Origin of the sequence: Halomonas sp. RT37 (assembly GCF_040070525.1) — a bacterium.
Classification (GTDB): Bacteria; Pseudomonadota; Gammaproteobacteria; order Pseudomonadales; family Halomonadaceae; genus Halomonas; species Halomonas litopenaei.
In genome coordinates, this window is sequence record NZ_CP098827.1 from 1,942,160 (window position 1) to 1,999,830 (window position 57,671).

Genomic DNA, 57,671 nt, shown 5'->3' on the forward strand with positions numbered 1-57,671 from the left:
GCCTTCAACAATCGGCGGGGTATCATCGGCATCGCGGTGGACCCGACCGATCCAAAGGTGTTGTGGGTGACCGACAACTATCCGATCCCGCTGTCCGGACGAGACACCTCGACCCCCGACTTCAGCGGTCGCTTGTTGAAGATTACCCTGGACGAGGGAGACGACTTCAGCGGTAGTGCCGAAGTCTACCTGACCGGACTTCCCCGTTCGGTGGCGGACCACGTCACCAACAGCATCGAGTTTCGGGAAAATCCGGCGTTTGATGCAGAGGCGTCGCCCACTGAACCCTCGCATCTGCTTTACCTGACCCAGGGGTCCAATACCGCCATGGGGGACGGCGACAGTGCCTGGGGCAATAGGCCCGAACGTCTGCTGTCTGCGGCGGTGTTGGAGGTGGATCCGACGCGCTCGCCGCCCGCTGGTGGCTTCGATGTCACCACCGAGCCCCTGCCGGAAGACCAGACACGCTTCCTCGACGTCGACAATGACCTGAAAAATGCCCCCATTCCCATGGAGGAAGGGCGCTTTCTGGTGTTTGACGACAAGGGTGTCGCCAGCGTCCAGGACGCTGATGGCCTCGTGCTGGAGAGCTTCTACGATCCCTTCGTCGATGATGCCGTGGTCAAGATCTTCGCCACCGGGGTCCGCAACGCCTACGATCTGGTCTGGCACTCCAATGGCTACTTGTACACGCCGACCAATGGCTCGGCGGCGGGCGGTGCCGTGCCGGATGACCCCTCGACGCTGATCGACGAATCGGCGACCAACGTGGTCAAGCAGGATGACTATCTGTTCAAGGTCGAGCAGGGGGGGTACTACGGCCACCCGAATCCTCTGCAGGACGAGTACATCCTTAACGGCGGTAACCCCACCCGGCTGGAGGACATCAACGAGGTCACGTCCTACGATCCAGGCATCGAGCCCGACCCCAACTATCGCATCGACGATGCCTACTCGCTGGGGGAGAACCGCTCTGCCAACGGCGCGACCGAATACGTCGGTGATACCTTCGGCAATGCCTTCAAGGGCAGTCTGCTGATCACCGAGTATTCCGGAGGAGACGACATTCGCTGGATCACGGTGAATGCCGAAGGCAAGGTCATCGGTGACGACGTTCTTCGGAATGCCGCCGGCAAGGTCATCACCTATACCGATCCTCTGGATATCATAGAGAACCCCGCCACAGGGCGCCTGTATCTGGTCACCCTGAACCGCCGGACCGGCGAGAGTCAGCTGGTCCGCCTGGATCCCGTCGAACCCATGTCGTCCGGAGGGGCTGGCACTGACTCGATGAGGATACTGGCAACCATCCAGGCCGAGGACAACACCCCTGACGACGGCACCAGCGCCACCATCAGCGAGGGCGGCGCTGCCGAGATCATCATCCGTGAAGGGATCGCCAGTGAGGTGCCGGGGCTACAGCCGGGCAGCTTTGGCAATGACGGCAATCTGGATGACAACGACGGGGTCGGTGGCGGTTACGCTGATTTCGGCAGGAACTCGGACGATGCCATCACCTTTGGCTTCACCCTGGAAGCCGGTGATGGTGGTGACACCGTACTGCGGGTGCGCTATGCCAATGGTGGCTTTTCGGATCGACCTCTCGAGGTCTTCGTCAATGGCCTGAGTGTGGGTATCGCCGACTTTCCACCGGCACCGGACAGCCTCGAGGGTTCCGACCGCTGGCGTTTCTGGATGACCCAGGATATCGAGGTGAACCTGACGCCGGGCGATGTCGAGGTGCGTTTGCAGTCGGTGTCCCGGGCTGGGCCTAACGTGGATCAGCTGGAAGTGGTGCACGAGCCTTCGCCCGGTTTCGGCATCTACGAGGCCGAGGATGCACTGCTCAACGGTCCTCGAGTGATCGAAGTGGGTGACGTGCGCGACGTCTCGGAGAACGCCTACGCCGACTTCAGGGGCACGCAAGACCAGACCATCACCTGGTCGATTCGTGTCGAAGAAGCGGGAACCTATGAAATCGGTTTCCGCTACAACCTTTCTCAGACCAAGGCGGATCGACCGCTGTCTTTCAGTATCAACGGTGTCGCCCAGGATGAACTCGACTTCGCAGGGCTGAGTGAGAATAACGCTGACTGGATCTATCATAACGTGCTGGTCAGCCTGAAGGCGGGGATCAATACCCTGGTAGTGACCGCGCCGGCGGCGGTTGGGCCGGACATGGACCTGTTGTGGGTGCCCGACCAGTCGTTGGAAGCGATTCGGGCCGCCGTTCTCGGGCCAGCCGACGCCACCGATGGCGTGCGCATCGAGCTTGAGGATGGCATCTCGGCGCTCAGCGTCGACCCGCGAAGCGCTGACTTCTTCTTCGAGGTCGATACTCGAGGCCTCTACCGGCTCGATCTGGCGGCGAATGCCGGTGTGCTGCGTGGCGAGGATCTGGCCCTCAGTCTCAATGGCAAGCCGTTGACCGTGATGTCCTTTCCCGGAGCAGGAACGGCGGGTGAAGAGTCCTACTACGTCGAGCTGGAGCCCGGGATCGAGTACCGCCTGCACATGGTGTCCGATGATCTGTGCAGTCAGCGCATCGACTACCTGGATGTGACGCCAGTCGCCGTCACTGCCGAGGCCGTGGCCCACCTGGAGAGTGGTGACGTCAACTACTTCAGTGATCGCCTGTTGTTCAACTATCTCGATGAAAACGACTTTGGTGGCCCGGATCGGGACTTCAAGGAAAGTGCTACCGCCGTCATTTCCAATGATGGCAGCGACCCGCTGACCATTCTTGATGTCTCACTGGATGGCCCCTTCGTGCTTGCTGACGCGGCGGCCCTTGAAGGGGTGACACTGGCACCGGGGGAATCGCTCGAGATCGATGTATTGTTCGATCGCGCGAATTATCGTCCGCCCGCCAGCAACGCCGATGACGGCAGCTTCTTCGGGAGTCTGAGGCTGGTGACCAACGACGCCGATGCCCCGGTCCAGGAGTTGACGCTTGCCGGGTTCTGGCAGGCTCAGGATGAGGGCGGCTGGGAACCGACCGTCGACGAGGTCTGGAATGTGGCCGGATTCGGCAACCGGATCGGCGGTATTCCGACGGACGGTGGCGCCAGAGGCTCGGCCTTCGATGACTACGGTTTCTATCGCGCCGTCAGCGAGGAGGAAGTGCTGTCGCGCTACTGGACCCTGGCCGACGGGGTCGATGAAGCCAAAGTGAGTCAGATAGTCGCACTGCATGGGGCGGGTGTGGCTGCCTTTGGACTCCACGCCTTCAAGAATACCTCCCAGGATATCAAGTTGATCCGCCACGATGCGGACCAGAACCAGTCCTTTCTGCCGCTGACCTATCTTGATCGTCAGGAACCGGCAGCCACCTTCACCCGAGACGATATTCCTGACAATTGGGGAGGCAACGATCTGTTCGGCCTCGAGGTGGCCACCCTGTCCTCCGATCCCTCGTTGAATCCTCCCGGCAAGGGCAAGCCACCGGCGGATTCGCCGGATCTGGAGCGTGGCTACTACGTTCGCGTGTTCAAGGCGCTGGACGATGAAGGTAACGAGATTCCTGATACCTATCTGGTGCTTCAGGACTATTCCGGATCCAACCTCGACTACAACGACAACATGTTCGTTATCGAGGGTATCAAGCCGATGTACGAAGGCAACGGTGTCCCGCCGGAGGAAACCGACCAGGTGGTGCCATCGTCGCGCTTCACCGTGGCCGCCGAGCAGGGTGAGTCTGCGCAGGAAGTGCCCGATGTGGTCGATCCGCTGGATCTGCAGGGCCTGCCCCAGCAGCAACCCGACGAACTGTTCTGACAGGGCATGACTGCCCACCCCGTGAATGCCGCTCCCCCGGGAGCGGCATTTTTCTGGGCGCCGGATCCAGAGAGTAGTTGTCGCTGTTGGCAGACACCGGGTGTTGCAGGGCGTCGACAGCGGCGAAAAGGCGACCTTTGCGTTAGGCTGGTGTCAATTTGAACGGAAGGAGTCATGCATATGCGAACCGCTGGATGGATTGTTTTCCTGGTGATGGCCGTGTTGATGGTGGGCTGCAGCTATGACCCCGCACGGGTCTCGCCGGAGCCACTGATCATCATCGATGACGATCATCGCGACCATCGAGATCATGACGGTGGCGACTTCTGTCCGCCGGGACAGGCCAAGAAGGGTCGTTGCTGAAGGTGGCCGGGAAGTGCGCATGAAGACAGTGAGTACAGCCGTACTTTTGCTCGTGCTGATGGGTCTTGCGGGATGCAGTTACGATCCCGCACGGATCAGTGCAGAGCCCTTGATCGTCGTCGACGACCATCGTGACCGCGACTACCACCGTGACCGCGATTACCACCGTGATGACGACTGGCATGATCGCGATTGGGACCATGACCGCCATCGCCACGATGATCACGATCATGACCATGATCGCTATTACGACGACCACGATCGGCGTGGCGACTTCTGCCCGCCGGGACAGGCCAAGAAGGGTCGCTGTTGAGAAGACGCCGAGTCTGACAACGGCCGCCATGCCCCCGCCACAAGGATGCCCAGGCGACAAGCGTTGAGGTCGCGTGAAGCCGGGCGTTCGCCCCGGCTTGTCAGGCTGTTCGGTGAGCGGCATGGTAGAGGTATCTTCTTCAGGCGAGGCGATCGTGAGCCGGATCGATCTCAGGACCAAGACCCTGGCCAACGAGCACGTGTCCCACGTGCACGGCTACCACCAGTTGATTCTGCCCACCTGCGGCAGTACCGAACTATCCCTTGAGGGGCGGGAGCAACGGGTCACCGCCGAGCGTGGTTGCCTGATTCCAGGCAACTGCCATCACGACTACCTGGGAGACGGCAACAATCGTACCTTCGTGCTCGACGTGCCGGTGGTCTTCGGGCTGCCGGACGTCGACGTGGCCCGACTGTTCGAGCGACCGCGTTTCTTCGCGGTGCCCCCCGATCTGCAGCGGCTTGCCGACAGCCTGATGCGGCAACTGGATCAATTCCCCACCCTGGGCAACGATATCGCAGCGCTTCTGTTACGCGCGCTCTATCTCCATCTGGAGGCTTCCAGCGAAACCTGTGCCCCAACACGATCGACGGGCGTCAGCGGTCGGCTCGATCTGCGTCTGCTGGACGACTGGATCGATAGGCACCTGGCCAGTGATATTCGCGTGGATGACCTGGCGTCCTTGTGCGCGCTAAGTCCCGGTCACTTCCACGCCAGCTTTCGCCAGGCCACCGGGATGACGCCGCAGGCCTATGTTCGTCGACGCCGGTTGAGCCACGCCCAGGCGCTGATCCGTCACAGCGAGTTGCCGCTGGGGCAGATTGGGGCGCTGGTGGGCTTTCGTGACCAGGGCAGTTTTTCCCGAGCCTATCGCAGGGTTCATGGGGTGGCGCCCTCCCGGGAGCGCACAGATCCATAGGCTTTGATGAAAAGTGCCTGCGCTCGGTAATACGGCGTTAAAAACCGGATCAAGGTGCTCATTTACACCTTGTAAACTGCGCTCTCTCACCGATTTTTGCCTTGTCTAACCATCGCTCGCCGACTTTTCAAACAATGCCTGGACAGCGATTCAGCCAGCTTCTCTCGGCTCTCGCGCTCACCCACCTGTCACTTTTCTCCTCTCGTCGCGGTGACGTTGTGTCCGACGACACGGTTTGCCTGAGTTCCGGGCAAGGTTTTCGTAGTCTCGGGCAAGTTGACGATGGGTTTCGCGCATAGCCTGAAAAGGAGTCACTCGGCGCCATCAACAATGACAACAACCATGACAACAACCGGAGTTACCGATGTCTTCGACCTCCCTTACTGCCTCCGCCCGCACTGACGACCGCATTTCGGCTGACCGCCGCTCGCACGACAACCACAAGGTCGGCGCCCGGCGTGGCCAGCCGGCCAGACAGCGGCGACGAGCGCCGATGCTGGCGCTCGCAGCGTTGCCGCTGGCGCTGATGGCGTCCCAGGCGCAGGCTCAGTCCTACGAGATGGCCATCGCTACCCTGATCCCCGAGAACCTGACCAACAACGCCATCTATCCTGCCCTGGTCCACTTCAAGGAGCTGGTGGAAAGTCGCACCGAAGGCGACGTCACCGTCAGCATCTTCGGTGGCGGCCAGATGGGCTCCGAGGTCGAGACCGGCTCCCAGGTCCAGGCCGGTGGCAGGGCGCTGCAGTCCGCCATTCTGACCTCCGGCGCGATGTCGTCGTTCTACCCCGAGTATCAGGCGGTGACGGCCCCCTTCCTGTTCGATGACTGGCGCCAGGCCTGGGCCTTCTTCGATGGCGAGTGGTTCGCCGACTTCATGCAGGGCGCCATCGAACAGGCGGACATGCGCTATCTGGGGACCTTCGATGATGGTGGCGGCTTTGTCGCCTTCACCAACAACGAGCGGCTGATCAAGACCGTGGATGACCTCGAGGGGCTCAACATCCGCACCGAGGAAAACCCGGCCCACGTCGCCACCATGGAGGCGCTGGGTGCCTCCGCCACACCGCTGCCGTGGGGCGAGCTGATCACCGCGCTGGAGACCGGACTCGCCGACGGTCAGTTCAACGCGCCGGTGATCAACACCACCTTCGGCCTGGATGAGGTGACCGACTACACCACCCTGACCGGGCACGTGTACAACAGCGCCAGCTGGATGGTCAGCGAGAGCTGGTTTCAGGAGCTGCCCGAGGAGCACCAGCGGGTCATCACCAACGCCGCCCGTGAGGCGGTCAGCCTGAGCCATGGCGCTTCCGGCATGCTGGCGACCGCCAGCTGGCAGACGTCCTGCGAGATCTTCGAGGAGTGCTACCTGATGCCGGCAGAAGAGCGCCAGCGCATGGCAGAGGTGGCGCGTCCGGCCTGGAAGAGCTGGATCGTCGACGACTTCGGACTCGACGCCGCCTTGATCGACGACCTGCTGGCCGAGGTCGATGGCCTGCGCCAGTCGCTGCCGCAAGAGGCCTACAGCCGCTACGGCCAGTGATTGTCGCGGCGGGGCGGCCAGGCCGCCCCGCCAGTGCCCACCGCCTTGCCCGAGTTCTCCTGTCATGTCATCACTGCGATCTCTTCAGGCCTGGCTCCAGCGCCTGAGCAACGGCGTCAATCGCCTCGCCATCGTGTTCTGCGTCGGCTGCGTCCTGGCCATGCTGGGTATTTCGTTCACCGGGTTTCTGTACACCCTGTTTACCGGCGGGGCGCTCAGCTGGACCTATTCCCTGGCCCGCCTGTTCCTGCCGTGGATCGGGCTCATCTCCTCGACCATCGCGCTGCATTCCGGCGAGCACGTGGCCATGACACTGCTGGTCAAGCTGCTGCCGCGCCCGCTGGTGGTGCTGGCAGCCGGCGCGACCCTGGCCGTCATCGGCGCGCTGGCGGTGCTGATGATGTTCTACGGCTGGGACTTCTTCTCCAACGCCCGCCAGAGCTACATGGTGTCCGACAGTATTCAGATTTCCTACAAGTGGACCACCTTCGCGGTGCCGCTGACCGGCGCCATCATCGCGCTGCATCTGGTGCACGGCTTTGCACTGCTCGAGCACTTCATCGACAGCGACGCGGTGATCGAGCAGGCGATCCATTCCAATGACAATGGCACCGGCAGCAATGCCGAGCAGGCGGTCGACAGCCGTGTCGAATCCTCCGATCCCTCTTCACCACAAGGCGACGCTGTCGCCCGGGAGCCACGCTCATGACCGCCGCGATTCTGGCCTTTATCCTGGTGTTGGCGATCGGCGCCCCGGTCGCAGTGGTCATGGCGATCTCGGGGGTTGCCGGGGTCTATGAGCTGGGCGGCGAGCGCCTGGTGGGGATCATCGCCGATCGCATGTTCTCCGGTGTCTCCGGCTACATGCTGATCGCCGTGCCGTACTTCATCTTTACCGCCGAGTTGATGAACCAGGGCGGGCTGACCCAGAAGCTGATCGCCTTCAACAATGCGCTGTTCGGCCGGGTGAGGGGGGCGCTGTCTCACGTCAACGTGACGGTATCGCTGTTCTTCGCCGGGCTGACCGGGGCCGCCATCACCGATACCGTGGCGATCGGCAAGATCATGATTCCGGAGATGAAGAAGCAGGGCTACGACGCCGAATACGCGGCGGCGATCACCGCCTGTTCCTCGATCATCGGGCCGATCATTCCCCCAAGCGTGGTGATGGTGGTGTACGCCACCCTGCTGCGGGACGTCTCGGTCATCGACCTGTTTGCCGGAGGCATCGTGCCGGGCATTCTGATGACCGTGGCGCTGCTGGCCACCAGCATCGTGCTGGCCTGGCGACGGGGCTACCCCAAGCAGGCGCCGACACCGCTGAAGATGGCACTGCTGGCATTCTTCTCGGCGCTGCCGGCCATGCTGGTGCCGTTGATCATCCTCGGCGGGATACTCTCGGGCATGACCACCATCACCGAAGCTTCAGGCTTTGCCGCAGTGTACGCGATCCTGATCGGCATGCTGTTCTATCGCAACCTGACTCTGGCCAAGGTGGCCCAGGCGCTCGTGACCACGGTCAAGTTTTCCGGTGTCGTGTTCTTTCTGCTGGCGACCTCGGCGGTGCTCGGCTGGTTTGTCACCCGCTCTGGCGTCGCCCGGGAGGCGGCGAGCCTGATCACCTCCCTGAGCGATGTCGCCTTCGTGCAGATCTTGCTGGTGTGCCTGTTGCTGATCGTCATCGGCACGGTCATGGATGTACTGCCGGCGCTAGTGGTCATCGGCCCTGTGGTGGTGCCGGCGATGGTCAGCCTGGGTTTCGATCCACTGCACTTCGCCATCGTCATGATCGTCACCCTCAACATCGCCAACGTCACGCCACCGGTGGGCATGACGCTGATGACGGCGGCAAGAATCGCCCAGGTCCCCTACGAAAAGGCGATCCTGGCGTCGCTGCCGTTTTATACCGCCTTTATCCTGGTAGTGGTGTTGCTGGCGGGTTTTCCGGCACTATCGACATGGATCCCCTCGCTGCTCGACTGATGTGAGCAGTGACGGAGCGTCATCACCGGAGACAGATGCAGATGAAACTTTTCTACCATCCTGACCAGGAACGTCATGCGCCGCCTCAGTTCCTGAAGCGTGGAGCCCTTACCGATTCCCCCGAAGGGCCCCGCCGGGCGGAGCTTCTGAGCGAAGGCCTGGCCGAGGTCGGCCTGGCCCTGACAGCGCCGGCCGAGGTCGACAGTCCCACGCTCAGGGAGCGTCTCAAGGAGATCCACAGCGAGCGCTACCTGGATTTTCTCGAGACCATCCATGCCCGCTGGCAGGCGTTGCCGGACGCCACCGAATTCGTGGCGCCGAACGTCCATCCCTGCGGCGGCGGCAAGCACTACCCGCGCCATCCGGTGGGGCAGGTGGGCTGGCACATGCACGACATGGCCTGTCCGATGACCGAGACCAGCTTTCAGGGCATCCTGGCCAGTGCCGCTACCGCCCAGGCCGCCGCCGAGAGCATCGTCGCCGGCGGCGGCACCGCCTACGCTCTGTGTCGTCCGCCGGGGCACCACGCCGGCCCCGATCGTGCCGGGGGCTTCTGTTTTCTGAATAACGCGGCCCTCGCGGCCACGGTGCTGCGCGAGCATGTGTCCCAGGTGGCGATTCTCGATATCGACCTCCACCACGGTAACGGCACCCAGGACATCTTCTACGACCGTGGCGACGTCTGGACAGGATCGCTGCACGTCGATCCCAGCGACTTCTATCCCTACTACTGGGGCGGAGCCGGCGAGACCGGTATCGGTCCTGGACTCGGCGCCAACCTCAATGTGCCGCTGGCACTAGGCAGCGGTATCGAGGCCTTTCAGGCCGGTCTCGATGAGCTGCTCGACGCCATGGCGAGCTTCAGCCCGGACGCGCTGGTTGTGGCGCTGGGACTCGATGCCCACAAGGACGACCCGCTGGCGGGGCTGACGCTTGAAACCCCGGACTTCGTCGCCATCGGTCGCCAGATCGGTGAGCTGGGCCTGCCCACCGTGCTGGTGCAGGAGGGCGGCTATCCGACCGCGGCCTTGAGCCATAACCTGGCCGCCTTCCTGCGCGGATTCAACGACGCCTGACCATAGCTTAAATACAGCCTGATACAGCTCAATACTTAGCCCAACGATCATCCCGCGGATGATCTCCCACAAGGAAAACACCATGAGCCCGACCCTTCACGACAGCAACGACCGCATGAGCCAGATCGCCGTTCACAATGGCACCGTCTACCTCTCCGGCCAGGTACCGGCGGACGCCAGCCAAGGCATGCGCGGCCAGACCGAGCAGGTGCTGGCGCGAATCGACGAACTGCTGGCCAAGGCCGGGACCTCCAAGGATCGACTGATCTCGGCCCAGGTATGGGTCACCGACATGGCCGAATTTGACGAGATGAATGCCGCCTGGGACGCCTGGGTCAGCCCCGGACGTCCGCCGGTACGTGCCGCGGTGGAAGCGCGCCTGGCCCGGCCGGAGTGGAAGGTCGAGATCATGGTGGTGGCCGCCTTGCCCCAGGCCTGAGGTCGCCCATGAGCCGCAGCAAGACGACCGGTTTCTATTGGCACGAGCGCTGCTTCTGGCACGACCAGGGGGCGATCGGGGTATTTTCGGCGCCAGGGCCCTGGCTGCAGCCCCAGCCGGCCTCGGAGAGCCCGGAGAGCAAGCGCCGTCTCAAGAACCTGCTGGAGGTCAGCGGGCTCATCGACGAGCTTGAGGTGGTAAAGCCGCCGGCGGCCGGCCGCGAGGACCTGCAGCGCTTCCACACGAAAGACTACCTTGATGCGCTGGAGGCGGGTGATGCGGGCCTGGGTGGCGATGCCGGCGAGGCTGCGCCCTATCGCCCGGGCAGCCTTGCCAGCGCCCGGCAGTCCGCCGGGCTTGCCATCGCAGCGGTGGAGGCGGTGGCCCGTGGCACCCACGCCAGCGCCTATGCGCTGTGCCGTCCACCGGGGCACCACGCCGAAGCCGATCGCGGTCGCGGCTTCTGCCTGCTCGGCAATATTCCGGTGGCGGTGATGCGAGCAAAGGCACTGGGGCTGGTGCGGCGGGTGGCGATCCTCGACTGGGACGTGCACCACGGCAACGGCCAGCAGAGCGCCTTCTGGGACGACCCTGATGTGCTGACGGTATCGCTGCACCAGGCCGGCAACTATCCGCTCGAGACCGGTGGCTTCGACGAGCAGGGCGGTGAGGGCGCGTCGGGGTCCTGTCTCAATCTGCCGTTGCCGCCGGGCTCGGGGCTTGGCGCCTACGACTATGCGGTCGAGCGCCTGGTGCTGCCGGCCATCGAGGCCTTCGCGCCGGATCTGATCGTGGTGGCCTGTGGCTATGACGCCTGCGCCAAGGACCCGCTGGGCAAGATGCTGCTCAATAGCGATGCCTTCGGGCGCATGGCCCAGTCGGTCAAGGCGCTGGCTCAGCGATGTTGTGAAGGGCGCCTGGTGGTCGTCCACGAAGGCGGCTACTCGGAAGGCTATGTCCCGCTGTGTGGCCACGCCGTGATTCAGGCGCTGGCCGACAGCGACATCGGCGTGGATGACCCACAGAACGACGAGATCGCCGCCTGGGGCTATCAGGCACTGCAGCCCCACCAGCGTGAACTGATCGATGGCTGGCGGCGCGACTGGCCTGGGCAGATCACCGAGGCCCGCGACGACAGCCAGGCTGAAGAGGCTATCGCCTGCGTCTGTGGCAGGGACAGCGACGCAAACAGGAACAGGGACAGGGAGCCAGGCACATGAGTGGACTGCACCAGCGCGACGGCTGGATCTGGAAGAACGGCGAATGGCTGCCCTGGCGGGAGGCCACGACCCATCTGCTGACTCATTCGCTGCACTATGGCATGGGCTGCTTCGAGGGCGTGCGCGCCTATCGTGACGACAACGGCAATGCCCGGCTGTTTCGGGTCCACGAGCATACCCGACGCCTGCTGGACAGCGCCCATATCCTCGACCTCGAGGTGCCCTGGAGCCATGAAGAGCTGATCGAGGCGCAAAGCCAGTGCCTGGTCCGCAACGGACTGACCGATGCCTATCTCAAGCCCACCGTGTTTCTCGGTCCCGAGGGCCTTGGGCTGCGCGCCAAGGCGCTTAGCTGTCAGATGATGGTGGTGGCCTGGGACCTGGGACCCTACGTCAGCGCCGAGACCGCTGCCGTCGGGCTCAGGGCCCTGACCTCGTCCTGGGCGCGCCATCACGTCAATATCAGCGCCTGTCGGGCCAAGACCAGCGGCCACTACGTCAACAGCATGCTGGCATTGAATACCGCGGTGAAGGCGGGCTTTGACGAGGCGATCATGCTTGACGCCGAAGGCTACGTGGCCGAGGCCAGCGCGGCCAATGTCTTTCTCTATCGAGACGGGGTGTTGCACACCCCGGAGGTCACCTCCTGCCTGCAGGGGATCACCCGGGACAGCGTGATCCGATTGGCGCGTGAGGTGTTGGGCGTGGAGGTGCAGGAGCGCCGCATTACCCGCGATGAGCTGTACATCGCCGACGAGGCCTTTGTTACCGGCACCGCCGCCGAGATACTGCCGTTGCGGGAGCTCGATGGTCGCCATATCGGCGCCCGTGCCGGGGCACCCGGGGTCGCTGAGCCGATAGCCGCCGATAGCCTGACGGCAAGATTGCAGCGACTGTATCGCGACGTCTGTCGAGGTCGGTTGTCGCCGGCGACCAACGGAGATCGCCATGACCTGGCGCGCTACGCCGACTGGCTGAACCTGGTCCCGACGGATAACGAAGTGGATATCGACACAGACAGCGACTAGGTCGGTTTACACAACCAGGCGGCTGCACGATGGCCACAAAGAAAGGCGCCACGACCCTTGAGTCGTGGCGCAGCTAGCCGCCTTTCCTCCCTGGGGCAGCTTCCCTGTGCCCGTGTTGCTCCCTTGGCGCTTCCCGCGCCGTCGCCTCCGTGACGCTCGAGGGGCAGTGTCCCTTGCCCGGTGTCGCCTGAACACAGAGGTAGTATCGGCCAGGCGTGTGTCAGTCAGATAACCGCCTCATGACCCTTTGGTGACATCCCGGCCACAGGACTTTTCTGGTACCATTCGCGCCGCCTGTTACCGGCGAAATGCCCAGGCGCCGTCGCGTACGGCAGTCGAGGCCGTCTCGCCAGGCACCAGGCTTGGCACGAAAAGCCGGCGAGCGCCGGTGCTTTTCCGACAAGCCTTGATTGCGCAAACCCTCTCTCGAACTTAAACCTGGATTCGTCTATGAACGCTGTAATCCTTGCCGTGCTGGTGATGGTGGGACTGTCGCTGGCGCGGGTCTCCGTGGTGCTGGCCCTGGTGGTAGGGGCCCTGGTGGGCGGCCTGGCCGGTGGTCTGTCCATCGAGGACACCCTGGCGGCCTTCAACGACGGTGTCGGTGGCGGTGCCAAGGTGGCGCTGGCCTACGCCACCCTCGGTGCCTTCGCCGTGGCGATCTCTCGCTCGGGCCTGCCGGACCTGCTGGCACGCCGCCTGATCACTCTGCTGGGCCACGAGTCCAGCGCCTCCCGTCAGGCCACGGTCAAGTACCTGCTGATCGGTAGCGTGCTGCTGGTGGCGATCTCTTCCCAGAACCTGATCCCGGTCCACATCGCCTTTATTCCGATCCTGATTCCGCCGCTGCTCAAAGTGATGAATCAGCTCAGGATGGACCGCCGCGCGGTCGCCTGTACCCTGACCTTCGGCCTGACCGCGCCCTACATGTTGCTGCCGGTAGGCTTCGGGGCGATCTTCCTCAACGACATCCTGCTGGCCAACATCAACGAGGCTGGCGCCGCGCTGGGCCTCGAGATCGACCGCGCCATGGTGCCCATGGCCATGGGCGTGCCGGTCGCCGGCATGTTCCTCGGGCTTCTGGTGGCGGTGTTCCTGTCCTACCGCAAGCCTCGGGTCTATGACGAGGTGGAACTCGGCAATACGCCGGCCCACGGCCATGGCCACGACCACAGCGAGATCGAGGAGCCTCACACCCTGGGCCTGATCATGTCGGTGGTAGCGATCGTCGCTGCGCTCGGCATCCAGCTCTATACCGGCTCGATGATCCTGGGTGGCCTGGTGGGCTTTTCGCTGTTGTCCATGGGCGGCATCTTCCGCTGGCGTGAAGCCGATGATCTGTTCACCAGCGGCATGCGCATGATGGCCCTGATCGGCTTCATCATGATCTCGGCCTCCGGCTTCGCGGCCGTGATGACCGCCACCGGCGAGATCGAGACGCTGGTCAGCGCCAGCGTCGAGGTGATCGGCGACAACCGTGGCCTGGCGGCGCTCTTGATGCTTCTGGTGGGGCTGTTCATCACCCTGGGCATCGGCTCGTCGTTTTCGACCATCCCGATCATCGCCGCCATCTTCGTTCCGCTGGCGGTACAGTTCGGCTTCTCCGATCTGGCGACGGTGGCCCTGGTCGGCACCGCCGCCGCCCTGGGTGACGCCGGCTCCCCGGCGTCGGACTCCACTCTCGGGCCGACCTCCGGCCTCAACGTGGATCGTCAGCATGATCATATCTGGGACAGCGTGGTGCCGACCTTCGTGCACTACAACATCCCGTTGATCGGCTTTGGCTGGCTGGCGGCGATGACGCTGTGATCGCCCACCGGAAAGCCCAGACGCCCGCGCTATTCGCGCGGGCGTTTTTTTGTGCGCCAGGCCCGGCCCGAACATCGACGTGTGAGCCGCCGCAATAGTGAGACATGGTGCTACGGGTTGTGCAGATCCGTCGATATGGTCCACGCTGGGGGAGACTCATCGACCGGTGGGTCGTGGCGCTCCCGGGAAGATGAAGGAGTTATCGAGCCCAGGGCGCAGCAAGACACTTGTTCACAGATGGAGAGGATCGACACATGGACAGGAGCGACAAGATGTTGAAGGTACGCGTATTTGCCGGATCGTGCTTGCTGGGGGCAGGCCTGCTGGTAACTGGCGCCGCCCACGCCGCCACGGAGGTAGAGATGCACAGCGTCAGCACCGACGGTATTGGCGACTCCCTCGGCACCATCAGTTTCGAGGATAGTGAGCATGGTCTCAGGATCACGCCCGACCTCGAGGGTCTGGACACCGGCATCCACGGCCTTCACGTTCACGTGAACCCGAGCTGCGAGCCGGCCGAGAAGGATGGCGAGACGGTTGCGGCGGCTGGCGCCGGAGGCCACTTCGACCCGGAGGACACCGGCACCCACCAGGGTCCCTACGGTGACGGCCACCTGGGTGACCTGCCGGCGCTGGCGGTGGGACAGCAGGGCGAGGCGACACTGCCGACCCTGGCGCCGCGCATCAGCGAGGATGACCTGGCAGGCCACGCCATCATGATTCACTCCGGTGGTGACAACTACTCCGACGAGCCCAAGCTCGGCGGTGGCGGTGCCCGCGTCGCCTGTGGCGTCATCGAAGGCTGATCGACGCCACCCCCGACATGGCCATCCAGGCCCCGCCCAGGCGGGGCCTTTTGCTGTAGTGACGTCAGTCCTGGCGATCGTCGCTGGAAGGGGGCAGGTGCGTCTCGAGGGATGACAGCAGGCCGCGCAGCAGCGAGAGTTCCTTGCGCGTGGGCGTGGCCCGGGCGAACAGCGCCTGGAGCTGTTCCTCGGTGCGAGCGTGGGGCTGGGTAATAAAACCACTGTCGCGCATCACCCGGCCCAGATGTGCCTGAAAGTGGGCGACCTGCTCGCGGGTGGGCTGGCGTAGCCGTGACGGGGTCCCCGAGGTGGCGACGCTGTCGGTGTCGGTATCCGTTTCGGCATCCGTGTCGGTATCGCTATCGACCGCGACATCGACATCAGGGCAGGGGAGTCGGCGCCAGGCCCGGCGCAACTCGTAGGCCAGCACCTGCACTGCCTGGGATAGGTTCAGGATGCCGTAGTCGGGATTGGCCGGAATGCTGACCTGATGCGAGCACAGGCGGATTTCGTCGTTGGTCAGGCCGAAGCGCTCGCGGCCGAAGACCAGTGCCACCGGGTCATGCACCGCGTCCTTCACCAGCGCCTGGGCCATCTCGTCCGGTTCGTCGTAGTGGGGCAGTGGCAGGCTTCTCAGCCTGGCGCTGGCCCCGACCACCCTGACACAGTCATCGATGGCGTCCTCGAGACGTTCCACCACGCGGGCGTTTTCGACCACATCTGCCGCACCTGCGGCCAGGCGGGTGGCCTCTTCATCGGGAAAGACGCGTGGATTGACCAGCACCAGATCGGTCAGGCCCATGGTCTTCATCGCGCGAGCGGCGGAGCCGATGTTGCCGGGATGGTAGGTCTGGACAAGAACGATGCGCAGATTGGCGAAGGGCAAGGCTTGAGTCATGGAGCACGGCAACCGTCGATGGGAAAACGAGCGACACCATACCGCCACTTTCGCCCAAAGCGAAGGGGCCGCGATGGCGGCCCCTGAGACGGTGGTGAAAAGATCAGGCTGTCTGTGAACGATACCGCCTTAAGCTGCGGCTGAACGCCACCAGCATCACCAGCATCACGCCGAGCATACCCCCGAGGATCACGGCGAGCGCCATCACCAGGGCCTTGCCGGGGCCCTCGGGCTGCATTGGGCGATAGGCCACATTGACCACCTCGACGACGTGGATGTCGTCGGCGGTGATGCGGTTGGCCCTCAGCAGAGTGTTTTCCTGGCGTAGCTGGTTGTAGGCGTCAATGAACGCCGAGTCGCTCTCGCGAGACTTGAAAGCCTCGATACGTCGCTGGTGCTGCAACTGTTCGAGCTGCTTTTCGATCTGACGGATGGCCGGCGAGGAGATGGGCTGGTCGAGCCCCTGCTTCAATACCTCGCGCTCGGCCGCCAGGGCTTCGGTACCCAGGAAGTACAGTGGTAGATCATTGCCGATGCTGACGTTGTCGTAGACGATACGGGCGGCGTCATCGGCGTCTCCCAGCGATAGTGGGGACGTCGGCTTGGTGATGCCAAGCATGCCGGCGATCTCTTCTGCTACTTCCAGGGTGCGAATGCGCTCCTCGCGGGAAGCGCGCTCCGCGGCGCGTTCGGCGGCAAGCTGATCCTGGAGCTCGAGCCGGCGAATCGAGTGCTCCTCGCTCATCCGCGTGACGGTCGCGTCAAGCTCGGCGTCGTAGGCCTCCAGGTGGGCTTCCATGTCTGCCTCATTGCGTGAAATGGCGCTGGCCAGGCTACGATCGACGCGCGCGAGCAGGTCTTCGGTGTACTGCCGCTGCGACCACTGGAAGTACTGGTTCAGCAATGCAGCGCCGTCGATATCTTCACGATAGGAGAAGCTAACCTCCCCGGGGCTACCGGAGGCGAGGTCGCCAGGCGCGACCTTCAGCTCTCGGAACTGCGTGCGAAGCACCGTGCCTTCGAGTTCCGGAGCGCTATCCTGCATCAGCATGTCGGCGTAGTCGGGGTGCTGGTCGAGGAAGCCGCGGAAGCGCTCGTAACTCCCCAGGCGGATCTCCAGTTCGGAAACGGCTTGCTGGGGAGTGATGGCAATCCCCGGAATGCGGTTGATCACATTGAGACCATCACTGGTCTCGGTGTAGGCGAGCGAAGAATGGTATGACGGTGTGGATGCCACCAGATAGAGCGTCGCCAGTGCGAGGCAGGTTGCCATGCTGACGGCGATCCAGCGCCATCCGTTGATCAGCATGATGGCAATGTCTCGCAGGTCAATCTCGTCAGAGGAAGGATGCTCAGGTTGATCGACGGCTTGGTGGTTGAAAGAGTTCATGCGTGAGGATTCCAGACAGCAAGCCTCGCCGTCAGAGCGAGCAGGTGAACGAGCAGGACAGACACTTCCGCAAGAAGAAAATGAGAGGTGTCGACCAGGTCCAGATACAGCAGGAAGATGGGCGCAAGTGCCGCGGCGAGCATGATGGCCGCCGAGATATAGCGTCGTTCGCTGAACGCCAGAGCGCCCGGAAGCAGCAGCATCATGGGGGATGCCACCAGGTGTTTAAGTGTTGACATGGCGTTTATCAGCCCTGCGTGAGCCAAGGGATAGTGCTTATATGCACTTTATATTGCGGTTGAAAGTAGCAGGGAGAATGTAAGTATGTAAGCCTATGTTAACTTGAAATGCGCATAAGGACTGGTCGGCTTATTAAAAATATAACGTTTATGTGCTGATATGAGTTTAATTGATTTTTTATGTGCTAATTCGATTGATCACCGAAGTGCTCTGTAAAACATGACCAACCATGGTCTGACAACGCGAATGGCACTGAGGCAGCGTGGTTTCCAGAGTGGGTTAGGCATATTGTTCCCACTTGATGCCAGCTTGACGTTCGCAGGCGCTATGCAGGATAAGCCATGATGCCCAGGTTGGCGCGCACTTATTCAGGGAACCAAGGGTAGTGGGTCAAGCCGGGGTGATGTCCAGCACGGTCAATGGTGCAAGGAGTGATCCGTTGTTCCCTTTGGCTCCTGAATTCAACCAATAAGCGTGACAGGCAAGGTGGGTAGGGACGAGGCGCTTCCCTGAGTCAGGCCATGATCTGACTCGGGGCTAGTGCTGGAGGACGGTGAGAGCCAGCGGATCGTGGCTAAGGGTGCAGCGCTGGCGCTGCCAGGTCGGGTTGGCAAGATCACGCCCGCTGGGCCCTGTAGCGCTTGAGGCTTCGGCCGAACGATACACACATCACCAGCATGACGCCCAGCATGCTCCCCAGTATCACGGCGAGTGCCAGCACCAGGGCCTTGCCGGGGCCTTCCGGACGGTTCGGACGATAGGCCAGGTTGACCACCTCGATGATGTCGATATCGTCGGCGGTGACGCGGTTGGCGCGCAGCAGGGTATTTTCCTGGCTCAACTGATTGTAGGCGTCGACAAACGACGAGTCGTCAACGCTTCGATTTGGCGCTGATGACGCAATTGCGCGAGCTCTTTCTCGATTTCGCGGATGGCAGGCGTGCTGGCTTCTTGCTCCAGGCTTTGTTCGACGACCTCTTTTTCTGCGGCCAGTGCCTGGGTGCCCATGAAGTAGAACGGCAGGCTTGTCGCGTTGCCGCTGTCACCGTGGCCAACTTGGGTTTGTCCGTTTTCGCCGAACGCCGGCGGTGAGGTGGGTTGGGTGATGCCCAGCCTTTCTGCGATGGCCTCTGCCTGGGTCAGAGTGCGAATGCGCTCCTGGCGAGACTTGCGCTCGGCATTCTTTTCGGCCTGAAGCTGGTCATCGAGTTCGGCTAACTGAACGTCATGTTGCTCTTGCAGCCGTGTGATCTCGACGTTCACGCTGTCCCGGTAGGCTTCCAGATGTGCCTGCATCTCTTCACTATTGCGTGCCAGCGCCGTTTCCAGTGCGTGTTCGGCGCGCTGCGCCAGAACCTGGGCATATTGCCTCTCCGTCCATGCCAGATAGTCGTTGAGTAGAGAAGCCCCCTGCAGCGACTCTGGATACACAAGGCTCAACTGGTGCGGACCTGTCCCGTCTTTGCCGGGACGCGTGATCGTTAGCTTGTCGAAGTAGTGAAGGCGCAGATGCTCATCCAGGGTCACCTCCTGTTCGTCGGCCTCCGACTGGGCGATGGACTGCCACTCGGGACGGTCGTCGATGAAGTCGCGCAGGTTGCCGAAGCTACCGAGCTTAAGTTCCAGTTCTGTCTGAGTGGAGGCTGCTGAGTAGTCGATGTCGGGCATCTCGTTGAGAAGACGCAGTCCTTCCGACGAGGGCGTGTAACTGGTCGACGCACGGAAGCTTTGCGGGGCTATGGCGACAAACACCAGGGCCAGCACCACGGCGGTGGCCACGCTGCCAAGGATCCACTTCCAGCCGTCAAGCAACATCAGGGCGATGTCGCGCAGGTCTATCTCATCATCGCGCCGATAGGAAAGCGCGGGAAGTTGGCTGTCGTGATCGGTCATCGCTGCGGCCTCCACAGTGCCAGATGCATGCTGAGGACCAGGCCATGGGTAACAAGATTGAAAGACTCCGCCAGGCGGGCGACGACCAGGCTCATCAGCCCCAGTGCTGATGCGACCAGCGGTGACAGCCAGGCAAGGAAGACGAGGGCGGCATGCAGGGAACGCCCACCTAACAGAGTAAAGCCCCCGGGAAGCAGCAAGGCGATGGGGCCGAGAAGTAGTAGCCGAGAGGGTGACATCGGAGAGTCCTGATCGAGCGTTGAGGAATGGGCGGTCGATGAGTCATCGGTGTGCCACAGGGGCAACCTTCAAGGACGGAAAACCACGGGCTATCTGCTGGGCGAACAGCCTAGCGATGTGGACGCGGCGCGACGCTGCTGTAGATCAGGAAGGGGGAAAGTACAGGTCGCCACGCTGCGTCGTCCTGACGAAGATCAAGGACGACGCAGCCGTGGTCTGGGCTCTTGGGTGTCGTGCCGCTGACAGGGCGGAGCGAAGGGGAAGCGCGGCAGAACTCGTTGCTAGGCGCTGTCCGAAAAGTCGACGAGCGAAGGTTAGACAAGGCAAAAATCGGTGAGACAGCGCAGTTTACGGGGTGTAAATGAGCATTTTGACCGGGCTGGCGCACCAGCCGATTTTTAACGCCGTATTACCGAGCGCAGGCACTTTTCAGACAAGCCCTAGTGATGGGCGGCCTGTTTCCAGGCATCTAGTGTTTCGATATGAGCTGGATGGATGCCGCAGCATCCGCCGATCAGGCTTGCTCCCAGGGAGTGCCAGCGTTTGGCGTAGTCCAGGTAGCCTGCCGGGGTCAGCTCCCGGTCTGCCGTCAAGGTGGTGTTGGCCCGGTGGGCATCGCCGATCGGCGAGAAGCTGTTGGCGTAGGCGCCCAGCGGGCGCGATAGCTTGAGTCGTTGCATGGCGTCGCCGGCGTCGACCAGTGCCTGCGCCATGACCTCCGGAATCGAGCAGTTGAACAGGATGGCGTCGGCGCCGCCCTGACATAGCTGTTGGGTCGCCTCGGCAACGGACTCTCCGGAGCGCAGGCGTGCGATGTCGGACACCTCGTCCTGAAGGGTGAGGGCGTACCAGCGAGGCTTCTCGGAAGCCGCCAGAACCTCCTGCATGACCGAGATCTCGGCAAGACTCGACAGCGTCTCGGCGAGCCACAGATCCACGTGTGGGTCCTGCGCATGATACAGGGCGGTAGTGATCTCCCTGGCGCGGCAGGGGTCGAACAGATCGGGACGATAGCTGCCCAGGGCGGGAGGCAGGCAGCCGGCTACGCTAAGCGAGACTTCTGGGGCATTGGCTTGCGATGGTGGCTGGACGGATTCTTCCTGCCAGCGGCTTGCCGCTTGCGCTGCCAATCGTGCCGCTAGAGAAGCGAGTGCCGGCCCCTCTTCCCGATAGCGCCGCTCGCCAAGATGGAACGGCACGCAGGCGTAGCTGTTGGCAGTAATCACTCGGGCGCCGGCCCGAATAAAGTTGAGGTGGGCCTCGATGACCCGGTCGGGAGCTTCGATCAGCGCCTGGGCGCTCCACAAGGGTTGTGAGAAGGGGGCGCCGATACGCTTGAGCTCGCGCCCCATGCCGCCGTCCAGTAGCGTCAAATCCATGATGTTGCCTGCAAGTTGATCCAGCCGATAGTGAATCATGTCCCGGGGGCGGGAATAAATTGAAAAGTCCTCAACCTCTGGATGAGGCGGCTCGATGAATGGTGGAACACAAAAAAGCCCTGCCATCAGGCAGGGCTTTGTGCGCTTGGGGGTGCGCGGGTCGGGCAGCCGGAGCTGCCCGGGGCAGGCGTGTCGGGTAGCAGCAGGGCATTTCTGCCCCGCCGCCCCCTAAGAACCGTACGTGCGAGTTTCCCCGCATACGGCTCAAGCCTCTGTAAGCCCACATAAGTTGTGGACCGGCGATGGTATGATGAATCTCAAAGTTCACTTAACCCTTGACAGCTTGGGCTTTCGTTCTTCTCTGAGATGCTCTTCCATCGTATGCTCGACCACCTTCTGGGCGAAGTTAGCCATGTAGGCATCGTATCCACCATCGCGGCTTGTTGCGTGGAGGATCGCTGCCGTTCCATGGAGAACACGCCCGTCCTTGACCACTTTCAGACTACATTTGTTTTGACTCATTCAGGTGTCCCTCTTTTTGTTTAGGGCGATTCCTAAGATTGTGTCAAAACAGATGGATTGCAACCCACCATGCGGGCCTGAGAGTGTAATTGCCGATGGCAGTTGGGATGCAGCAGTACCAAGTTCTCCAGCTCGTCGCCGCCACCCTTGTGCCTCTCCACCACGTGGTGGATGTTCCACCCGGTTTCCCAGGTGATGAACTGTTGGCACATCGGGCAGCGCTTGCCTTGCCGGGACCAGAGCGTCTGCAGCTTCTTCCTTCCCTTTGTCGATTCCTTCCAGGAACGTTCCAGCCGTTCCTCGAAATAGGTCTCGAACGCCGGGTCGTAAGGGTTCGCTTCCGCCTTGATCTTGGTATGCCGCTTGATCGGCACATCGCTGGCATAGAGCAGATACACTCGCTTGCCGCCGGGATACTCACCCTGGAAGACCCACTGACGCTTGCCTGCTGGAGGGAAGTACTTCCCCTTGATCCAGCGCTTGCGCCGGCTCAGGTGCCGTCTCTTGCACCATTGCCATAGCATCTTCCAGATGCGGTAGTCCACGTAGTTGAACGTCTCTTTGGCCGCGACTCCCCGATGGTAGTTGGTCCAGCCCCGAATCATCGGGTTGAGCTGATCCACGATCCACCAGGCAGGCATGGTCTTGTTGGCGTTCAACAGCTTCCTTACGTTGGCCAAGAAAGTCTTCACGTTCTTGTGACTCGGCTTGATGAGGCACTTGTCACTGTACTTGCGAATATTCTGGCCCAGGAAGTCGAATCCCTCCGCTATGTGCGTGACGACGGACTTCTCCACCGAGAGCGTGAGCCCACGCTCGGCCATGAAGGCCTCGACGATGGGTTTCACGTCCTCCTCCAGCAGCTCCTTGGAGATGCCGGTGATGATGAAGTCGTCCGCGTACCGCACATAATTGACCTTGGTCTTGTAGCTGGCCTTGGTGTTCTTCTTCCCGAATTGGGATTCGAGCACCGCTTCCAAACCGTCAAGCGCCATATTGGCCAATACCGGCGAGATGATGCCACCTTGCGGTGTTCCCGCCGTCGTCGGAAGGAGCCGTGAGGACTCCATGTATCCCGCTTTAAGCCACTTGCGGAGGACCGTCCTATCCATGGGGATATTCCGGACCAGCCACTCGTGGTCGATGTTGTCGAAGCACCCCTTGATGTCGCCTTCGAGTACCCACTGAGCCGAGTGCTTGCGGCTGAGATTGACGAAGCACTGCTCAATCGCATCCGCGGTGGCTCGCATGGGCCGAAAGCCGTAGGAGTTCCGATCCGCCGTCGTTTCTGCTACCGGTTCGAGCCCAAGCATGTACATTGCCTGCATGGCGCGATCCAGCATCGTCGGGATTCCCAGCGGCCGACGTTGACCGTTGGCCTTTGGGATATAGACCCGACGAAGCGGTCTGGGCTTGTAGCCCTTCCGCTGCAAACGGAAGATCGCTTCCCACTTGTCATCCGGAGTGTCCCAGCATGCCCCATCAACACCAGGCGTTTTCTTGCCCTGGTTCTCGGTGACGCGTTTCACAGCCAGTGCCCTGGCTGAGAACGAGCGGACCAGCATGCGTTGCAGGGATTTGACCCTGCGCCACTTCTGGTCATGGGCAGCCTTCGCGATCCGTACCTGTAGCCTCCTCACGCGGCGATGGCAGACCTTCCAATCGATGGTGTGCCAGCTTGATGCCGAGTGGGAGAATGCAGGTACGCTTTCAAGAGTACTCATCTTGCTATCCTCCTCTGAGCATTGACGAAAAATGCCCCGAGGGGTGAAGACGGCACTAACCCCTTGCGGGGAAGGTGAGCCTCACCCCGCAAGGGCATTCGTACTGTCCATCCAGACCACGGATGGTGCTTTCAGGCGGCTTTACGCGCCTTCACGCGATCAGAGACCAGACAGAAGTCGGCACGCTTTCGCGTCGGGGCAAAGTTCGAACCCCTATCCCGTCCATTACAGACAGGCATTCGCTTTTTCTGTCCTCCTCTACCCGCACCTCCAACAGCTTGCCTTGCGGCTCGCCTGCCCGAGGGCAGAGATACGGGCTTACCGAGTTCCTTTCCTTCTACAAGAGTGGGTTAGACCCTGCCTATCCACCGGTAGCCGTGCGTCAGCGTATGCCCAGATGTAAGGGGCATAACCGGCTACACACCTTTTGGTTGAAGCCTGTCAGCAACTTTGGCTTCTTGCGGTTGACGGTGTTTATCAGCAGTTCACTTGCGTTGGTCGTACCACCCAGCCTAGCGTCTCATCCGCCTGTTGCTGGCAGAGTCACTGGCGTGCCTCGCGGCACGGACAGTCCACCGAGGTGGGACTACATTGTCAGGGAGCTTCGCACACCACCGTTGCCAGTAATGCACTACCCCTAGGCTACTGTTGGCTGAACAACAGGTCTCGTTACCCCGAAATACCCCAAGGTGAGACAATAGCAGAAAAGGCTTGCGCCACTAGGTGCCAGCAAGCTTTGTAGACACGGCAATCTCTGCTACGTCGTCCGGCCATTTGGCCGAACTTCAGCATTGATAGATCCGTCGCCGTGAGGCGAGGACTCGGGGTTTCCCCCAGACACCGAGAACGGTACACCCTAGTTACAGGTGACCGGTATCCGGGTCTTGAGAAAGCCCCGGATACCGGGTTTAGCAAATTGCTTTTTCTGCGGGTGTGTGGCCACCGACTCCAGGGTCGGTGGCCACAATGATGTAGCCCGCTAGGCTAGCTACCTAAGCGACTCTCGTCGCACTACATCATGCCGCCCATGCCGCCCATTCCACCCATGCCGCCCATGTCCGGAGCAGCGTCCTTCTCGTCCGGATCGTCGGCGATCATGGCTTCGGTGGTGATCAGCAGGCCAGCAACGGAGCCAGCGGACTGCAGCGCGCTGCGAGTCACCTTGGCCGGGTCCAGCACACCCATCTCGAACAGGTCGCCGTACTCGCCGGTCTGGGCGTTGTAGCCGAAGTTGCCTTCACCGTCCTTGATGCGGTTGACGATGACGGAGGCTTCCTGGCCGGCGTTGGTGACGATCTGACGCAGCGGTGCTTCCATGGCGCGCAGGGCGATGGCGATACCGTGGGTCTGGTCTTCGTTGTCACCCTTGAGACCAGCGATCTTGGTCAGGATGCGGATCAGGGCAGTACCACCGCCAGGCACGACACCTTCCTCGACCGCGGCGCGGGTAGAGTGCAGGGCGTCCTCGACGCGGGCCTTCTTCTCCTTCATCTCGACTTCGGTAGCGGCACCGACGCGGATGACGGCAACACCGCCGGCCAGCTTGGCGACACGTTCCTGGAGCTTCTCGCGATCGTAGTCGGAGGAAGTCTCTTCGATCTGGGCGCGGATCTGGTTGACGCGTGCTTCGATGTCACCATCGTTGCCGGCACCATCGATGATGGTGGTGTTTTCCTTGGACATGGTCACGCGCTTGGCGGTACCGAGGTGGTCCAGGGTGGCCTGCTCGAGGTTCAGACCCACTTCCTCGGAGATCACGGTGCCGTTGGTCAGGATCGCGATGTCCTGCAGCATGGCCTTGCGACGATCACCGAAGCCAGGCGCCTTGGCGGCGGCGACCTTGACGATGCCACGCATGGTGTTGACCACCAGGGTAGCCAGCGCTTCGCCTTCGATGTCTTCGGCGATGATCACCAGCGGCTTGCCGGCCTTGGCGACGGCTTCCAGGGTCGGCAGCAGTTCGCGGATGTTGGAGATCTTCTTGTCCACCAGCAGGATGAACGGATCTTCCAGTTCCACCGCCATGGTGTCCTGGTTGGTGACGAAGTACGGGCTCAGGTAGCCGCGGTCGAACTGCATGCCCTCGACCACGTCCAGCTCGTCTTCGAAGCCACGGCCTTCATCGACAGTGATGACGCCTTCCTTGCCGACCTTCTCCATCGCTTCGGCGATGATCTCGCCGATGCGCGAGTCGCCGTTGGCAGAGATGGTGCCGACCTGGGCGATGGCCTTGGAGTCGGTGCAGGGCACGGACAGGGCCTGGATTTCCTTGACCGCAGCGATGACGGCCTGGTCGATGCCGCGCTTGAGGTCCATCGGGTTCATGCCGGCGGTCACGCCCTTCAGGCCTTCGGCGACGATGGCCTGGGCCAGCACGGTAGCGGTGGTGGTACCGTCACCGGCGACGTCGGAGGTCTTGGAAGCCACTTCCTTGACCATCTGTGCGCCCATGTTTTCGAACCGGTCCTTCAGTTCGATTTCCTTGGCGACGCTGACGCCGTCCTTGGTCACGGTCGGCGCGCCGAAGGACTTCTCCAGCACCACGTTGCGACCTTTCGGGCCCAGGGTAGCCTTGACGGCGTTGGCCAGGACATCGACGCCACGCGCCATGCGCTTGCGGGCATCATCAGAGAACTTGACTTGTTTCGCTGCCATTTTCTGTACTTCCTTAAAATCTAAGCGTCAAAAGTGAACGTTGAAACGAGTGAGTCTGCGGGGCAGGGCTTAGCCCTCGACGACCGCCAGGATGTCGGACTCGCTCATGATCAGGACTTCCTCGCCGTCGATCTTCTGCTTTTCGACGCCGAAGCCATCCTTGAAGATCACGGTGTCGCCGACCTTGACGTCCAGAGGACGCACGTCGCCGCTCTCGAGAATCCGGCCGTTACCGACGGCGAGAACTTCGCCACGAGTCGGTTTTTCCTGGGCGTTGCCCGGAAGCACGATGCCGCCTGCGGTCTTCTGCTCTTCCTCAACGCGACGGATGACGACGCGATCGTGCAAGGGACGGATGTTCATTGCTCACGTTCTCCTGATGGTTTTGCAAGGCCGGGGCATCCACCCCGGCGGTTCATTGTTCACTCTCGTCGTGACGCCCTGCGACTCGGCGAGAGCTGGAGGTCATTGCCGGGCTGCCGATGAAGTGGCAGGCCCTTGTCGGCCCTCCTGTCAATGGCGGGGGAGCGTGCTCCCTCACCGAAGCTTGGTGCTGCTCTGGTAAGTGGGGCTGGAGTGGGGGCTTTCAAGGGCTTGGATGAAAATTTTTTTGTCTTCTTGCATCCAAGGCAGACGGGGCCCATGAAACGGCATCGGCACCCCGAAGGGTGCCGATGCGTGGGACAAGACGATGATGCGGCAAGGGTGGGTCCGCCGCGCAAGCCTCAGGCTCAGTCCGAAAAGTCGACGAGCGAAGGTTAGACAAGGCAAAAATCGGTGAGAAAGCGCAGTTTACGTGGTGTAAATGAGCATTTTGATCCGATTTTTAACGCCGTATTACCGAGCGCAGACACTTTTCAGACAAGCCCTAGCGGCGTCGCTCATCCTTGCTGATAAATTCGCCCTCCAGCGGTTCTTCATCGCCGGCCGAACTTTCGCGCCAGCTGGTGTCATCCCGGCGGCGGCCGGAAGCCTCGTCCCATCCATCGGCATTGGCCTTCGGGCCCGCAAAGCCCCCTTCCTCGGTACCGCCGAAATGGGTGCCGCCCATCTGGAAGCCCTTCATGCGCACCCCGACCTTGGCCAGCGCCTTGCCCAGCAGGCGGCGAGCGTTGGGAATCAGGCACATGAAGCCGAGTGCGTCAGACAGAAAACCCGGCGCCATCAGCAGGGCGCCACCGAAGATCAGCGCGGCACCGGTCATCAGCTCCGAGGAGGGGATCTCGCCGCGCGACATACGCTCCTGAGCGCGTGCGAAGGTGGCCACGCCTTCGCGACGGATCAGGTGCAGACCGATAAAACCGGTAGCCAGCACCAGCGCCAGGGTGGACAGCAGACCGATTTCGCTACCCACCGAAAAGAGTACAGCGAAGTCGAGCAGGGCGAAGATGGTGAAGATAAGAAGAAAGGGCATGTCAGCTCCGCGTTGTGATCTCCGTTCAAGATGGGGGTGGCCACCTCGGAGTTCAAGCGTTGCTGTGGCTTTTGCTGGCAGTGGCTTTGTTTTGCTGGTGGCGCCTTCCTTTTGCTGCTGGCGGCGGCTTTCATTTGCTGGCAGCGCCTTGCCGACTCTGGCGCGGCCACTCGCGCAGTCGTGCTTACGGTTTCAGCCGCTCGGCGTGGCAAAGATCTTCTTTTTTTGCCCGATTCGGTCGCAGGGGGTTGCGCAGGCTTGCGCTAGACCAAGGAAGAGTGGCGGGGGTTTTGAAAGGTTGTCATGATGCGGTGCACCAATGGTTAGTGGGCTCATGTGTGGTGCTTGGATGTATCGCGCGGCCGTTTCGCCTGGCGGCAGGTGCGGCCTGTCACGCCTTGGCGCCTTACCAAAAAACCATCTGAATACGCGCGTGTATGACGCGTCTTGCAAGGGGAAACCGCATGCAACTCAACGATGCCCTGATCGCCATCACCGGCGGAGCCCGTGGACTCGGCCTGGCCATGGCGCACCATCTGGGACGCCGTGGAGCGCGGGTCGCGCTCATCGATACCGACAACGACCAGCTGGACCAGGCCGTCAATGGTCTGTTCGATGCCGGCATCACCGCCAGAGCCTTCGTGGCTAACGTGGCAGACGAGGCCTCTGTCACTGAAGCCTTTGCGGACATTCGCGAGCACATGGGGCCGCTCGACGGTCTGGTCAACAACGCCGGTATCCTGCGTGACGGCCTGCTGGTCAAGGCGCGCGACGGCAAGGTCGAAAAGACGCTGGGACTGGACGAGTGGCAGGCGGTCATCGATGTCAATCTGACCGGTGTATTCCTGTGCGGGCGTGCCGCCGCCACGGCCATGATCGAGGATGATCGTCGGGGTGTCATCGTCAATATCTCGAGCATCTCGCGCGCTGGCAACATGGGCCAGAGCAACTATGCCGCGGCCAAGGCCGGCGTTGCCGCTCTGACCGTCACCTGGGGCAAGGAGCTGGCCCGTCATGGTATTCGCGTGGGCGCGGTGGCACCTGGCTTCATCGAGACCGAGATGACCGCCTCCATGCGTGACGACATGCTCGAAAAACTGACCGCAGGCGTGCCCCTGCGCCGCCTTGGCGCCCCTGCCGACATCGCCGAGAGCGTTGCCTTCATCTTTGACAATGACTACTTCACCGCCCGTGTCATGGAGGTGGACGGGGGGCTGCGGCTCTAGGTCTAGCCAAGGGAAGAGGCCGGCCGCCTGGCCGGGCACGCCATGAAAAACCAGCATGATCAAAGCTACAAGTTGCTATTCAGCGAGCCGAGGGTGATCCGAGACCTGCTGACCGGCTTTATCGGTGAAGACTGGATCGAGAAGCTGGACCTCGACTCGCTGGAGCGGGTCAGTGGCAGCTTCGTCACTGATGACCTGCGTGATCGCGAAAACGATGTCATCTGGCGCGCGCGCTTCGGTGATGAGTGGTGCTACGTGTACCTGTTGCTGGAATTTCAGAGCACGGTGGATCGTTTCATGGCGCTTCGCACCATGACGTACGTCGGGTTGCTCTACCAGGATCTGGTCAAGCAGAAACAGCTGACTCGGTCGGGCAAGCTACCGCCGGTGTTGCCTATCGTGCTCTATAATGGAGAGCGTCGCTGGAGCGCGCCTGTCAACGTTCGGGATCTCATTCAGGCAGGGCCTGGAAGCCTGGCGCAATACCGACCGGATCTGTCCTTTCTGCTATTGGATGAAGGTGCCCTCGTTGCCGACCAGCAGTTCTCCAGCGAAGCGCGTAATGTGGTGTCGGCCATCTTCCAGCTGGAGCATCACCGGAGTCCCGCAGATGCGGTTGAGCTGATCGGGTTGCTGGTGAAATGGTTGCAGACACCAGAGCAGGCAGATTTGCGTCGACACTTCGTCATCTGGATCAAGCGAGTACTATTGCCAAACTGGGTGTCAAATGAGGAACAGGGCGGATGGCAGGCCCTGAATGAATTGAGCGAGGTGCACAATATGCTGGCAGAAAGAGCCAAGCGGTGGCCTGAGCAGTGGAAGCAGCAGGGGCTGGCGGAGGGCCGTCGGGAAGGTCGTCGGGAAGGCCGTCGGGAAGGTCGCGAGGAAGGTCGCGAGGAAGGTCGTCAGGAAGGGCGTCAGGAAGGGCGTCAGGAAGGGCGTCAGGAAGGGCGTCAGGAAGGGCGTCAGGAAGGGCGTCAGGAAGGGCGCGAAGAAGGCAAGCTAGAGGTAGCCCGCAATATGATTCAGCAGACTTCGCTGGATGATCAGACGATCGCGCAAGTGGCCGAGATTTCGATAGAACTGGTCAGCGAACTGCGAGAGCAAATCGAGCGCTCCAGCTGATGGTCTATCATGGCCTGTTGGTTGCTAACAGAAATCCCGTTGCCTGAAGTGTTGATTATTCCTCACCCCCACAAGCCCTCCGCAGCACTGCGCGGCGGAGGGCTTGGTTGCAGCCGGTGTCTAGCGCAGGCTGATTTCATCCTTGAGCCGAGCGACGGTGGCGTCACCGATGCCCTTTACTCGAGTCAGGTCCTCGATGGTGGTGAAGGGGCCATTGGCCTGGCGGTCTTCGACGATGGCCTGAGCCTTGCCTGGGCCGATGCCGGGGAGTTCCGCCAGCAACTCGACGCTGGCCTCGTTGATGTTGATCGGCTCGATACTCAGCTGCTCTTCGGCCATGACTGGCTGTGCCAGCAACATCCAGGTCAGTGCCAGTAGTGCGATAGTCCATAACCTGGACCGCTTGCTTGCGGAAAGGGTGCTCGAGTTGTCGTTCATCGATGGATGGCGAACAGCCTGTTGTGCGTTGTGGGTCTGCATCGGACATCTCCTTGGTGTTGAAAGTCGTCTTCATGACGTAGGGGGCTTGCCCCTTCGAGTCCGTTCGACGTGATGCCGTTGGGTCTCGACTTTCACCTTAGGCGCCGAGCGACGAATCCAGTTATAAGAAATTACTTATAAAAATATCAGTGGAATTAGATATTCAGATGAAGCCATAGGGCCGCGCGGAAGTCGCTTGGGCTGATATACTGCGGCGTTTTGGCGCTCCGGGTCCTGTGTCTCGCGACCGGGCCGGCTTGGCTCACGTCATGCAGGCCGCAGGTGCGCCCTTCGATTCCACTGTGCCGGAGGCCTCCGTGACTACCTCATCGCCCTTGATCATCGCACTCGATTATCCCTCCATGGACGCCGCGCTGTGCATGGCGGACCGACTGGACCCCGAGCGCTGTCGTCTCAAGGTTGGCAAGGAGCTGTTCACCCGCAGCGGCCCCAATGTGCTCGAAGCGCTGCATGGCCGGGGTTTCGAGGTCTTTCTCGACCTCAAGTTTCACGATATTCCCAATACCGTGGCGGCTGCCGTTCAGGCGGCGGCAGAGCAAGGCGTGTGGATGGTCAATGTTCATGCCAGCGGCGGCGCCCGCATGATGGAAGCGGCGCGCGAACGGCTCGATAGAGAGGGCCTTGCGACCCGCCTGATCGCGGTGACAGTGCTGACCAGCATGACCGCCGAGGAACTTGCAGCTACTAATGTTTCGGTAGCCCTGGACGAGCAGGTGGAGCACCTGGCGCGACTGGCCAAGGCCAGCGGGATGGATGGTGTGGTGTGCTCGGCGCAGGAGTCGGCGCGTCTCAAGGCAGCCTGTGGCGAAGACTTCCTCAAGGTCACCCCGGGTATTCGCCCGAGCTTTGCCCAGGCCGGCGATCAGCGCCGAATCATGACCCCGCGCGAGGCCATGGACGCCGGTAGCACGCACCTGGTGGTGGGAAGACCTGTCACTCAGGCAGAAGACCCGATGACGGCGTTAGAGGCAATCGAGAAGGAGTTGAGGGAGAGCTGACCGCTACTCTCCCTCTATACCGGTGATGGGTTTGGTGGTGCCCCAATTCCTGCATCTGGGGCACTGCCAGTGCAGGTGTTCACCTGAGAAGCCGCAGCGCCGGCAGCGGTGGCGGGGGAGCGCCTTGATAAGCGGCTGGGTGTGCTGGCGCAGCAGGTCGAAACGGGGATCGCCTTCGCTTGCCTCGCTACGCTGGTACAGCCCCATCAGGTAGTCCACCCCACCAAGGCTCGGCTCCTTCCTGAGCTGTTCGGTGATCAGCGCTATCGCCTCCTCATCACTCCCTCGCACCTGGCGCAGCGTCTGCGCCAACAGCAGCATTACGCTGGTGCAGGGATTCAGCTCCAGCAGCCGGTGCAGGTGCGCGATCAGTCCCTCTGCGTCGTCAAGAAGCTGATAGGTGCGTTCCAGCGGCTCAAGCAGCGTCGGGATAAAGTCGGCGTCCTGCTGGGGAATGCGATCCAGATGCTTGAGCGCCTGCCGGTACTGGCCGGTGTCGTGGCACAACTCGGCCTGGATCATGTTGGCGCGGATGCAGCGTTCGTCGATGGAAAGCGCCTGCTTCAGGTGCTTTCTGGCGATGCCGTGGCTATTGGATGCTCGCGCCTCTGCGGCCAGTTCGCAGTGCCAGTGGGCAGCGGCCCGACGCAGGTCATCATGGCGTCGGGTCAACTGGGGAACGGCCTCGTCGATCGCCTGCTGCCATTCACCCTCGCGCTCGAACAGGTCCACCAGCAGCCGCTTGGCATGGTGGCGTACTTCGGCGTGGGTTTCTTCCTTGACCAGCCCCTTCAGCAGCCGTTCGGCGCGATCGTGCAGACCCAGTTGCAGAAAGTCCCGGGACAGCTCGAGCTGCACCCAGGCTCCCTGGTGGCCGTCCAGGAAAGGACGTGCGAGCAGGTTCTGGTGAATCTTGACGGCGCGGTCGGCCTCACCGCGAGAGCGAAACAGGTTGCCCAGGGTGACGTGGGTTTCGATGGTATCGCTGTTGACCTCCAACGCAGAGATGAAGGTCTCGATGGCCCGATCCTGCTGATCGTTGAGCAGGTAGTTCAGGCCGACAAAGTAGTCGCGGTGCAGGCTTGGGGCGGGGCGTTCTTGCTGTCGACTCTCCCGCCGGCCGAGCGCCCAGCCAATGGCGAGGGCGACGACCAGCAGGCCCAGCAGCAGAAGATCGGGCATTCAGGGAAGTTCCTTCATCTCCTGCACGCGAAGACGATCGAGTTCCTTGCGCTGCTGCTGGTTGTGGCGTTGGGCGCGAGTCAGCAGGGCGCGCAGCCGAATGTAGACGCCGCTCATCGCCAGCATGCCAAGCAGCACACCGACAGCGAGGGAGGCCAGCAGCCACACCGACAGGGAGGCCTCGGGCAATTCGAACCAGATGAGGTTCAGCGGCAGGGCCTGTTGGTTGTTGGTCGCAAACAGGATACCGATGACCAGTACCGCCAGCAGAATGATGGCCATGATCAGGCCTTTTAGCCAACGCATGTGTGACTTCCCATAGTGAGACAAAGAGAACGGAGAGAGCGGTTGTCAGCGAACTCAGTAGCCCAGCGCACGGCTGGCGTCGACTTGTTCGCGCAACTCCTTTCCGGGCTTGAAGTGTGGCACGAACTTGCCTTCCAGCTCCACCGCTTCACCTGTCTTGGGGTTGCGGCCGACCCGGGGCTCCCGATAGTGCAGAGAGAAACTGCCAAAACCCCGTATCTCGACCCGCCCACCATCGGCGAGGGTATCGGTGATGTCGTCCAGAATGAGGCGCACCGCGGCCTCGACGTCCTTGATCGACAGCTCCGGCTGCCGCATGGAGATCTGCTCTATCAGTTCGGACTTTGTCATCGGTTGTCTCCGTGAGTCCCACCTGGGTGTTGAGCGCTGGCCAAGCCAGTGGCGAAGGCCGTATCCGTCACAGCCTCTTGTTTTTAGATAGCATACTTTTCAAGTCTCGAGAAAACAACGCACTACATTCGTGGCAATGATCTTGCGCCGGGTCACCTTCGGGATACGCCGGCGGCTGCCTGGCGGATCGTGCTGCGGTATACTGAGGCCACACATTCCATCCCTGACGAGGTTCCCCTTGGATCAACCGTCTTCCGTGGCCTCCCGCCTCGAGGCCGAGCGCAAGCGCCTGCACTGGCACTCCCGCCGTGGCATGTGGGAGCTGGACCTCTTGCTGCTGCCGTTTCTCGAGCATTGCTACGATGAACTCGACGAGGCCGATCAGGCCGCCTATCGCCAGCTGATCACCGAAGAGGACCAGGACCTGTTCATGTGGTTGATGCGTCGCGAGTGGCCGGAAGAGCCCAGCCGTCGCCGTATCGTGCAGATGATCGTGGACTATGCCGAGACCAGCGGTCACGGTCACAATCGGGGCCTCTGAGCAGCAGCATCTCTTCCAGGGGGCGCTGGTGGCGACCATCGCGCTGGTCGTCGCCGGCGCCACTCCCTCGCCGGTAGGAGCTGTGCTCACCGCAGCTCTCTGCAGCAGACTGATTCACGCCCACCGCCATCCGCTTCAGGGTCAGCTAAGGTGCCTGGTCGAGAGTGAGCCAGCAGTGGCATCTGGGGTAACGCTGGTCGCCGTGGATGGCGAGCAGGCCGAAGAGGTGGGCCTTTCCGTATGGCAGCGTCGGCAGCGACGCCTTCTGCGCGCCCTGAGTCAGGCGCTTATGCGCTGGTGGGGCAAGCCCAGGGCCCCGGTGCCTGGGCGTTGGCAGTGGTGTCCGTTGGCGTCATCTGCGGACAAATCCGTGAGGCTTTATTCGGATGACGCTGACTGGCGCGAGATCGAGCTGACCTGCGAAAGCGTCGGCGCCAGGCTGATCTCCCTGCGTTGGCAGGGGCACACCCACTGGCTGTGGCCCGATTCGATGACACCCGAAGAGCACCGTGTGCTGAGACGTTACCTGCTTGGCATGCCTGTGGCGTTGGGTTCTCAGACGTCAAAACGGTAATGACAGCTGTTGCCTGGCTTCCTGTGGCACCAGGCGCACGCCGACGCCGAGCAGGCGCACCGGGCGGTGGGCGCGTTGCCAGGCCTGGTCGAGCAGTTGGCGGTAGCTGGCGAGATCCGGCTCCAGGCCCTTCGACTCCAGGGTGGTGGTGGTGAAGTCGTCAAAGCGCACCTTGACGAACACGCCGGCCAGGGGCGGGCGACCATTGCGGTCGATGCGCGCCTTCAACTTCTCGCAGAGGGTGACCAGCGCCTGCTGGGCCGCGGCCAGATCCGGCAGGTCCCGTCCGTAGGTGCTTTCGACGCTGATCGACTTGCGTTCGCGCTCCACCTTGACCGGGCGCTCGTCGATGCCGCGGGCGAGTTCATAGAGGCGTCGCCCGAATTTGCCGAACTCGTCCAGCAGCTTGTCGATGGGCTGTGCGCGCAGCTCCTCGCAGGTGGTGATGCCCAGTGCGTCCAGGCGGGCGCCGGTGGCGGGCCCCACGCCGTGAAGCTTGCGCACCGGCAGGGCCAGCACGAAGCTTTCTACCTGGTCGGGTGGTATCACCGTCAGCCCATCCGGCTTGTCCCAGTCGCTGGCGATCTTGGCCAGGAACTTGGACGGTGCCGCCCCCACCGACACCGTGATGCCGGTGCGCGCCAGACACTCCTCCTTCAGCCAGCGGGCCATCCAGGTGGCGCTGCCCTTGAACCCCTCGACATCGCTGACGTCCAGATAGGCCTCGTCCAGCGACAGCGGTTCGACCAGTGGCGTCAGCTCATGGAAGATCGCCTGAATTTGCCTCGACACCTCGCGATACTTGTCGAAGTCCGGCGGAACCAGCGTCAGTTCCGGACACAGGCGCAGCGCGCGGGCGGTCGGCATCGCCGAATGGATGCCGAACTTGCGCGCCGGATAGTTGCAGGTGGTGATGACGCCGCGGCCCTCGCGCGCGCCGCCCACCGCCAGCGGAATGTCCCGCAGGGCGGGATTGTCGCGCATCTCGACCGCGGCGTAGAAGCAGTCGCAGTCGGCATGCAGAATTTTGCGTACGGTTGCGGGCATGGGCGGGCAGGCGCTGGCACGACGTCGGTGAAACGGCGACTAGCCCAGGGCCTGGCCGTTGCCACCGCGAATGACCCCAACCCCGACGCCCTCGATATCCAGGCTGTCGCGGCGCAGGTCCAGGGTGATGGGCGCGAAGTCTGGGTTCTCGGCCTCCAGGGTGACCTGATGGCCGTCACGCTGGAAGCGCTTGACCGTCACCTCATCTTCCAGGCGTGCTACCACGATCTGGCCGTTGCGGATGCGCTCGGTGCGATGCACCGCCAGCAGGTCACCCTCCAGGATGCCGACGTCCTTCATCGACAGCCCGCGCACGCGCAGCAGATAGTCTGCGCGGGGGGTGAAGTAGTCCGGCGGCAGCGGGCAGTAGCGGTCGATGTGCTCGGCGGCGAGGATCGGGCTGCCGGCGGCGACCTCGCCGATGATCGGCAGGCCCTGCGAGGGGCTGGCTTCCTGGGGCGACTCGTTGGCGGCGCCGGAGTCGGCCTCCTGGGCCGGCAGGCGGATGCCGCGAGAGGTGCCGCGAATCACGCGAATCGCGCCCTTGCGCTCGAGCGCCCGCAGGTGTTCTTCGGCAGCATTGGGGGAGCGAAAGCCCAGGGCGCGTGAAATTTCCGCGCGGGTGGGCGGGTACCCCAGCTCGTTCATGGTCTTGACGATAAAGTCATAGACATTTTGCTGGCGAGGGGTCAGGGGACGTGTCATGCGGCCTCCCACGGGCGGCGATGGAACAGGGTGGCTTGGCGGCGGCTTGCTGCCGGCGCTTGCCAGTGCTGAGGGCGTCAATGCTCGCCCTTGGTGAAGTGTACAGTATGGATGTACATCCAGTAAAACCGCGAAAGGCCAGGAATAGTGTGCCAGGGCACTGGTGTAGTGGGCCGCCGCCTGATGCATTCGTTTGAAACAGGGTGGAGCCAGGGTTGATTGTGCGAGAAGGGCGGCTCCCTTACACTCAAGCCAGTATTCAAACAATTGTTTCCAACTGCCCTTGACAAGACTGGACGGAGCCCGCGAATGGCCCAGACCGATACCGTGACGCGCATCCTGGACACCGCCGAGGTGCTTTTCGCCGAACGCGGCTTCGCGGAAACGTCGCTGCGCAACATTACCGGCAAGGCCAAGGTCAACCTGGCCGCCGTCAACTACCACTTCGGCTCCAAGAAGGCGCTGATCCAGGCGGTGTTCTCCCGCTACCTGGATCCCTTCTCCGATCGCTTTCATGCCGCCATCGATGAGCTCGAGCGCGGCTATGGTGATCGCGTGATTCCGCTGGAGGTGCTGCTCGAGACCATGGCCCGTACCGTGCTCGAGGTACCGGCCGAGCGGCACAGCCTCAAGGTGTTCATGCGCCTGCTGGGGCTGGCCTACAGTCAGGCCCAGGGGCATCTGCGTCGCTATATCCAGGACCAGTACGGCACCGTGTTCACCCGTTTCGTGGCGCTGGTGCGCAAGGCCACGCCGGAGCTGCCGGACTCCGAGCGCTTCTGGCGTCTGCACTTTGCGCTGGGCACCGTGATCTTTACCCTGTCTGGGCTCGATGCCCTGCGCGACATCGCCGAGAAGGACTACGACGAGCACGTCTCGGTACGCGACCTGGTGCGCCGCATGATGCCGGTGGTGGTGTCAGCGCTGAAGGCGCCACTGCCGGAGCCGGCGCCGACGATGCCACCGCCGACCCGCGAGCCAACTGCATAAGCTGAGAAGGGAGTCAGGGTGATGCATACCCCGCAATTGGCAGCGCTTCCCCCCACCGAGGGTGTGTGGGTGGAGGTCGACACCGCCCGCCAGCAGCTGACGCTGTGGCGGGGCGAAGCCCCTGCCTGGCAATGCCTGGTGTCCACCGGTGCTGCCGGTACGGGCCAGCAAGAGGGCAGCGGCCAGACCCCACTGGGCTGGCACCAGATCCGTGCGGCCATCGGTGAGGGGCAGCCCGTGGGCTGCGTCTTTCGTGGCCGTCGGCCCACCGGTGAGGTCTACAGCGAGGCCCTAGGCCAGGCCCAGCCAGAGCGGGACTGGATCCTGACCCGGATTCTCTGGCTCAGCGGACTGGAGCCGGGCTTCAATCGAGGCGGCGACGTCGATTCCCAGCGCCGTTATATCTATTTTCACGGCACCCCGCCTGACAAGCCCATGGGGGTGGCCGACTCCCATGGCTGTATTCGCCTGCGTGACGACGACTTGCTCAAGCTGTTCGATGAAGCGACGCCTGGCACGCCGGTGTGGCTGCATGACTGATCACGTCTACTGATCAAGCCAATACAGACGTCAGTAAAGGCGTCACTGAGCGAAGTCCTCGTCGGCTCAGGTTTCGTCAAGTCAGGGCTCCTTAGTCAGCATTCGTCATGCCTGGATTCATCAGTCCGGGGCTTGGTCAGATGACGTTGCCCAACTGGAAGATAGGTAGATACATCGCCAGCACCAGGCCACCCACCACCACGCCCAGCACCACGATGATCAGCGGCTCCAGGAGGCTTGTCAGGGTGTCGACGCGATCGTCCACCTCGCGCTCGAAGTGATCCGCCACCCGCGTCAGCATGCTGTCCAGCGCGCCGGCTTCCTCGCCGATGGCCACCATCTGCAGCGCCAGTGGCGGGAAGCGCCTCGTCGCCCGCATCGCCAGGTGGAGTCGCTGGCCACTGGCGACCTCGGTCTGCACTGCCGCCACCGCCTGGCAGTAGACGTCATTGCCGCAGGCCCCGGCGGCGGTCTTCAGCGCTTCCACCAAGGGCACGCCTGCGGCGAAGGCGGTGGCCAGGGTGCGACAGAAGCGTGCGACCGAGGCCTGTTCCAGGATCGTCCCTACCACCGGTAGCCTGAGCGCCAGGCCGTGAGCGGCGAAGCGCGCCCTGGCCGAGCGCTTGATCCACCATCTCGCCACGCCGGCCATCACGCCTGCACTTCCCAGCAGCACCAGCCACCACTGCTGGGCGAACTCAGAAAGCTCGATGGTCAGCCGAGTCAGCGGGGGGAGGCTTGCCCCGACGCCCTCGAACATCTGCTCGAACTGGGGTACCACCTTGATCAGCAGGATGGCGCTGACCGCGATGCCCACCGCCACCACCGTGGAGGGATACCACAGCGCCTTGCGAACCCGCGCCTTCAATCGCTCGCGCTTTTCCAGGTGGCCGGCCAGACGCTCGAGCATGCGGTCCAGCGTACCCGACTGCTCACCGGCGGCGACCAGATTGACGTACAGCGCATCGAAGGTGAGCGGGTGGCGGGACAGTGCCTGGGCCATGCTGGCCCCGGCGCTGACGTCCATGCCCAGTGCCTGAACGACTAGCCGCATGGCTGGCTTTGAAAGGCTTTCGCCCAGCACGTGAAAGGCCTGCAACAACGGCACGCCGGCGGTCAGCAGGGTCGCCAGCTGGCGCGAGAACAGGGTGAGATCCCGGGGTGATATCAGGCGCTCGAAGCGCGCAAGCGTGCCGCCCTGGCGCAGCTTGCGCGGGATCACACCAAGCTGATGCAACTGGCGTTGGGCCTCGGGACGGCCGGTTGCCAGCAGCACCCCGCTGCGCCGCTGGCCCTGGCGATCCTCGCCTTTCCAGTGCCAGCACCTCTGGCGCGGATGCGGGGGGGGCGGAACGGCGTGCACTGCGCAGGTGGTCGCGTGACCCGCTTGACCCGGCTGAAAGGTGGCTGTGGCCAGCGTGGGAACCCGATCCACCTGAGGCAGAAGAGGTTGGCTCCCCCTGTGTTGCATCAGGGGTGTAGCCACCCACCTGCCCGGGGGGCCCAGGAGGAGAGGCCGGCGAGGACGACGACAGGGACGAAGAGGCAGGCGGAGCCGTCGAAGGCGAACGATGACGAAAGGGCACGTGTCGGTGGACTCAAATGGTGGAGGGAAGGGCGGCGGTCTCATGCGGCGGTGATGCGGCAGACCTCGGCCAGGCTGGTCACGCCTTCGAGCACCCGATCAAGGCCGCTGCGACGAAGGTTCGGATAGCCCTGGGCGCGGGCCAGGGCGTCGAAGTCATCGGCGCTGCCCCCTTCCAGAATCAGCCGGCGCATGCGTTGGTCCACGGGCACCACCTCGAACAGCCCGACCCGCCCCTTGTAGCCCTGGGTGCAGTGACGACAGCCCACGGCCTCGTACAGCTGGGCGGTATCGGCCTCAGCCTGGGTCAGGCCCCGTTGCATGAGTACCTCGTTGGGCAGGGTGACTGGGGAGCGACACTGGCTGCACAGGCGCCTGGCCAGGCGTTGGGCAACGATCAAGCTGACCGCACTGGCGATATTGAAGGCTTCGATGCCCATGTTCGAAAGCCGCGACAGGGTGTCGGCGGCAGAATTGGTATGCAGCGTGGACAGCACCAGGTGGCCGGTCTGGGCGGCCTTGATCGCGATCTCAGCGGTTTCCCGGTCGCGTACCTCGCCAACCATCACCACGTCCGGGTCCTGGCGCAGAAAGGCACGCAGTGCATTGGCGAAGTCGAGGCCAATGCGTGGCGCCACATTGACCTGGTTGATCCCGGACAGCTTGATCTCCACCGGATCCTCGGCGGTACAGATATTGCGCTCGACGGCGTTGAGCTGGTGGATGCCGGTGTACAGCGTCACCGTCTTGCCGCTGCCGGTGGGACCGGTGACCAGAATCATTCCCTGGGGGCTTGCCAGGGCGGTCTCGAACAGCCGTCGCTGGTCCGGTGAAAAGCCGAGCTGCTCGATACCCAGGCGTGCCGACCTGGAGCCCAGCAGCCTGAGCACGATCTTCTCGCCGTAGACGGTAGGCAGCGAGTTGACCCTGAAGTCGATGTCCTCGCCATCGTCGAGCTGGACCTTGATGGTGCCGTCCTGGGGCAGGCGGCGTTCCGAGATGTCCATCCGCGCCATCACCTTGAGGCGCGAGGCGATGCGCCCGCGAAGGTTAAGCGGCGGCTGGGCCACCTCGTGGAGCAGGCCATCGATGCGAAAGCGCACTCGAAAGGACTCCTCGAAGGGCTCGAAGTGGATGTCCGAGGCACGCTTTCTGACCGCGTCACGCAGGATGGTGTTGACGAACTTCACCACCGGCGCGTCATCGGCCTGGTCGTTCAGGCTGGAACTGAGCCCGGAACCCAGCCCGGCATGGAGCTCCTCGTCCAGATCGGCGTCCTGTTCTGTGTCGAAAGCCACGCCCTGGCCAGAAGCCAGATCCGATTGCCGTGACGGATCCATCTTCCCCGACCGCTCGTCGGCGCCCGCACGGTTCACGCCTGAGGCACCAAGCGCGCCCAGAGCGACGGCGATGGCGCCGTCATCGGGGCGATCGGCCCCTAGGTAGGCGTCGAGCAGCATTCGGATCTGATCCAGCGGCGCCAGCGCCGGCTTCAAGCTCTTCCCGGTGACGAACTGAAGCTCACCCAGGCGAGCAAGAGTAGAAGGGTAGGGTACCGCCACGTGCAATTGATGATCATCGAGGCTAAGCGGCAGCACCGAATGCTCGCGCAACAGGGCCTCGGGGAAGTGAGAGAGCGCCGGCAGTTCGCTCGGCTCCAGCTCCTGTAGATCGACAAATGGCAGATCGTATTCTTCTGCCGCTGCTCGGGTCGCCGGCCCTACTCTGACCAGTTCATGCTCCACCAGGTAGCGCAACAGCGTGCTGTGGCTGTCCTGAGCCTCCCGCTCGGCCCGCAGCGCCGCCGGAGGACTCAGTAACCCCTGTGATACCAGCCGTTGGGCCAATCCACTGTTTGGCCCCTGCGGCAAGCCGTTTCCGAACCCCTGGTCAAATGGCACAGCACCCTCCCTGAAAGTGGGCCCCACGATGGGCCCGATAGCTCCCGTCGGCGACATCCTGAATCTAGCCGTCAGTCTACCCCGCGATAGAACGCCCATAGAGGCCGCACAGGCGGTTTTGTTATCCGAACCCGAATCGGCGTCAAGGTTTGGTCGTATAGCCCTCAGAGGCGCCCGCAGCGCCAAGTAAGATGCTCCGAACCCGGTAGGGCGGCGTTATGGGGGTTGATGGTTCTGGCTCAGCGCCATTTTCACCATGCCGAACGCCGTTCAGTTAGAACGCCACCGGGTAAGCGCAAAAAAGCCGACAGGGAGCATCAGACATGGAAGATAGTAAAAGCAGCGCCAGTAGCAGTCATTCAGAGCAGAGCGGAACCGTGATGCCGGCAGGGCAGGGCGGCTTTACCCTGATAGAGCTGTTGGTGGTGGTGGCGATCATCGGGCTGCTGTCAGCCATCGCCATACCGCAGTACACCAATTTTCAGAAGCGTGCCGCGGTAAATGCCTGCAAGGAAGAGCTGGCGGCGGCCAGGACGGCGTTGGCGGTTGATGGGACCTTTGATGAAGCCTCGCCCGACATGGCCAATGCGTACGCGTGGTCTGCATGTCTGGATTCAAGTATTGCCTATACCGCTCCCACCACGACGGAAGAAGGTTCGCTCCTGGGCTGGCCATCCCCGAGTCAATTCGCGGTAGCAAAGAATGCCGCCACCCTCGTCCTGCCCAAGGTGATTGATATCGATAGTCCTTGAGACCAGGCGGGGAAGCTCCAATCGCGTGTTCTCAAGCGCCCGGCAGTGGGCGTCGGGGCTTGCCACCTGGATTCAGACAGCAAGGAGCAGGTTCCATTGGAATATCCGTTCATTATCCACCACGGTGGCGCCGATGGCGTCACCGGTAGCTGCCACCGGCTACAGATTTCACCTGACCACGCCATCCTGATCGACTGTGGGCTGTTTCAGGGAGAGGACCTCAAGGGCCAGTCCAGCTTCGAGCGACACCAGATCGAATTTCCGATCGACGACGTCATCGCCCTGGTGGTGACCCACGTTCATATCGACCATATCGGTCGCCTGCCCTACCTGATGGCAGCAGGGTTCAAGGGCCCCATCATCTGTACCCCGCCGAGTGCGCGGTTGCTGCCGCTGGTGATCGAGGATGCCCTTAAAATCGGCTTTACCCGTGACCGCAGGCTAATCGAGCGCTTTCTTGATACCGTTGAGATGCATCTTGATCCAAGTCCCTATGGCGCTTGGAAAAGCTTGCTGAACGATGAACGTTACAAGGTCAAGGTGCGTCTACAGAACGCGGGGCATATACTCGGTTCAGCATACGTCGAAATTGATGTTGAGGACGAGCGCGCGACTCTGGATAATCGCTACGTCTTCTCGGGGGACCTTGGGCCGCCCGACACTCCGCTGTTGCCGGATCCCACACCTCTGGAGCGGGCAGACGTGCTGGTGCTTGAGAGTACCTACGGCGATAGAAGGCATGAAGGTCGCAGGACGCGGCGCGCACAGCTCAAGGAAATGATTTATCGTGCACAGCGCGAGGGCGGTAGCGTGGTCATTCCAGCCTTCAGCATCGGCCGTACCCAAGAGCTGCTCTACGAAATCGAGACCCTTCTACACGAGCGACAGGAAGAAGAGAAAGGCGAGTGCCCCCTGATCATTGTCGATTCACCGCTGGCTGCCCGCTTCACCGAAGTCTACCGAGACCTAAAGCCCTGGTGGGACAGCGAAGCCAAGGAGCGACTCGATCAGGGCCGCCACCCCCTCAGCTTCGACGGCCTCGTCACCGTGGATAGCCACGATGACCATCTCGCCATGGTCGAGCATCTCGCCACCACCAACACCTGGGCCATCGTCATCGCCGCTAGCGGCATGGCCACCGGGGGCAGGGTGGTCAACTACTTGAAGCGACTCCTTCCCGACCCTCGCCACATCGTGTTGTTTGTTGGATATCAAGCAGAGGGCACGCCTGGCAGGCAGATTCAGCGCGCGAAACGTGGAAGCGAAGTCGTTGTCGACGGACAGAGCGTAGTGCTGAATGCCTACGTTAAGAGAATTTCGGGGTTTTCAGCGCACGCTGATGAGAAAAACTTGATCGAATTTGTTTCACAGTCTGGTCAGAAAGTCGATAACGTGCGACTAGTTCACGGGAGTTATAAAAGCCAGCGTATGTTAGCCGATGCTCTTAAAACGCTTGTTGCGAATGTCGAGCTTAGCTAGAAATTCTGAATCCCCCTGGCCGCAAATTCTGAGTGCACCACCTGAGCGAATCCGTAAGGTGTTGTACCCATGTCATATTCTGAACTCTGCATCGAAGAACGTGCAACGATCGAGGTCAACCTCGCACAAGGCTTGAGCATCAGGCAGGTAGCGGCTCTACCAAAGCGGTCTACATCGACGATCAGTCGACAGATACGCCGCAATGGATCGGCTGATGGCCGATATCGTGCGCCACACCCGCAACAGCGCCGCCAGGATCTCCGAGCCGTCTGTCGGCCAGGGCGCAAGTTGATTCCTGGAAGCCCTCGGTTCGCCTTGATTCAGCACATGCTGCGCCAGCGCTTGTCCACCGAGCAGATTAGCGGCAAGGTCAAGCATATGAGTATCCCTGATCTCCGAGACGCCTACGTCTGCCGTGAAACGATCTACAGCGCTATCTATGTGTTGCCCGTCTGTGAGCTACGAAAAGAGCTGATCCACTGCTTGCGGCAAGGAAAAACGACTCGCTAGCTGCGGCGAGGGCAAGTCGATCGGCGCAACCAGATCCCTGATAAGGTCAGCATTCACCTCTGTCCTCACGAGGTGCAGAAACGCGAATTCCCCGGGCACTGGGAAGGCGACCTGATCAAAGGCAAGGGCAATGCATCGGCTGTCGGTACCCTCGTCGAATTGCAAAGCGGTTACCTGATTCTGGCGAAGATAAACGATGCAACCGCCACCGCTGCCGTGAAAGGCTTTAGCGCAGCGCTGCGCTGAACCGAATGCCATTGGCTGCACGGAAGAGCATGACGGATGACCAGGGACGCGAGATGACGCAGCATGCGCAGATTACTCCTAGGTTCATAGAATACCGGTGTTGCCATCTATTTCTGTGACCCGCATCGCCCGTGGCAGAGAGGTGCCAACGAATATATCAATGGGCTCATCCGGCAATATCTGTCCGAGGGAACGGACCTTTCTGTCTATAGCCAGCAAGAACTGGATGAAATCGCGCTTGAGCTGAACATGCGCCCGCGAAAGCCCTTCGATTTTAAGTACCCCATTGAAATGATAAGCGAACCGGTAGCGCAGTACCATGAGGCTCCTGCATCAACGCATTGACGGTGTTGCACTAAGAAGCTGCATCCGCCCAGTACCGGTAGGCTGGGAATGAAGCGCTCAGGAGCCTCAAAAGCCCGAATGATTGCTCTGCCCAATGCCCAAGATTGGCGAGTTCGTCGAAGCTAATATACTTCATCTAGGTGGTTATTTAATAAGTAATGCTAGCAAATGCCAATTTTGGAAAACGACATTTCGGGATGGAAGAAGATAGTTGTGATAAAATATTTTAAGCAGTTGCTGAGAAAAAAAATTATACGCAATGTGATTGTGGTAGTGACTGGAGCGGCGGGTGCTCAAGCCATAACGGTAGCCTTTACACCTTTAATAACACGGTTATATGGCCCTGAAGCTTTCGGAATATTAGGTACGTTCGTTTCTATTTTATCTTTAGTGACGCCTGTTGCAGCTTTTACTTACCCTATTGCTATTGTGCTACCTAAGTCCGATCAGGACGCCATGGCCCTAGCAAGAATTAGTGCTGCCTTAGCTTTTATGGCAGCAGCTTTTCTATCACTATTGGTTCTGGTGTGTGGTAAGGAAATAGTTCATTTTCTAAATTTGCAAAGTATTAATGATTTTGTGTATTTAATCCCGTTAGCTATGTTGTTCTCAGCATTCTATCAGATTTTTCAGCAATGGGTAATACGTCAGAGAGAATTTAAGATATCAGCTAAAGCCGCATTGATTCAAGCATTATCACTAAATTCAGCGAAAGCTAGTATCGGATGGTTTCTCCCATTTGGAGGGGCTCTTATTGTTATATCGACTATGGGGTATGCGCTTCATGCGCTATTACTTTATCTTGGTGCAAAAAAAAGAAAATTCACAAGTAATTTTTTAAAAGAAAAAATGACAGCAAGTGACATAAAGGATATAGCACTTAAATACAAAGATTTTCCTTTGTTTCGTGCGCCCCAGGCATTTGTTAATGCCTTGTCGCACAGCTTGCCCGTGTTAATGCTAGCAAGCTTTCTGGGGCCGAGCGCCGCAGGATTTTATACGCTTAGCAAAAGTGTAATGACTATGCCCATTACATTGTTGAGTAAATCTGTAGGGGACGTGTTTTATCCGAGAATAACAAAAGCTGATCAAGAAGGAGAAAATGTATATGCCTTAATGGTGAAGGCAACTATAATGCTTGCTGCTTTGGGATTGGCTCCTTTTATGACAGTCTTCCTATTTGGCCCAACTCTATTTTCTTTCGTTTTTGGAAATGAGTGGTCTACCGCTGGGAACTATGCGAGTTGGATATCTTTGTGGCTTTTTGGTGGTTTTGTTAATAGACCCTGTGTCGTGGCTATTCCTGTACTCGGGTTGCTAAGTCATTTCTTGATATATGAGGTTGTTAGTCTTCTCGTTCGAGCCATTTCGCTTTTTATTGGGTTGGTTTTATATGGTGATGGCGTTGCAGCGGTGGCTATTTTTTCATTGTCTGGCTTAGCTTTGAATTTTTTTCTAATTGTTTTTGTCATGGCAAAAAGTAGGCGGGGAAGATGATAGGAATTCATGCGAGGGCTGGAAGTTTTAGCGATAAATGGATCGAGTATTTTTCAGCGAAAGGTATTCCGTATAAGTTAGTAGACTGTTGCGACAGCAATATTATGGAGCAGCTTGAAGAGTGCAATGGTCTTATGTGGCATTGGGCACATCATGACCATCGCGCAGTGCTGTTTGCTCGTCAGTTAACTTACGCTTTGGAAACGTCTGGTAAGTATGTATTTCCTGATTCTAAAACTGTTTGGCACTTTGATGATAAAGTAGGACAAAAGTATCTGTTTGAATCAATTGGTGCGCCGGTTGTACCTACTCACATATTTTATAACAAGACGATCGCGATTAAATGGGCGATGACCGCTAGTTACCCGAAAGTCTTTAAGCTAAGGGGAGGCGCTGGCGCCGAAAATGTGTTTATAATAAAAAATTATAGTGATGCGAAAAAACACATAGATAAGATTTTTGGTCGAGGTTACAAGGTTAAAAATCGGTTGAACTTTCTCAAAGAACGCCTTTGGCACTTTAAGCGAGATCGCACCCTGACAAGTTTTTTAAACATTAGCAAAGGTTTAGCTAGACTTGTTTTACCTAAGGAAGCCGAAAAGAAGTTTCCCACAGAAAAAAATTACGCGTACTTTCAAGATTTTATCCCAGGTAATGATTCGGATATACGAATCATCGTCATTGGCGACCGTGCGTTTGGCATTAAACGAATGGTTCGAAAAGGTGACTTCAGAGCATCAGGTAGTGGCAACATTATTTATGATAAGAATGAAATACCAATAGAGTGTATACGAATTGCCTTTGAAGTGAATGCGCGCCTTGGGGCTCAATGCTTAGCGTATGACTTTGTATACAAAGACAAGAAGCCTTTAATCGTGGAAGTGAGTTATAGCTATTCTCGAGAGGCCTACATCCCTTGTCCCGGCTATTGGACAAGAGAATTAGAGTGGGTGCCTACTAGTTTTTTTCCTGAGTACTTCATGGCCGAAGATTTCTCAAAATTAATCTGACAGAAAGTGAATGAGTTTAATGCGACACAAATATTTTGACCATCTCGGTGCGCGCTCTTATTTTGTTGATAAACGAGACGCTGCGGTGAGTTATAGTCATATTGCTAACGCGTTGATCGATGGTGGGGTTATTGACCCGGCAGCAGTTCTAGGTGTTTTGATGAAGAACTATATTTTGTCAGATCGAACGTTAGTGCAAGGTGTGAAGCGAACGCCATGGTTATCGCGAAAAAATGAGGAAGGTAAATGGCAATATGCGGAGTTACCGAAGCATGGCAGTGTACGATGTCCCCCAGATATAATCGCAACTAAACTCAAGGAAAGGCTACGAGATGAAGCGCTATCTTTTTTACAAGGGAAGAAAAAGATAGGTATCTTACTATCTGGCGGTATGGATAGTCGTGTAGTTGCTGCAGTGGTTAAAAATTTACAGGACGATGGTCTTTATACTGGTGAGGTCGTAGCACTCACGTGGGGAATAGATGAATCACGCGATGTAGTTTATTCTCAACGTATTGCAGAAAGTTTTAACTGGGAATTTCGTCATTTTCCCGTGAATGCAAGTGTGTTGAAAAAGAATATCCACATCGCAGCTGATAGAGGCGCTGAGTATTCGCCAGTCCATTTGCATGCTATGAGTTCAGTATCTCAAACGGATGGGATTGATGGTATACTTGCTGGTAGTTACGGGGATAGCATTGGACGTGGTGAATACTCTGGCAGAAAGGTTCGCTCGCTTCCAAGTATTCTTAGTAAAAATGTCAATCATTTTTCGTTTATGCTTTGTTCAGCTGAACATAGTGCACAAAAAACTATATTAGAAGATTTGGCAAATGATCGTGCTCGCTATCCAGGTAGATCTGAAGCGTCTTATCGTGAAATAGAAATGCAATTGCACTATATGCGGAGACAGTTAAATTCGTGTATGGAAGTAATAGACGACCGTATTCCTGTTTACCAGATGTTTAGTGATCCGAATGTTTTTGGATTTATGTGGTCACTTCACCCCTCTTGTCGGACGGATAGAAATTATGAATGTCTTTTGCAAATTCTCTCGAATAAATTGCTTGATTTGCCTTGGGCGAGGACCGGAGTTAGATATAATGAAAATGGTTCAAATCCTGAAGATGATCTTAAAAAATTGAACAATTGTTATGGAAAATGGCTAAGGACTGATTTGCGTGACTTTGTCATAGATGAGATTAGTAGTGGCGCTTTAAAAACTTTAGGTATTTTTAATGAGAGGTCGTTAGACATGTGGGTACGGCACTGGCCTAGCTCAACCAAGTCAAAAGCGGACCGACTCGACGAGAAAATGGCTTGGTTAGCCTCTCTCTCTCTCTTTGTGAAAAAATATAATATCCAAGGAATTTCACCGCCAGCAAGGCGTTGTAGTACTGACTGGTTTGCAGAAAAGAAGGCATTTATCCATACTCAACTCTACCATGCAACACTTGGAGTGCTGAAGAGATGAGTAATAAAATCACGTTCGTGATTAGCGGGTTGCGTGGTGGCGGTGCTGAGAAAGTGTGTGTAACACTTGCTAATGGCCTAGCTAATCAAGGTTATGATATTGATCTTGTTGTTCTTAGTTTAAATGGAGCTGTGCGAGCCAATGAACTTTCAAGCAAAGTGAGGCTTGTTAATTTAAATATCGGGCACGCTAGGTATTCATTTTTTTCTTTGTGGCGTTATATTTCGACAGGAAAACCTGCGACTGTTCTTTCGTTTAATAGACAGCTATCAGTGGTGCTAGTGCTTATTCGAAAGCTTCTTTTCAAAGAGTTTCGTTTGGTTTCGAGGAATATAATTTATTTATCTATTGCAGAACAAAATAAAAATGGCATGTGGCATGGTGTCGTATCTAAGTACTTAACAAAGCGCTTCTACTCATTATCAGATATAATAGTAGCTCAATCCCACGCCATGAAAGAGGATTTATTGGATTATTTATGCCTTCCCGATGAAAAAGTTAAAGTTATACATAATCCTATTAGCAGTGAGATAGAATCAATAGGGGATAGTCCCTTGGATGAACAGGCTTGTAAAAGTGACTATCTCTTATGTGTTGGTCGCCTGGAACACCAAAAGGCCTTTCATTATGCTATTGAATGTTTCTCTAATGTCGCGGAAAAATACCCAAATTTGAGATTGAAGTTAGTTGGAAGGGGAAGCTTAGAAAGCGAACTTAGAAATCAAGCCAGTGCTTTGGGCGTCGTTGATCGTGTTGATTTTGATGGGTACCAGTCAAATATTTTTTCCTACTATCTCGGAGCGAAAGCTACTTTATTGACTTCTCTCTATGAAGGCTTTCCAAATATATTGGTAGAATCCATTGCGCTAGGAACACCGGTTGTGGCGTTCGATTGCCCAAGCGGTCCGTCGGAAATTGTGATTAACGGAGTAAATGGTTTTTTAGTAAAGCAATTCGATTTAGCTGATTTTTGCAATAAGATTGAAATAGTGATAGATGAGCCGATGCCGAAATGTCAAATTAAAGCCACTGCTGAGGCATTTGAAAGAAACACTATCCTCGATGAATACGCGCGTGTACTGATGAATTTTGATTATGCTTATAACGATTAGCAGTGTTTTAACTGTATTGTCGCTCGTAATTTTTCTTTATTGTTTATTGGACAATAAGTTTAGACTTGATTTTTATACTGCATTTGTAGGTTTTTTTGTTTTCATCTACTTTGTAGTTTCTTTTTTCATTATTGCTAACAAATCGGTATTTTACGAAAGTGATGCGAATTGGCGTCATATATTAATGACGGCTAGTGGCAATCAGCAAGCTTGGGCACTAATTTTAGCCTTTCTGTTTCTTATAGGTTTTATGTTTTCGTATAAATCTTCAAAATATCTTTTTTTGGAAAGAGGAGAGGCTTTTTACAGGTTTCAGCGTTTTTTAAATGATAACAGTACTTTTATAGGAATAATCCTTCTGTTTTTTGGTGGTATGTCTTTTTTACTGTATTCAACAACTGTGGGTGGAATTAGGTCGGCTTTATTCGACGCACAAGCGATTAGAAGTGGCGTAATACAAGGAGAGGGGGCTTTAACATTTTTTAAACATTTTATGCGACTTTCATATGTAGGCAGTTTTTTTATATTTTCATCTTTGTTGTTTGGAAAAAGAAATATATTAAATTATTCTTTATTTTTGGTTGCTCTGTTAATCTGTACAATTGTAGGCTGGGCTTATGCAGGAAGAGCAAATTTCTTAACATTTTTGCTTGTATTTTTCGTTTATAGGTTAGTTGCTAGTCCCATTAGAAGAAAGGATTTGTTGTTTTTAGTGCTTTCCATATCAGTAGCCTTTTTTATACTTGCTTATATGAGGCCTTTTATTGTCTATTTGTCCGGTAGAGAAAACGAAATAACCTTTAGTGCTTTTGATTTTTTTCAAAGAGTAATGGTTTCTTTTTCAGTCGTCTATACTTCGTTTGTGGCTGTTATAACCAACTTACCAATAGACGATATTTTCATGGGGAAAGGTGCATTATTGGCCATCCCTAATATAATACCAAAAAATCTAACAGGACTAGAGCACTTTTACACAATTAACAACGCACATACAGAGCTTTTCGGTTTTATAGTTGATGAAAGAAGGTATACGATTACAGCGGGTGTTTTGAGTTACTTTTTTTTCGAATTTTATTACATTGGTCTTTTGTTAGGAGCCGGAATATGTGGAGCTGTTGTCAGATTGTTCCAATCATACCTTTATAATACAGCTAGCTTCTCTGCTTTGCGATTAGTGTTAGTTTATGTGATAATCAAAACTCCAGCATACATTGTCAACTCAGATCCTGCGTCAATATTCGTTTCTGAATTCCCAATATTGATTTCTTTGTTGTTTTTATTCATTATCAGTCAAATCTCAAGGAGACGATGTGTTTAATATTCTTTATGTTGTAAGTACGCTTGGGAAAAGCGGGCCAACATCCCAGCTATATAACATTATATCTAACCTCGACAAAAGTACCTTTACTCCTCAAATATTGACACTTTCACCGGAACCAGAAGATAGTCGGTGGGGCGACTTTTCTGAGTTGGGGGTAACCCTGAGTAGCCTTAAAATGTCTCGGCTCCAAGGACTCATCTTAGCGAAGTATAATATTAAAAAATGTATTGAAAAAATAAAACCTGATATTGTACACACCCAAGGGATTAGAGCAGATAGTGTTGTTTCATCGCTGTCATTGGATATCCCGTGGGTAGCCACTTCACGTAACTTTCCCTCCGACGATTATCCAAGCAAGTATGGCTCATGGAAAGGCAAGTTGATGGCATACAAGCACTTTTCAGCCATGAAAGAATGTAGTAATTTGGTCGCATGCTCAAAAACTTTACATAGAATGTTGGATAGTCAAGGGATAAGAAGTGTTGCCATACAAAATGGTGTTAGGTGCGAATGGACAGACGGGCCTACAGCATCATTGCTAGATAATTTGCCTCGACCTATTTTTATCTCTGTTGGTAGTTTAATCCCAAGAAAAAATATGAAGCTATTGATTGAGGCTTTCAAAAAGCTACCTAAAGAGAATCGAGGTAGTTTGGTTATTTTGGGAGATGGTCCATTGAAGTCTGAGTTGGTAGCGATCGCCTGCGACAATATCATTCTTCCAGGAAATGTGGATGATGTTAGTAGTTATTTAGCTGGCGCAGACTGTTTTTTGTCTTCCTCTCTCTCTGAGGGATTACCAAATACAGTCCTCGAGGCTTTGGCTGTTGGCCTTCCTGTGATTCTATCTGACATTGATTCCCATCTAGAAATTGTTTGTGAATCCTCTATTGCTTGCAAAGTTTTTTCTCTAGAAGCAGGTGTAGATAGTTTATGCTCCATGATGAAGATATTTATACAAAACCATGAACCATATTCTCAGATGGCTTCAGATGTTAGTGTTAATGCAATGCATGTAGCTAGAAACGTTTTTTCATCTGAGGCGATGTCTTCTAAGTACCAAAATTTGTACCTAAAAATAATGGAGGGATAATGAGCAAATACTCTGGATATGAAAGATATCTTGCCCGCTGGCTCAGTCGTTTTCCTTTAGTCAAAAGTTTGGTTAAGTATATATATTCACGTCTGGTTTTTATTTTTTCGAGAAAAAAGTATACCAATCAATCTATTTCTTATCCAGCACCCTGTAGTATAAATTCGCAGAGTAGTTTTTTCGGTTACTATGATAAGTCTCCAGCTAACGAGAATGGCTTGATCTTGGTGCAGGTTACTGACCAAGATACTAGAAAATTACCATCATCAACACACCCAATAAAACTCCTTGTTTTAGATAGCGGAAAAAATCTTCTTTTTGAAAAGGAAGTTAAATCTTATAACTGGCAGCAGGGGTGCCGCCCTCAATGGTTAAATAGTGAATGTTTTATATTCAATGACTTTGATATAGATAAGAAAAGTTATGTTTCAAGAGTTTTTTCAATATTAACAAAAAAACAGCTAAAGGTATTCGATTTTCCTGTTCAAGTCTCATTTAAAGCGGAATATTTCATATCGTTGAACTATCGCCGTCTAATGGCAATACGTCCGGATTACGGATATAGAAACTTGCCCCCTCTGGATAATGAGTCGATTAATAACTTGAACTCTGATGGTTTATGGAAAGTTGATTATAACTCAGGAGAAGAAAAGTTATTAATTTCGCTGTCGCAAGCCTACAGTTTCAATTATCGGTCAGAATTCTCCGATGCAGTACATAAATTCAATCATGTGATGATATCTGAAAATGGTAGAAATATTATTTTTATCCATCGTTATTTACTTGGCGGCGTACGTTTTGACCGTTTGCTATTAGCCGATTCTACTACCGGAGTGTTGACTTTACTTAGCGATTTTGGAATGGTAAGTCATTGCTTCTGGGCCAACAATGACACCGTGATCGGGTATATGCGTGGCCCTGATGGTGTCGATGGTTATTGGTTGATCGATATTAGTACGCAACAATTTTCTCCGCTCCCTAATTATGCTTTACAAGGTTTTGGAGACGGCCATCCTCATGTTTTTGGCGACTGGCTTGTTACAGATACTTACCCGGATAAGGCTCGTATGCAGCATTTGCTATTGTGTAACTGGAGAAGTGGGGAAGTTAAAGAGTTGGGTGAGTTTTATCATGGGTTTGAATTTGGAGGGGAATGCCGTTGTGACCTTCACCCCAGGTTTTCGCCTGATGGGAAAAAGGTGTTTTTCGACTCGGTATTTAATGGAAAACGCCAGCTATACGTAATGGATGTTGACTCCTAATGTTTAGTGTGCTGATGTCTGTTTACCACAAGGAGCGTCCTAGTTTCTTGGATCAAGCACTACATAGTATTTATGATGACCAGAGTTTGAAACCCGATCAGGTGGTATTAGTCAAGGATGGTTGGTTGACGCCCGATCTTGAACATGTTGTGGAAAAGTGGAAGGTTAGGTTAGGAAGCGTTTTGAAAGTTGTAGAACTAACTGAAAATCTCGGGTTAGGTTCTGCTCTCAATGCGGGAATCAAACACTGCCGTAATGAACTCGTGGCTCGGATGGATTCGGACGATATTGCTTTACCAAATAGGTTTGAGATCCAAGTTGACTTTATGAAATGTCACCCGGAAATTTCCGCATCTAGTGCTGCTTTGGAAGAGTGGTGTGAGGACCTTCGCATTAAAACTGGAGAACGAAATCTTCCCACAGCTCCTGATGAGCTAAAGCATTTCTCTAAGCTGAGGAGTCCTTTGAGTCATCCGGTATCTATCTTTAGAAAATCGCATGTTTTGAGTGTCGGTGGTTACCCTCCTTTACGAAAGGCACAGGACTACGCTTTGTGGAGCCTAATGATAGTAAGAGGTTATAGTTTAGCAAATGTACCTGACGTCCTGCTTAAGATGAGGACTGGGGATGAGTTGCTAAAACGTAGAAATTGGGCATATTTTAAATATGAAGCTGATCTGCTCTCTTTCCAGAAAGAGATCGGCTTTTTAAATAATAAGCTTTATCTTAGGAACTTTTTGGTAAAGGGATTGCTTAGACTGTCGCCTAGCTTTATAAAGCGTCTTGCATATCGCTATGCACGACGAGGGTCATTGCCTACAAGTCATGGTTAACTAGTATTTGTATGATAATTAAATTTCGCCAATCTCACTCATGGTTGAGCAACAGAAATAAGTGATGCCGGGAAGTTATGAGGTTTCCAACCACATCTGGTCTCTGATGATGGGCACGAACTCACCGCCTCAAATGATGGACTGAAGTGTCCCCGCCCACTGAACAGGCTACGGAGCAGCCATTCGGAGGAGTGATGTTGCCCAAGAATAGTGGCCACCCCGTTAAGTCAGTGGAGTTCCCCAGGTCCTCTAGGAACTTCCTCCTATGGTTTTAGCATAAGAGGAAGTGCCATGAGCAATCAGCGATATACCCCTGAAGCTAAGGACGAAGAGGTTCGGCAGATGCTGGATAGTGGCTACCCCGTCGCCTATGTGGCCGAACGGCTCTGAGTGTCGGCTCACAGTCTGTACAAGTGGGTGAAATGCAGTGAAGCCAGACAATGCCGAGCAGCAAGCCAATTAACTGCTCGAGGCTAAGAGCGAGATTCTCATGTTGCGTCCCCGGCTGCGCCGCACTGATGAGGAGCGCGACATCGTAAAAATGAAGTGACCCCCTCCAGAGCTGCGCAGGCTATAGTGCCGCCGTCAGGAGGATAAATTAGACAACGAACCTTACCGTCAAACGCTAGACTGCGAAGCTGTCGACGCCGGAGCTATAAGTCCGTAGATCATCAAAATAGATTGTCCCCCCGACCCGCATGGCCTTCTCTTGTTGGTGACGAAGCCTCCAAGAGAACTGGCCATGCTAAGCCGAGAGGACTTTCTCATGATAAGGCAACTTCATCAGCGAGGCGCCCACCTCGTGGACATTGCACACCAGATTGGCTGTTGTGAACGCACCGTGCGGCGCCACCTGGCCCGCGATGAGGCTCCCAGTGGGCGACCGGTGAGACCGCGAGCCAGCAAGCTGGATCCCTACAAGCCGATCATCGACCAGCTGTTGGCTGACAACGTCTGGAACGCCGAGGTGATCTTCCAGCTGATCTGCGAGCAGGGCTATACCGGCGGTGTCACTATCGTTCGGATGTACATCCAACCCAAGCGAGCGCTGCGACCGAGCAAGCAGACGGTACGCTTCGAGACCTCTCCCGGCTTCCAGCTCCAGCACGACTGGGGCGAAATCGAGACGGTGATCGCCGGCCAGCGTTGCAAGGTCAGTTTCGCAGTCAACGCGCTGGGTTATTCGCGGCGTTTCCATGCCTGGGCGGCCACCAGCCAGGATGCCGAACACACCTACGAGGCTTTGTTGCAGGCCTTCCGCCACTTTGGCGGCGCACCACGGACGGTACTCGTCGATAACCAGAAAGCGGCAGTTCTGAAGCACGACCGAGACCACCGCGTGATTTTTAATGCCGGGTTCCTGCAACTGGCCAACCACTATGGGTTTGCGCCCAAGGCATGCCGGCCGCAGCGCCCGCGCACCAAGGGCAAGACCGAGCGTATGGTGGGCTACGTGAAGCAGCACTTCTTCCAGCGTTACCGGCAGTTCGAGAGCCTTTCCCATCTGAACCAGTTGCTCCAGCGATGGCTGGAGCGAGTGGCCGATCAACGGCCACTACGGCAGTTCCGACAAACCCCAGCGGAACGCTTTGCTGCCGAGGTGGCGGCTCTCCAGGCGCTGCCGGCAACAGACTTCGATACCCGTTACCACGACCTGCGCCAGGTCGGCTGGGACGGCTACATTGAGGTCCGTGGCAACCGCTACAGCGTCCCGGAGACCTACTGTGGCCAAGCCGTGGTCATCCGACTGAGCCTCGACGATGAATTGACCGTCTACTCGCCGGCGGGTGATGCCATCGCCCAACACCGCCTGCAAGCGCCACAGGCCGGATGGCGCACGGTGCCGGAGCATCATGCGGCTTTATGGCAGCAGACCCTGTCGGTGCAGCAGCGTGACCTGCGGGTCTACGAGGAGGTGCTGTGATGATGCTCGATCAGCTACTCCATCGTCTGAAGATGGATCACCTCCAGGCCTCGCTTGATAGCCTCTGCGAGCACGCCAGCAAGCAGGACCTGAATTATCGCGAGTTCCTTGAGCAAGCAGTCGCCCAGGAGTGGGGCGGGCGCCACCAGAAGGGTCTGGAGTCTCGGCTGAAGCAGGCTCGGCTCCCGTGGATCAAGACCCTGGAGCAGTTTGACTTCAGCTTTCAGCCCAGCATTGACCACAAGATCGTGCGCGACCTGGCCGGCCTGGGCTTTGTCGAACGTAGCGAAAACGTGGTGCTGCTCGGGCCGCCCGGCGTGAAGTGACCCCCTCCATAGCTGCACAGGGTATAGTGCAGTCATCAGGAGGACAGGATGAGCGACGACAACTCCATCAAACGATGGACCGCGAAGCGCAAGGCCGCCGTGGTCATGGACATCTTCAAGGGCAAGACCACGACGGCTGAAGTGGCTCGCCAGTACGATCTCACTGTCTCTGAGATCGAGGGCTGGGTCGATGAGGCCCAGCGCAGCATGGAAAACTGGTTCAAGGCCCGCCCCAAGGACATCCGTGAGCAGTATGAGTCCGAGCTCCGGGAGACCAAGGAGGCATTGGGTGAGGCCCATCTGCAGATCTATGCGCTAAAAAAATTCAAGCGCCTGCTCGACGAGGACGAGAACTCGTAAGGTCGCTGCAGGCGCAACTGGCCGAGGAAGGCCATGTGGTATCGCTCGTCAAGCTCTGCCGTTGGCTGGGATTCCCCCGGCGCAGCCTGTATTACCGGCCCAAATCGCGGAAGCGTGCCATCAATGCCGACTTGGCGGTGCGGGTGAAACTGGCCCTGGAGAGGTTCCCCACCTATGGCTATCGCCGCCTGGCGTGCGTCTTAGGAGAGAACCGCAAGCCGATCCAGCGCATCCTGCAAATGAAAGGCTGGCAGGTACGCAAGCGGCCACAAGGCTTCCGACCGCGTGTCAGGAGCTTGCCGTCAGTCACGTCACGGCCTGATGAACGCTGGGCGACGGATCTCACGCACGTGTGGTGTGGAAAGGATCGGCGAGCCAGCCTGGCGGTGATCATCGACTGCTGCACAAGAGAGATCCTCGGCTGGCGACTATCGGACAATGGCAGCAGCAAGACCGCTGAGGCCGCTCTGGAGGAGGCGCTGATCTATCGACTGGGAGCGCTGGGGCGCGTTCAGCAACCGCTGGCACTACGCTCCGACAACGGCCTGGTCTTCAGCAGCCGGCACTACACGGGCACGGTGAAGGCCTATGGTCTCACCCAGGAGTTCACGACGCCGTATACACCGGAACAGAACGGACTCGTGGAGCGCTTCTTCCGATCCTTGAAGGAGGAGTGCATCTGGCAGCATCGCTTCGAGTCGCTGGGCCAAGCCAGAATCGTGATCGAGCGCTGGATCCGGTACTACAACGAAGAGCGACCACATCAGCCTCTGGGCTATGTGGCACCCCGAGCACACCTCGCATTAACTGGATGAGGTGTGCAGAAACCAGGGGGGCATTACAGCATGCCCGAGATTAGCCGCGTAAAACCTCAAGGGCATTACACGGACGCGTAAAGCGCGCACGTCCGGGTCTGTCGGG

53 protein-coding genes and 3 pseudogenes (1 of these 56 cut by a window edge) are annotated in these 57,671 nt (G+C 58.2%); 36 read left to right on the forward strand and 20 right to left on the reverse strand.

Annotated elements, in window-relative coordinates:
* From NFG58_RS08395 to sodC, 13 genes are all read left to right on the forward strand, one after another.
* On the forward strand, positions 1-3,777 hold the 3' portion of the coding sequence (locus NFG58_RS08395; RefSeq protein ID WP_348827947.1) for a carbohydrate-binding protein. 2,379 nt of this gene lie to the left of the window's left edge; only the last 3,777 of its 6,156 coding nucleotides appear in the window; its start codon lies beyond the left edge, outside the window; the stop codon is at positions 3,775-3,777.
* A 180-nt stretch (positions 3,778-3,957) separates the two neighbouring features.
* Positions 3,958-4,140, forward strand: coding sequence for a hypothetical protein (locus NFG58_RS08400; RefSeq protein WP_045994856.1), 183 nt, complete (start codon positions 3,958-3,960; stop codon positions 4,138-4,140).
* A gap of 19 nt (positions 4,141-4,159) precedes the next feature.
* The gene (locus NFG58_RS08405) at positions 4,160-4,453 is read left to right on the forward strand and encodes a hypothetical protein (RefSeq protein WP_108195016.1); all 294 of its coding nucleotides are present in this window, start codon (positions 4,160-4,162) and stop codon (positions 4,451-4,453) included.
* Positions 4,454-4,607: 154 nt separating this feature from the next.
* A complete protein-coding gene (locus tag NFG58_RS08410) occupies positions 4,608-5,372 on the forward strand; it encodes an AraC family transcriptional regulator (protein ID WP_287164963.1) in 765 nt (254 codons plus the stop codon).
* Between the two features lie 493 nt (positions 5,373-5,865).
* Entirely contained in the window at positions 5,866-6,918 is a 1,053-nt protein-coding gene (gene dctP, locus NFG58_RS08415) for a TRAP transporter substrate-binding protein DctP (protein ID WP_045994863.1), read from the forward strand.
* 64 nt (positions 6,919-6,982) lie between these two features.
* Positions 6,983-7,627: a TRAP transporter small permease gene (locus NFG58_RS08420; protein ID WP_348827948.1), complete on the forward strand. Its 645-nt coding sequence runs from the start codon at positions 6,983-6,985 to the stop codon at positions 7,625-7,627.
* On the forward strand, positions 7,624-8,901 hold the full coding sequence (locus NFG58_RS08425; protein WP_108132764.1) for a TRAP transporter large permease: 1,278 nt from the start codon (positions 7,624-7,626) through the stop codon (positions 8,899-8,901). The genes NFG58_RS08420 and NFG58_RS08425 overlap by 4 nt, the downstream gene beginning before the upstream one ends.
* Before the next feature lie 41 nt (positions 8,902-8,942).
* Positions 8,943-9,977: a histone deacetylase family protein gene (locus tag NFG58_RS08430; protein ID WP_045994862.1), complete on the forward strand. Its 1,035-nt coding sequence runs from the start codon at positions 8,943-8,945 to the stop codon at positions 9,975-9,977.
* Between the two features lie 82 nt (positions 9,978-10,059).
* Entirely contained in the window at positions 10,060-10,416 is a 357-nt protein-coding gene (locus tag NFG58_RS08435) for a RidA family protein (protein WP_108132815.1), read from the forward strand.
* Between the two features lie 8 nt (positions 10,417-10,424).
* On the forward strand, positions 10,425-11,636 hold the full coding sequence (locus tag NFG58_RS08440; RefSeq protein WP_348827949.1) for a class II histone deacetylase: 1,212 nt from the start codon (positions 10,425-10,427) through the stop codon (positions 11,634-11,636).
* Positions 11,633-12,664, forward strand: a complete 1,032-nt coding sequence (locus NFG58_RS08445; RefSeq protein WP_348827950.1) for a branched-chain amino acid transaminase — start codon at positions 11,633-11,635, stop codon at positions 12,662-12,664. The genes NFG58_RS08440 and NFG58_RS08445 overlap by 4 nt, the downstream gene beginning before the upstream one ends.
* A 450-nt stretch (positions 12,665-13,114) precedes the next feature.
* Entirely contained in the window at positions 13,115-14,473 is a 1,359-nt protein-coding gene (locus NFG58_RS08450) for a Na+/H+ antiporter family protein (protein ID WP_348827951.1), read from the forward strand.
* 272 nt (positions 14,474-14,745) lie between these two features.
* On the forward strand, positions 14,746-15,279 hold the full coding sequence (gene sodC, locus NFG58_RS08455) for a superoxide dismutase [Cu-Zn] SodC (RefSeq protein WP_348827952.1): 534 nt from the start codon (positions 14,746-14,748) through the stop codon (positions 15,277-15,279).
* Positions 15,280-15,343: 64 nt separating this feature from the next.
* On the opposite strand, the gene NFG58_RS08460 is transcribed toward sodC, so the two are convergent.
* The 12 genes from NFG58_RS08460 to NFG58_RS08515 form a co-directional block, all read right to left on the reverse strand.
* Positions 15,344-16,177, reverse strand: coding sequence for an RNA methyltransferase (locus NFG58_RS08460; protein WP_348827953.1), 834 nt, complete (start codon positions 16,175-16,177; stop codon positions 15,344-15,346).
* 103 nt (positions 16,178-16,280) lie between these two features.
* Positions 16,281-17,567, reverse strand: a complete 1,287-nt coding sequence (locus NFG58_RS08465; protein WP_348815887.1) for a GNVR domain-containing protein — start codon at positions 17,565-17,567, stop codon at positions 16,281-16,283.
* Complete coding sequence (locus NFG58_RS08470; RefSeq protein ID WP_253028577.1) at positions 17,564-17,773, reverse strand: hypothetical protein; 210 nt, start codon at positions 17,771-17,773, stop codon at positions 17,564-17,566. Before NFG58_RS08470 ends, NFG58_RS08465 begins: the two co-directional genes overlap by 4 nt.
* Positions 17,774-18,423: 650 nt before the next feature.
* Positions 18,424-18,648 (reverse strand): GNVR domain-containing protein, encoded by a 225-nt coding sequence (locus NFG58_RS08475; protein ID WP_348827954.1) that lies wholly within the window; start codon positions 18,646-18,648, stop codon positions 18,424-18,426.
* Positions 18,645-19,700: a Wzz/FepE/Etk N-terminal domain-containing protein gene (locus NFG58_RS08480; RefSeq protein WP_348827955.1), complete on the reverse strand. Its 1,056-nt coding sequence runs from the start codon at positions 19,698-19,700 to the stop codon at positions 18,645-18,647. Before NFG58_RS08480 ends, NFG58_RS08475 begins: the two co-directional genes overlap by 4 nt.
* A complete protein-coding gene (locus tag NFG58_RS08485; RefSeq protein WP_287164978.1) occupies positions 19,697-19,939 on the reverse strand; it encodes a hypothetical protein in 243 nt (80 codons plus the stop codon). The genes NFG58_RS08480 and NFG58_RS08485 overlap by 4 nt, the downstream gene beginning before the upstream one ends.
* Positions 19,940-20,380: 441 nt before the next feature.
* Positions 20,381-21,319, reverse strand: a complete 939-nt coding sequence (locus NFG58_RS08490) for a homocysteine S-methyltransferase family protein (protein WP_348827956.1) — start codon at positions 21,317-21,319, stop codon at positions 20,381-20,383.
* 324 nt (positions 21,320-21,643) lie between these two features.
* Positions 21,644-21,841 carry a hypothetical protein gene (locus tag NFG58_RS08495; protein ID WP_348827957.1) on the reverse strand — a complete coding sequence of 66 codons (198 nt, stop codon included), beginning with the start codon at positions 21,839-21,841 and terminating at the stop codon, positions 21,644-21,646.
* Positions 21,842-21,873: 32 nt separating this feature from the next.
* The gene (ltrA, locus tag NFG58_RS08500; protein WP_348827958.1) at positions 21,874-23,565 is read right to left on the reverse strand and encodes a group II intron reverse transcriptase/maturase; all 1,692 of its coding nucleotides are present in this window, start codon (positions 23,563-23,565) and stop codon (positions 21,874-21,876) included.
* A gap of 1,011 nt (positions 23,566-24,576) precedes the next feature.
* Positions 24,577-26,220: a chaperonin GroEL gene (groL, locus tag NFG58_RS08505; RefSeq protein WP_045994578.1), complete on the reverse strand. Its 1,644-nt coding sequence runs from the start codon at positions 26,218-26,220 to the stop codon at positions 24,577-24,579.
* Between the two features lie 69 nt (positions 26,221-26,289).
* Positions 26,290-26,583 carry a co-chaperone GroES gene (locus NFG58_RS08510; protein WP_045994577.1) on the reverse strand — a complete coding sequence of 98 codons (294 nt, stop codon included), beginning with the start codon at positions 26,581-26,583 and terminating at the stop codon, positions 26,290-26,292.
* Positions 26,584-27,088: 505 nt separating this feature from the next.
* Positions 27,089-27,634 carry an FxsA family protein gene (locus tag NFG58_RS08515; protein WP_108132773.1) on the reverse strand — a complete coding sequence of 182 codons (546 nt, stop codon included), beginning with the start codon at positions 27,632-27,634 and terminating at the stop codon, positions 27,089-27,091.
* A gap of 464 nt (positions 27,635-28,098) precedes the next feature.
* Between NFG58_RS08515 and NFG58_RS08520 the strand changes: the two genes are divergently transcribed.
* Both NFG58_RS08520 and NFG58_RS08525 read left to right on the forward strand, forming a co-directional pair.
* Positions 28,099-28,860 (forward strand): SDR family NAD(P)-dependent oxidoreductase, encoded by a 762-nt coding sequence (locus NFG58_RS08520; RefSeq protein WP_045994575.1) that lies wholly within the window; start codon positions 28,099-28,101, stop codon positions 28,858-28,860.
* A 42-nt stretch (positions 28,861-28,902) separates the two neighbouring features.
* Entirely contained in the window at positions 28,903-29,985 is a 1,083-nt protein-coding gene (locus NFG58_RS08525; protein ID WP_348827959.1) for an Rpn family recombination-promoting nuclease/putative transposase, read from the forward strand.
* Positions 29,986-30,105: 120 nt separating this feature from the next.
* Here NFG58_RS08525 and NFG58_RS08530 read toward each other — a convergent pair whose 3' ends face one another.
* Complete coding sequence (locus NFG58_RS08530; RefSeq protein WP_308812428.1) at positions 30,106-30,465, reverse strand: ComEA family DNA-binding protein; 360 nt, start codon at positions 30,463-30,465, stop codon at positions 30,106-30,108.
* A 317-nt stretch (positions 30,466-30,782) separates the two neighbouring features.
* On the opposite strand from NFG58_RS08530, the gene pyrF reads away from it, so the two are divergent.
* A complete protein-coding gene (pyrF, locus tag NFG58_RS08535) occupies positions 30,783-31,484 on the forward strand; it encodes an orotidine-5'-phosphate decarboxylase (RefSeq protein ID WP_348827961.1) in 702 nt (233 codons plus the stop codon).
* A gap of 3 nt (positions 31,485-31,487) precedes the next feature.
* Here pyrF and lapB read toward each other — a convergent pair whose 3' ends face one another.
* From lapB to NFG58_RS08550, 3 genes are read right to left on the reverse strand one after another with little or no spacing between them, the layout of a single operon-like run.
* On the reverse strand, positions 31,488-32,666 hold the full coding sequence (lapB, locus tag NFG58_RS08540) for a lipopolysaccharide assembly protein LapB (RefSeq protein WP_348827962.1): 1,179 nt from the start codon (positions 32,664-32,666) through the stop codon (positions 31,488-31,490).
* Positions 32,667-32,972, reverse strand: coding sequence for a LapA family protein (locus tag NFG58_RS08545; RefSeq protein ID WP_045994572.1), 306 nt, complete (start codon positions 32,970-32,972; stop codon positions 32,667-32,669).
* A 54-nt stretch (positions 32,973-33,026) separates the two neighbouring features.
* On the reverse strand, positions 33,027-33,323 hold the full coding sequence (locus NFG58_RS08550) for an integration host factor subunit beta (protein WP_045994571.1): 297 nt from the start codon (positions 33,321-33,323) through the stop codon (positions 33,027-33,029).
* A gap of 238 nt (positions 33,324-33,561) precedes the next feature.
* Here NFG58_RS08550 and NFG58_RS08555 point away from each other — a divergent pair, with 238 nt between their 5' ends.
* Together NFG58_RS08555 and NFG58_RS08560 are read left to right on the forward strand one after the other, a co-directional pair.
* On the forward strand, positions 33,562-33,864 hold the full coding sequence (locus NFG58_RS08555) for a succinate dehydrogenase assembly factor 2 (protein WP_045994570.1): 303 nt from the start codon (positions 33,562-33,564) through the stop codon (positions 33,862-33,864).
* A 28-nt stretch (positions 33,865-33,892) separates the two neighbouring features.
* Positions 33,893-34,438 carry a hypothetical protein gene (locus NFG58_RS08560; RefSeq protein WP_348827964.1) on the forward strand — a complete coding sequence of 182 codons (546 nt, stop codon included), beginning with the start codon at positions 33,893-33,895 and terminating at the stop codon, positions 34,436-34,438.
* Here NFG58_RS08560 and dinB read toward each other — a convergent pair.
* Both dinB and lexA read right to left on the reverse strand, forming a co-directional pair.
* Positions 34,427-35,485: a DNA polymerase IV gene (dinB, locus tag NFG58_RS08565; RefSeq protein ID WP_348827965.1), complete on the reverse strand. Its 1,059-nt coding sequence runs from the start codon at positions 35,483-35,485 to the stop codon at positions 34,427-34,429. The two genes, NFG58_RS08560 and dinB, sit on opposite strands and share 12 nt — an antisense overlap.
* A 39-nt stretch (positions 35,486-35,524) precedes the next feature.
* Positions 35,525-36,190, reverse strand: a complete 666-nt coding sequence (gene lexA, locus NFG58_RS08570; RefSeq protein WP_108132779.1) for a transcriptional repressor LexA — start codon at positions 36,188-36,190, stop codon at positions 35,525-35,527.
* Positions 36,191-36,499: 309 nt separating this feature from the next.
* Between lexA and NFG58_RS08575 the strand changes: the two genes are divergently transcribed.
* A complete protein-coding gene (locus tag NFG58_RS08575) occupies positions 36,500-37,180 on the forward strand; it encodes a TetR/AcrR family transcriptional regulator (RefSeq protein WP_222517034.1) in 681 nt (226 codons plus the stop codon).
* Between the two features lie 21 nt (positions 37,181-37,201).
* A complete protein-coding gene (locus tag NFG58_RS08580; protein ID WP_348827966.1) occupies positions 37,202-37,720 on the forward strand; it encodes a L,D-transpeptidase in 519 nt (172 codons plus the stop codon).
* A gap of 136 nt (positions 37,721-37,856) precedes the next feature.
* Here the strand turns inward: NFG58_RS08580 and NFG58_RS08585 are convergent, their stop codons facing one another.
* On the reverse strand, positions 37,857-38,996 hold the full coding sequence (locus tag NFG58_RS08585) for a type II secretion system F family protein (RefSeq protein WP_348827967.1): 1,140 nt from the start codon (positions 38,994-38,996) through the stop codon (positions 37,857-37,859).
* A gap of 350 nt (positions 38,997-39,346) precedes the next feature.
* Entirely contained in the window at positions 39,347-41,152 is a 1,806-nt protein-coding gene (gene pilB, locus NFG58_RS08590) for a type IV-A pilus assembly ATPase PilB (protein WP_348827968.1), read from the reverse strand.
* 377 nt (positions 41,153-41,529) lie between these two features.
* Here pilB and NFG58_RS08595 point away from each other — a divergent pair, with 377 nt between their 5' ends.
* The 16 genes and pseudogenes from NFG58_RS08595 (at position 41,530) to NFG58_RS08670 (ending at position 57,565) form a co-directional block, all read left to right on the forward strand.
* A complete protein-coding gene (locus NFG58_RS08595) occupies positions 41,530-41,958 on the forward strand; it encodes a prepilin-type N-terminal cleavage/methylation domain-containing protein (protein ID WP_348827969.1) in 429 nt (142 codons plus the stop codon).
* Between the two features lie 96 nt (positions 41,959-42,054).
* A complete protein-coding gene (locus NFG58_RS08600) occupies positions 42,055-43,437 on the forward strand; it encodes an MBL fold metallo-hydrolase (RefSeq protein WP_348827970.1) in 1,383 nt (460 codons plus the stop codon).
* 69 nt (positions 43,438-43,506) lie between these two features.
* Positions 43,507-44,538, forward strand: a pseudogene (locus tag NFG58_RS08605) (IS30 family transposase).
* A 168-nt stretch (positions 44,539-44,706) separates the two neighbouring features.
* Positions 44,707-46,035 (forward strand): oligosaccharide flippase family protein, encoded by a 1,329-nt coding sequence (locus NFG58_RS08610; RefSeq protein ID WP_348827972.1) that lies wholly within the window; start codon positions 44,707-44,709, stop codon positions 46,033-46,035.
* The gene (locus tag NFG58_RS08615; RefSeq protein ID WP_348827973.1) at positions 46,032-47,045 is read left to right on the forward strand and encodes a hypothetical protein; all 1,014 of its coding nucleotides are present in this window, start codon (positions 46,032-46,034) and stop codon (positions 47,043-47,045) included. The genes NFG58_RS08610 and NFG58_RS08615 overlap by 4 nt, the downstream gene beginning before the upstream one ends.
* Positions 47,046-47,055: 10 nt before the next feature.
* Positions 47,056-48,519 carry an asparagine synthase-related protein gene (locus NFG58_RS08620; protein ID WP_348827974.1) on the forward strand — a complete coding sequence of 488 codons (1,464 nt, stop codon included), beginning with the start codon at positions 47,056-47,058 and terminating at the stop codon, positions 48,517-48,519.
* Positions 48,516-49,631 (forward strand): glycosyltransferase, encoded by a 1,116-nt coding sequence (locus NFG58_RS08625; protein WP_348827975.1) that lies wholly within the window; start codon positions 48,516-48,518, stop codon positions 49,629-49,631. Before NFG58_RS08620 ends, NFG58_RS08625 begins: the two co-directional genes overlap by 4 nt.
* Positions 49,615-50,949, forward strand: coding sequence for an O-antigen polymerase (locus tag NFG58_RS08630; RefSeq protein WP_348827976.1), 1,335 nt, complete (start codon positions 49,615-49,617; stop codon positions 50,947-50,949). The genes NFG58_RS08625 and NFG58_RS08630 overlap by 17 nt, the downstream gene beginning before the upstream one ends.
* Entirely contained in the window at positions 50,942-52,045 is a 1,104-nt protein-coding gene (locus tag NFG58_RS08635) for a glycosyltransferase (protein ID WP_348827978.1), read from the forward strand. Before NFG58_RS08630 ends, NFG58_RS08635 begins: the two co-directional genes overlap by 8 nt.
* Positions 52,045-53,307 carry a hypothetical protein gene (locus NFG58_RS08640; RefSeq protein WP_348827979.1) on the forward strand — a complete coding sequence of 421 codons (1,263 nt, stop codon included), beginning with the start codon at positions 52,045-52,047 and terminating at the stop codon, positions 53,305-53,307. Before NFG58_RS08635 ends, NFG58_RS08640 begins: the two co-directional genes overlap by 1 nt.
* A 14-nt stretch (positions 53,308-53,321) precedes the next feature.
* Positions 53,322-54,140 (forward strand): glycosyltransferase, encoded by an 819-nt coding sequence (locus NFG58_RS08645; protein ID WP_348828123.1) that lies wholly within the window; start codon positions 53,322-53,324, stop codon positions 54,138-54,140.
* Positions 54,141-54,431: 291 nt separating this feature from the next.
* Positions 54,432-54,681 (forward strand): annotated as a pseudogene (locus tag NFG58_RS08650) (transposase); the annotation flags it as partial.
* Positions 54,682-54,882: 201 nt separating this feature from the next.
* Entirely contained in the window at positions 54,883-56,064 is a 1,182-nt protein-coding gene (gene istA / locus NFG58_RS08655; RefSeq protein ID WP_348827980.1) for an IS21 family transposase, read from the forward strand.
* Positions 56,061-56,384, forward strand: a pseudogene (locus tag NFG58_RS08660) (ATP-binding protein); the annotation flags it as partial. The gene istA and the pseudogene NFG58_RS08660, both read left to right, overlap by 4 nt.
* 54 nt (positions 56,385-56,438) lie before the next feature.
* Positions 56,439-56,750 carry a DUF1153 domain-containing protein gene (locus NFG58_RS08665; protein ID WP_348827981.1) on the forward strand — a complete coding sequence of 104 codons (312 nt, stop codon included), beginning with the start codon at positions 56,439-56,441 and terminating at the stop codon, positions 56,748-56,750.
* A 5-nt stretch (positions 56,751-56,755) separates the two neighbouring features.
* Complete coding sequence (locus tag NFG58_RS08670; protein WP_348828124.1) at positions 56,756-57,565, forward strand: IS3 family transposase; 810 nt, start codon at positions 56,756-56,758, stop codon at positions 57,563-57,565.
* The last annotated feature ends 106 nt before the right edge of the window (positions 57,566-57,671 follow it).

Coding starts and splice junctions, on each gene's coding strand:
- NFG58_RS08400 (WP_045994856.1), top strand. CDS start 3,958: ATGCGAACCGCTGGATGGATTGTTTTCCTGGTGATGGCCGTGTTGATG.
- NFG58_RS08405 (WP_108195016.1), top strand. CDS start 4,160: ATGAAGACAGTGAGTACAGCCGTACTTTTGCTCGTGCTGATGGGTCTT.
- dctP (WP_045994863.1), top strand. CDS start 5,866: ATGCTGGCGCTCGCAGCGTTGCCGCTGGCGCTGATGGCGTCCCAGGCG.
- NFG58_RS08420 (WP_348827948.1), top strand. CDS start 6,983: ATGTCATCACTGCGATCTCTTCAGGCCTGGCTCCAGCGCCTGAGCAAC.
- NFG58_RS08425 (WP_108132764.1), top strand. CDS start 7,624: ATGACCGCCGCGATTCTGGCCTTTATCCTGGTGTTGGCGATCGGCGCC.
- NFG58_RS08430 (WP_045994862.1), top strand. CDS start 8,943: ATGAAACTTTTCTACCATCCTGACCAGGAACGTCATGCGCCGCCTCAG.
- NFG58_RS08435 (WP_108132815.1), top strand. CDS start 10,060: ATGAGCCCGACCCTTCACGACAGCAACGACCGCATGAGCCAGATCGCC.
- NFG58_RS08440 (WP_348827949.1), top strand. CDS start 10,425: ATGAGCCGCAGCAAGACGACCGGTTTCTATTGGCACGAGCGCTGCTTC.
- NFG58_RS08445 (WP_348827950.1), top strand. CDS start 11,633: ATGAGTGGACTGCACCAGCGCGACGGCTGGATCTGGAAGAACGGCGAA.
- NFG58_RS08450 (WP_348827951.1), top strand. CDS start 13,115: ATGAACGCTGTAATCCTTGCCGTGCTGGTGATGGTGGGACTGTCGCTG.
- sodC (WP_348827952.1), top strand. CDS start 14,746: ATGTTGAAGGTACGCGTATTTGCCGGATCGTGCTTGCTGGGGGCAGGC.
- NFG58_RS08460 (WP_348827953.1), bottom strand. CDS start 16,177: ATGACTCAAGCCTTGCCCTTCGCCAATCTGCGCATCGTTCTTGTCCAG.
- NFG58_RS08465 (WP_348815887.1), bottom strand. CDS start 17,567: ATGAACTCTTTCAACCACCAAGCCGTCGATCAACCTGAGCATCCTTCC.
- NFG58_RS08470 (WP_253028577.1), bottom strand. CDS start 17,773: ATGATGCTGCTGCTTCCGGGCGCTCTGGCGTTCAGCGAACGACGCTAT.
- NFG58_RS08480 (WP_348827955.1), bottom strand. CDS start 19,700: ATGACCGATCACGACAGCCAACTTCCCGCGCTTTCCTATCGGCGCGAT.
- NFG58_RS08485 (WP_287164978.1), bottom strand. CDS start 19,939: ATGTCACCCTCTCGGCTACTACTTCTCGGCCCCATCGCCTTGCTGCTT.
- NFG58_RS08490 (WP_348827956.1), bottom strand. CDS start 21,319: ATGGATTTGACGCTACTGGACGGCGGCATGGGGCGCGAGCTCAAGCGT.
- NFG58_RS08495 (WP_348827957.1), bottom strand. CDS start 21,841: ATGAGTCAAAACAAATGTAGTCTGAAAGTGGTCAAGGACGGGCGTGTT.
- ltrA (WP_348827958.1), bottom strand. CDS start 23,565: ATGAGTACTCTTGAAAGCGTACCTGCATTCTCCCACTCGGCATCAAGC.
- groL (WP_045994578.1), bottom strand. CDS start 26,220: ATGGCAGCGAAACAAGTCAAGTTCTCTGATGATGCCCGCAAGCGCATG.
- NFG58_RS08510 (WP_045994577.1), bottom strand. CDS start 26,583: ATGAACATCCGTCCCTTGCACGATCGCGTCGTCATCCGTCGCGTTGAG.
- NFG58_RS08515 (WP_108132773.1), bottom strand. CDS start 27,634: ATGCCCTTTCTTCTTATCTTCACCATCTTCGCCCTGCTCGACTTCGCT.
- NFG58_RS08520 (WP_045994575.1), top strand. CDS start 28,099: ATGCAACTCAACGATGCCCTGATCGCCATCACCGGCGGAGCCCGTGGA.
- NFG58_RS08525 (WP_348827959.1), top strand. CDS start 28,903: ATGAAAAACCAGCATGATCAAAGCTACAAGTTGCTATTCAGCGAGCCG.
- NFG58_RS08530 (WP_308812428.1), bottom strand. CDS start 30,465: ATGCAGACCCACAACGCACAACAGGCTGTTCGCCATCCATCGATGAAC.
- lapB (WP_348827962.1), bottom strand. CDS start 32,666: ATGCCCGATCTTCTGCTGCTGGGCCTGCTGGTCGTCGCCCTCGCCATT.
- NFG58_RS08545 (WP_045994572.1), bottom strand. CDS start 32,972: ATGCGTTGGCTAAAAGGCCTGATCATGGCCATCATTCTGCTGGCGGTA.
- NFG58_RS08550 (WP_045994571.1), bottom strand. CDS start 33,323: ATGACAAAGTCCGAACTGATAGAGCAGATCTCCATGCGGCAGCCGGAG.
- dinB (WP_348827965.1), bottom strand. CDS start 35,485: ATGCCCGCAACCGTACGCAAAATTCTGCATGCCGACTGCGACTGCTTC.
- lexA (WP_108132779.1), bottom strand. CDS start 36,190: ATGACACGTCCCCTGACCCCTCGCCAGCAAAATGTCTATGACTTTATC.
- NFG58_RS08575 (WP_222517034.1), top strand. CDS start 36,500: ATGGCCCAGACCGATACCGTGACGCGCATCCTGGACACCGCCGAGGTG.
- NFG58_RS08580 (WP_348827966.1), top strand. CDS start 37,202: ATGCATACCCCGCAATTGGCAGCGCTTCCCCCCACCGAGGGTGTGTGG.
- NFG58_RS08595 (WP_348827969.1), top strand. CDS start 41,530: ATGGAAGATAGTAAAAGCAGCGCCAGTAGCAGTCATTCAGAGCAGAGC.
- NFG58_RS08610 (WP_348827972.1), top strand. CDS start 44,707: ATGCCAATTTTGGAAAACGACATTTCGGGATGGAAGAAGATAGTTGTG.
- NFG58_RS08615 (WP_348827973.1), top strand. CDS start 46,032: ATGATAGGAATTCATGCGAGGGCTGGAAGTTTTAGCGATAAATGGATC.
- NFG58_RS08620 (WP_348827974.1), top strand. CDS start 47,056: ATGAGTTTAATGCGACACAAATATTTTGACCATCTCGGTGCGCGCTCT.
- NFG58_RS08625 (WP_348827975.1), top strand. CDS start 48,516: ATGAGTAATAAAATCACGTTCGTGATTAGCGGGTTGCGTGGTGGCGGT.
- NFG58_RS08630 (WP_348827976.1), top strand. CDS start 49,615: ATGCTTATAACGATTAGCAGTGTTTTAACTGTATTGTCGCTCGTAATT.
- NFG58_RS08640 (WP_348827979.1), top strand. CDS start 52,045: ATGAGCAAATACTCTGGATATGAAAGATATCTTGCCCGCTGGCTCAGT.
- NFG58_RS08645 (WP_348828123.1), top strand. CDS start 53,322: ATGTCTGTTTACCACAAGGAGCGTCCTAGTTTCTTGGATCAAGCACTA.
- istA (WP_348827980.1), top strand. CDS start 54,883: ATGCTAAGCCGAGAGGACTTTCTCATGATAAGGCAACTTCATCAGCGA.
- NFG58_RS08665 (WP_348827981.1), top strand. CDS start 56,439: ATGAGCGACGACAACTCCATCAAACGATGGACCGCGAAGCGCAAGGCC.